Raw genomic sequence first — 55,650 nt, 5'->3', positions numbered from 1 at the left:
TCACCGGTCTGGGCGAGCTGAACATCTCTGACACCATCTGCGATCCGCAGAACGTGGAAGCGCTGCCGGCCCTGAGCGTTGATGAACCAACCGTTACCATGTTCTTTAACGTCAACACCTCTCCATTCTGCGGTAAAGAAGGTAAGTTCGTTACTTCTCGTCAGATTCTGGATCGTCTGCGTAAAGAGCTGGTGCACAACGTTGCGCTGCGCGTAGAAGAAACTGAAGATGCTGATGCATTCCGCGTTTCTGGTCGTGGCGAGCTGCACCTGTCCGTTCTGATCGAAAACATGCGTCGTGAAGGTTTCGAACTGGCGGTATCCCGTCCGAAAGTTATCTTCCGCGAAGTCGACGGCCGTAAACAGGAACCGTTCGAGAACGTGACGCTGGATATCGAAGAACAGCACCAGGGTTCTGTGATGCAGGCGATGGGTGAGCGTAAAGCGGACATGAAAAACATGGATCCGGATGGCAAAGGCCGCGTACGTCTCGACTACGTGATCCCAAGCCGTGGCCTGATCGGCTTCCGTAACGAATTCATGACCATGACTTCCGGTACCGGCCTGCTGTACTCCACCTTCAGCCACTACGACGACATTCGTCCGGGTGAAGTTGGCCAGCGCCAGAACGGCGTGCTGATCTCTAATGGCCAGGGCAAAGCGGTAGCGTTCGCCCTGTACAGCCTGCAGGATCGCGGTAAGCTGTTCCTGGGTCACGGTGCAGAGGTTTATGAAGGCCAGGTTATCGGTATTCACAGCCGTTCTAACGACCTGACCGTTAACTGTCTGACCGGTAAGAAGCTGACCAACATGCGTGCTTCCGGTACTGACGAAGCGACTACGCTGGTTCCGGCTATCAAGATGACTCTTGAGCAGGCGATTGAGTTTATCGATGACGACGAGCTGGTGGAAGTGACTCCGCTGTCCGTACGTATTCGTAAACGTCACCTGACCGAAAACGATCGTAAACGCGCTTCACGCGGCAGCAAAGACGTTTAATCCACGTTTTTGACTGATAAACGCTCTTCAGGCAACTGAGGGGCGTTTTTTTTTATCTGTCAGCAGTCTGTAAAAGAAGAACGCGTCATAAAACAATGCAGCATGTTTATAGGTTTTTTAGAAAACAGGTGGAGGGGAAAGCAGCTGCGCGCCGTTTTGGCTGTTTACAATTTGCGAGCTGTTATCCAGATGTTTACCGTTCACCTGTTCAGTCGTCCTTTTTACCGCTAGAGTGAATACCTTACCGGAACAAATGGAGATGACCATGCTGTATATCTTTGATTTAGGTAACGTCATTGTTGATATTGATTTCAACCGGGTCCTGGGCGTCTGGAGCGATTTAGGTCGCGTTCCCTTAGCCACGCTGCAAAGCCGCTTTGTGATGGGCGAAAGCTTCCAGCAGCACGAGCGCGGAGAAATCAGTGACGAAACCTTTGCCGAGAAAATATGTGATGAGCTGGGGCTGGCATTAAGCTTCGAACAGTTCACCGCGGGCTGGCAGGCGGTCTTCGTCGGCGTTCGTCCGGACGTTATTGGCATTATGAATACGCTGCGCGCGCGCGGCGAACGAGTCGTGATCCTCTCTAACACCAATCGCCTTCACCAGCGTTTCTGGCCATCGCAGTATCCCGAGGTACAGAAAGCCGCAGACAAGCTCTATCTTTCGCAGGAAATGGGAATGCGCAAACCCGAAGCGCGTATTTTTCAGCAGGTTCTGCGCGAAGAGGGCTTTAGCGCCGCTCAAACCCTGTTTTTTGACGATAACCTGGAAAACATTCAGGCGGCGGAGGCGCTGGGTATTCAGAGCATACACGTTTCCGATTCGACAACCATTCCGGCCTTCTTTGCCAATGCGGCTGATTAATAATCGTCCCCGGCTGCGAGCGACCTGGCGCTGGATAAAGCTGCTCTGGCAGCGTATTGATGAAGATGGCATGACCACGCTGGCAGGCCATCTTGCCTACGTTTCGCTGCTGTCGCTGGTGCCGCTGGTGGCCGTCGTGTTTGCGCTTTTTGCCGCTTTCCCGGCTTTTTCAGACGTTAGCCGACAGCTCAAGCTGTTTATTTTTCAAAACTTTGTGCCCGCGTCCGGCACGGTGATCCAGAGCTATCTGGAGCAGTTCGTCGCCAACGTCAATAAGATGACTGCCGTAGGAGCCTGTGGCCTGGTGGTTACGGCGCTGCTGCTGATGCATTCCATCGATACCGCGCTGAACGCCATCTGGCGCAGCAAGCGTAAGCGGCCCATCGTCTACTCCTTTGCCGTTTACTGGATGATCCTGACGCTTGGTCCGCTGCTGGCGGGAGCCAGCCTGGCGATCAGCTCTTATATGCTGTCGCTGCGCTGGGCTTCGGTCAGCGGCGTCAGCGGGCTGATAGACCACGGCCTGCGGATCTTTCCGCTGCTGCTCTCCTGGCTCTCTTTCTGGCTGCTTTACAGCATTGTGCCTACGCGGCCGGTGCCGGGAAAAGATGCGCTGGCAGGCGCGCTGGTTGCGGGACTCCTTTTTGAGCTGGGGAAAAAAGGCTTTGCGCTTTATGTTACGATGTTTCCTTCATATCAGCTGATTTACGGTGTGTTGGCTGTTATTCCTATTCTGTTTCTGTGGGTCTGGTGGACGTGGTGTATTGTCTTACTGGGCGCGGAAATTACCGTTACTCTCGGCGAGTATCGCCAGCTTAAACAAGAAGAAAAGACAGAATGATTGCCTTAATTCAACGAGCGCTGAACGCCAGCGTCACGGTGGACGGCGAGACCATCGGTGAAATTGGCCCGGGCTTGCTAATCTTATTAGGCGTGGAAAAAGGCGATGATGAACAAAAGGCGCAGCGGCTGTGTGAGCGCGTACTCGGCTACCGTATTTTCAGCGACGATAACGGCAAAATGAACCTGAACGTGCAGCAGGCCGGCGGCAGCGTGCTGGTGGTTTCGCAATTTACGCTGGCGGCCGATACGCAAAAAGGTATGCGCCCGAGCTTCTCTGGCGGCGCAGAGCCAGCGGAAGCCCGGCGCCTTTACGAAGATTTTGTTGCCTGCTGTCGCAACAAAGGTGTCGTCACTGAAACCGGCCGCTTTGCTGCGGATATGCAGGTAGCGCTGGTCAACGATGGGCCCGTCACGTTCTGGCTGCAGGTTTGATGCGGTCAGAACGGCATGGAGGCGGCCCGGAGAGAGAGAACCATTTTATGTATCATCTTCGTGTACCTGAAACGGCAGAAGAGCTGGATATCTACTACCAGTTCCGTTGGGAAATGCTGCGCAAGCCGCTTCGTCAGCCTATGGGATCGGAGCGGGACGCCTGGGATGCGCTGGCGCATCACCAGATGGTTGTGGATGAAAACGGTGCGCCGGTTGCCATCGGGCGGCTTTACATCAATGCGGACAACGAAGCGGCCATCCGTTTCCTTGCCGTACATCCTTCCGTGCAGGGCAAAGGACTGGGAACGCTGGTGGCAATGACGCTGGAGTCGGTTGCGCGTCAGGAAGGCGCCAAACGCGTCGTGTGCAGCGCCCGTGAAGACGCCGTGGAGTTCTTTGCCAAGCTTGGCTATATCAATCAGGGCGAAATCACCGTGCCGCAAACGACGCCGGTGCGACATTTTTTGATGATCAAGCCCGTGGTCACGCTGGACGATATCCTGCATCGCGCTGACTGGTGCGGACAGCTGCAGCAGGCATGGTACGATCACATCCCGTTAAGTGAAAAAATGGGCGTGCGTATCCTGCAGTATACCGGCCAAAAATTCATAACCACCATGCCGGAAACCGGCAACCAGAATCCTCACCACACGCTGTTTGCGGGCAGTTTGTTCTCCCTTGCGACGCTGACCGGTTGGGGACTGATTTGGCTGCTGCTGCGCGAGCGGCATCTGGGCGGCACCATTATTCTGGCCGATGCGCATATTCGCTACAGTCATCCCATTAGCGGCAGGCCGGGCGCGGTAGCGGATTTAGGGTCGCTGAGCGGCGACCTCGACAGGCTTGCTCGCGGCCGCAAGGCGCGCGTCCAGCTGGAAGTTGAGCTGTTTGGCAACGAGCTTTGCGGCGCGGTATTTGAAGGGGTCTATATTGTGCTGCCTGCCGATCCGGACGGCCCGCTAGAGCCCGCCGGATCGAACATGCCTTAACGGCCTTTTTTCTTGCGGCCGGGCTGGGTAAAACGCTTGCGGGAAGCCAGATTCCCCGGCGTTTTTGCCCCGCCTTTGTCACCGCTTTTAGGCCCGCTGCCCGCAGGCTTTTTCGCGGCGGCAGTTTTCGCTTTCTGCTGAGGTTTTTTGGCCGGTTTCGCTTCCGAGGAGGAATCCTCAATCAGACCGAATAACTCCGTCAGTTCGTCATCGGTCAGGTCACGCCATTCACCTAAAGGTAATCCCTTCAGGCTGACGTTCATGATACGCGTACGCTCGAGCTTTGTGACTTCGTAGCCAAAATGCTTACACATGCGGCGGATCTGGCGGTTAAGTCCCTGCACCAGCGTAATACGGAACACAAAGGGCGCTTCTTTCTGCACTTTGCACTTCAGCGTTACCGTGCCCAGCATTGGTACGCCCGCGCTCATTCCCTCAATAAACTCGTCCGTGACCAGCTTGTTGACCGTAACCACGTACTCTTTTTCGTGGTTATTGCCGGCACGCAGGATCTTATTGACCAGGTCGCCATGATTGGTCAGGAAAATCAGCCCCTGGGAATCTTTATCAAGACGTCCGATAGGGAAGACGCGCTTACTGTGGTTAACGAAATCGCTGATATTGTCCCGCTCGCCTTCTTCCATCGTGGTGATGATGCCCACGGGTTTATTTAAGGCGATAAACACCAAATCTTCTTCATCACGAGGCTCAATAAGCTGACCGTTCACTTTCACCACGTCACCAGCAAAAACCTGCGCGCCAACGGCGGCTCGCTTGCCATTAATAAAGACATTTCCCTGTTCGATATAGCGATCGGCATCGCGTCGAGAACAGATACCGCTCTCGCTAATGTATTTATTGAGACGTACAGATGAGTTGGTCAGCATGGTTCCTCCGTAAAAAAGCGGACTATACATTAACCCCGGAGCGTTGCGAATATGGGTTAATCAGATAGTCCGCTTATTTCATGGAATAAGGGCTAAGGATTAATGTGCGTTTACTGCTTCGCCCGCCTGAACAACCTGCTGGAGCGTCTTGTCGCCCGAGGTCGCAGAAAGCGTGCCGTTAACGGACGGTTTTAGCGGGCTCTCTTTTGCCAGGCTGGCCTGCATTTTTAGCGTCAGCTCGCCGTTACCCGTCAGCGGCACGGCTGGCCATCCCCAGTCCTGAAGCAGATTGAGCGGTACGTCATGGCCCTGTAACGACAGCGAAAGCGCGCGCTGCGGCTGCTGAGAAACCGTTGCCAGACCTTCGATCATGCCGTTACGGGGGAAGGCGCTCATTTCCGTCACGTTGATAACGTCATTATCAGCTGACAGCGCAAGAGAAGGATGACGCAGATCCACGCGATTAAAGGTGGCTTCCGCCGCGTTAAAGCTCATTTTGCCTTCCAGGATGCCCCACTGATGGTGGCGTGCCAGCATCAGGCCAGCGCCTGCCCCGTCCAGCGAGGTCATCTGGAAAGGAAAGTCCGGATCGATATCGATAATCAGGTTATGGCTGACGTTCAGTTTTGTCACCGCCACGCTGTCCAGCCAGTTCGGCAGGCTTGCGTTCCAGCGTTGGCGCCAGTTTTGCGGCAGCGTATATTCAAGCCCTGCGATAACAACCTCATCCAGCGTCAGTTTTTTATCGCCGCGCGTCCAGTTTCCTGACGCACGTACCAGACCATTTACCCAGCGAGTGCTGAACTGCGTCAACGCTACGCCCTGGGGGGAGAACGTCATATTGACGATAGGATCGTTCAGCTGCAGCGTGCCGTTAACAAAATTACCGGCATTCATCGACAGCGATCCCTCGTCGCTCTCCCAGTCGCCGTTACGCAGCGTCACGTTTTTTAAGGCCAAATCGAGATCGGTTACGGCCCATTCCTGTCCCTCCAGCCGCGCATCGGTCACGTCAACACGCCCGAAGTGAACAGAAGGCAGCGTCAGCAAAGGCTGTAAGAAGTCCGCCAGCGACCTGTTGCTCTGCAAGCGCAGGCTATTTAACCTTAACGTATCAACCTGCCAGTTTCCCTGGTCATCGCGCTGCGCGCTGGCGGTCATTGAGCCGCGCGCCATATCAGCGCCCACGTTGCTTAATGTCAGCTGGCGTCCGTTGATGCGGCCCTGAATCAAGACGTTGCTGGCGGGTATTCCTTTAAAGGTCAGCGACCCTGCGCTCATCTGAAAGCTGGCGTGACTACCAATAAAATTACCCTGTAAAGGCTTCCAGGGCATCACGCCGCCATCCACGCGCTGTGCATTCATCGGCAGCGGGTCATGCAGGCTGTTAACCGCCATTTCGCTTAGCTGCAGGCGATCGGCAGAAAAAGGCAGATTGCTGGTTTTATCGGTGATTCTGAGGGTGCCTTTCTGGAGCAAAACGGAGGCAAAGTGCAGCGGCCGGGTAAATTGCGTAAGGCTCAGACCCAAATCTACCTTTCTGGCGACTAAAATCGCTGGCCGGGTTTTGTGGCCGAACGAAACATCATCCAGCAGCAGATGCGAAGGATCGGAGAAGTTGTGTTCCACCTTACTAAAATTCAGCTGGTAATGACTGTGCTGGCTAATGGTGCGACTAAGCCAGCTGGCTCCCCAGCGCGTTTGCAGCAGCAGATATAACACAAAGACAATTGCCAGCAGTATAGCCAGCAGCGACAGAAGTATTTTTCCGACAGTTTTCATTAGCTATCCCTGTGAGCTTTTATTAAGGGGTGTTATGCCTGATTTATCGGCGAAGCTCAACCCTGGACTGGCGGCAGAAGGCGCGAGGCCCTCTGCCGTTTTGGCTATTTTTCCTGCGGAAAAAGCAGATTCAGAACAATGGCGGTAATGCCGCCAGCGGCGATGCCGGAGGAGAGCAGGGTTTTCAGCCAGGCTGGTGCAAACTGTAGGATTAACGGCTGCTGAGAGACGCCCAGACCAACGGCCAGCGACAGCGCAATAATCATAATGGCGCGGCGATTCAGCGGCTCACGCGAGACAATCCGCACGCCGGAAGCGGCAATCGTGCCAAACATCACGATGGTTGCACCGCCCAGCACCGGCTCCGGAATATGCTGCACGAATCCGCTGACTGCCGGGAAAAGGCCCAGCGCAACCAGCATCAGCGCGACCACAAAGCCTACGTAACGGCTGGCCACGCCGGTCAGCTGGATAACGCCGTTATTCTGGCCGAAACAGGAGTTGGGAAAAGTGTTAAACAGGGCGGATACGCAGGAGTTCAGACCGTTGGCCAGCACGCCGCCTTTCAACCGCTTCATATAGAGCGGGCCGCTGACCGGCTGCTCGGAGACGTCGGAGGTTGCGGTAATGTCGCCGATAGTTTCCAGGGAGGTCACCATAAAAACCAGCATTAGCGGGATGAGCAGATTCCAGTCGATGCCTAATCCGTAATAGAACGGACGCGGGATGGCAATCAGCGGCTGATTCACCGACGCAGGCATAGCGGGCAGCATATCCATCAGCCACGCCAGCAGATAGCCAACGGCCATGGCGATCACCAGCGAGGCGACGCGCAGGTAAGGATTGCGCTGGCGATTCAGCAAAATAATCACCAGCAGTACCGCCCCGGCCAGCAGCAGATTTTTTGGCGCACCAAAGGTGTGATCGCTCATAGCGGCAAAGCCTCCGCCAATAGAGGTCAGGCCAACCTGGATCAACGACAGACCGATAATCATCACCACAATGCCGGATACCAGAGGTGTAATAACGCGGCGCGCCAGGTGCAGCACGCGAGAAAGCACCATCTCCGTGGTGGAGGCCAGCATCAGCGTACCGAAAAGGGCCGCCATCATTGTGGGTACGTCCGCGCCGCCATTTTTTAACGCCATGCCACCCATAATAAGCGGCGTAACAAAGTTAAAGCTGGTGCCCTGAATCGACAGCAGGCCGGAGCCTATCGGGCCCCAGGTTTTAATTTGCAGTAAAGAAGCCACGCCGGAAGCGAACAATGACATGCTGATAATATGCTGCGTGTCCTGTGCTGGCAGGCCCAGCGCCTGGCAAATCAGCAGCGCTGGCGTGATCACGGCTACAAACATGGCCAACAGATGCTGGCAGGCGGCAAAAAGGGTTTGCGGCAGCGGCGGACGGTCTTCCAGACGATAAATCAATTCGCTTTTTGTGGTAGACGCGGCGCTGCGGCTGGCGTCAGGGATATTAACGGACATTCTTCAGGGTTCCCGGGCGAGCAAAGTGGCGATTTTAAGCTTCTGTGCGGCAAAAGCAAACGATTGCCAGTATGAAAAAACGGTCAGATGGAGAAATACCGCACGGCGAAGCGCTGCACAATTCACTAAGCTTAGGTATCGCGCCTGGGCGCTGAACTACAAGGGAAAACAGAATGAAGGTATTTATCATTGGAGCAACCGGAGGCGTCGGACGTCGTTTAAGAAAGCGGCTGGTCAATGCAGGCCATCAGGTAACCGGATTACATCGTCGCGACAGCCAGAAAGAAGCGCTGGAAATTGATGACGTCACCCCGGTGAATATTGACCTGATGAATACCAGCAGCGAAAGGCTGGCGGCCGCTATGCAGGGTTGCGACGTTGTAGTCTTCTCCGCAGGCGCAGCGGGAGCAGGCGTGGATTTTACCGACGGCATTGATGGCCGTGGCGTACGTTTTGCCGCCGAAGCTGCCAGGCTTGCCGGTATTCAGCGCTTCCTGCTGGTCTCCGCTTTTCCTGACGCGGGGCGCGGCAAAGCGCCGTCACCGGGATTTGAGCACTATATGCAGGTGAAAAAGCAGGCCGACGTCATGCTGGCCGCCACCGCGCTGGACTGGGTGATCCTGCGGCCGGGCACGCTGGTGAATGAAGCGGGTACGGGGAAAGTTAATACCGGACTGGCAATCCCTTATGGCACGGTTCCACGCGATGACGTTGCCGCTACGCTACATGCGCTTATTGAAAAGCCGGAGGTAAAGCGCGTCATTATCGAACTGACCGCAGGCGAACAGCCCGTCAGCGAAGCCGTGGCGGCAATGGCCGCCTTTAGCGGAAGATCGTGATCGTCTGAAAACGGCCAGCAAGAGGCGGTGGGAAGAGATTGTTGGCTGTGTGCTGATATGATCGGCACGGGATCGCCGTCTGGTTTCAGGAGTATGGTACGGCGAGCGATGATGATTCAGGCATTCGTATAGCGCTGCGTTTCCGGCATCCAGCGCTCAATTAACGCCTGAGCCTGCGCCGGATAGCGCTGGTGGATATGGCGTGCAACCCGCTGAACTTCCGGGATCATCGCGCCGTCACGCACTAAATCGGCAACTTTAAATTCGGCGTTTCCCGTCTGGCGGGTACCCAGCAACTCACCAGGGCCGCGAATTTCCAGATCGCACTGGGCAATCACAAAGCCGTCGTTGCTGTCGCGCAACACCTGTAAACGCTTCTGCGCCGTTTTACTTAGCGGCGCTTTATAGAGCAAGACGCAGTGGGAGGCGACCGAACCTCGCCCTACGCGGCCACGCAGCTGGTGCAGCTGAGCCAGACCCAGACGCTCAGGGTTCTCGATAATCATCAGGCTGGCGTTCGGCACATCCACACCCACTTCAATAACCGTGGTGGCGACCAGCAGATGAATTTCTCCCTGCTTAAACGCCTGCATTACCGCCTGTTTTTCAGCAGGTTTCATACGGCCATGTACCAGCCCTACCTGTAGCTCAGGCAGCGCCAGCTTTAGCTCTTCCCACGTGGCTTCGGCGGCCTGCGCTTCGAGCTGTTCTGATTCTTCAATCAGCGTACAGACCCAATAGGCCTGGCGACCTTCATCCCTACAGGCGTTTTGCACGCGCGTAATAATGTCGGCGCGGCGCGTGTCGGGAATGGCGACGGTAGTTACCGGCGTTCGGCCCGGCGGCAGCTCATCGATAGTCGACGTTTCCAGATCGGCATAGGCGGTCATGGCCAGCGTCCTTGGAATGGGCGTAGCGGTCATAATCAACTGATGGGGATGGAAACCTTGCTCCTCGCCTTTTTCCCACAGCGCCAGCCGCTGGTGGACGCCAAAGCGATGCTGCTCATCGATAATCACCAGCGCCAGGCCGTTAAACTGCACCTGCTCCTGAAAAATGGCATGGGTGCCGACGATCATCGAAACCTGGCCGCTGGCGATAGCGTCCTGCTGCGCCAGACGCGCTTTGCCTTTCTGCTTGCCCGCCAGCCAGCCAACTTCAATGCCCAGCGGCGCAAACCACTGACGGAAGTTGTTGGCATGCTGTTCAGCCAGCAGTTCGGTTGGTGCCATCAGCGCAACCTGTTTACCCCAGGCGATGACGTTAAGCGCCGTCAGTGCAGCAACCAGCGTTTTACCCGAGCCGACGTCTCCCTGAACCAGCCGCATCATCGGATAATCCAGCGCCAGATCCTGCTCGATTTCCTTCACAACCCGCGCCTGAGCACCGGTTGGTTTAAAAGGCAAAGCGGCCAATAATTTATTACTCAGATCGTGACGAGCCGGCATGGATAAAGCGCGGTAACGCTGTGCACCAGCGCGAACGGCCAGCATGCTGAGATTATGCGCCAGCAGTTCTTCCATGATCAGTCGGCGCTGGGCGGGATGTTTGCCGCTTTCGAGGTCGACCAGCGCAATATCGGGCGGCGGCCTGTGCAGCATTTTGAGCGCATCCGGCAGGCTAATCATGCCCTGGCTTAATTCCGGCGGCAGCAGTTCGGCAATGGCACAGGTATCCAGCAGCTTAAGCGCCTGATCGGTCAGGTTGCGCAGCGTAGCCTGGCGCACGCCTTCGGTCGTGGAGTAAACCGGCGTCAGCGTTTCCTGCAGTTCCACCACGCTGTTATCGCCCTGAACGCGATATTCCGGATGAATGATTTCGGCACCGCGCTGCCCGCGTTTAATTTCGCCATAGGCAGTCACGCGGCGACCGGGCGCCAGGCTGTTTTTCATCCCGGCGTTAAAATTGAAAAAGCGTAGCGTGAGGATGCCCGTGCCGTCGCTGATCTGACAGGTCAGCATGCGGCGGCGGCCAAAAGAGATATCGCTGTGCAGCACTTCGCCTTCTACCGTGGCGTAGATATCGGGCAAAAGATCGTTGATAGCGTAAAGCTGGGTGCGGTCTTCGTAACGAAGCGGCAAATGCAGCAGCAAATCCTGCACGGTTGCCAGCCCGAGCTTCGCCAGCTTGCCCGCCTGGCTTGCGCCAACGCCGGACAGCGTGTTTAGCGGGATGGCATCCAGCAGGCGGCCCGTCATTTTTTACGCACCGAAGCCTGCATCGTCGCCCACCATTCGGGCGGAGCAATCACTTCGCCCGTTTCGCCAATCCGGGGCCGGGGCAGGCCTTTATGTTTAGCCACTCTGGCAAGAACGGGGTAACCGCCCTCAAACAGCAGGCGCTGCTGCTCGCTGTATGAAAGCAGGCTTTCCTGGCGCTGATACATACCTGCGTTCTGGCGCTGGCGCTGCGCCTCGTAGAGGATAAGCGCCGAGGCAACCGAAACGTTAAGCGACTGCACCATACCGATCATAGGGATGACAATGTCCCGATCGGCCAGGTCGAGCGCCTGTTGTGTAATGCCGGTTTTTTCCTGACCCATCAATATGCAGGTTGGCCGGGTATAATCAATTTCGCGGAAATCAACGGCCTTATCGGAAAGATGCGTCGCCAGGATCTGCATGCCCTGGTCTTTAAGATGGCTGACGGCATCGGCAATAGTCGGATGCGTTTTAACCTGCACCCAGCTGTTGCTGCCCGCCGCAGAAGACACCATCGTACGCATCCGGCTACCGGGCCAGACCGCATGAACTTCGTGCACGCCCACCGCATCTGCCGTACGGATCACGGCAGAAACGTTATGTGGTTTGTGTACCTGCTCCATGCAGACGGTTAAATCATGCTGGCGCGCGGCCAGCATTTCACGGATACGGGCAAAACGTTGTGCATTCATACGTTAGTTTCTGTTGCGGTGAACTTTGATCACGTCAGGCATTACGCGAATTTTGCGCATAATATTCGCCAGATGAACGCGATCGCGCGCCGTCAGTCGGATAAAGGCGCAGTAGACGCGGCCATCTTTCTCTTCCGTGTTCAGACTCTGAATATTTGACCCGGCGGTGTTAATTGCCGCCGTCAGGTTCGCCAGCGCGCCCTGGTGGTTAAACATATCCACCTTGATCTCCGCAACAAACTCCTGCTCGGTGACCTTATCCCACTCTACCGCCATAAATTTCTCTGGCTCTTTCTGATAGCCACGAATATTTCGGCAGGACTCATGGTGCACCACCAGGCCTTTGCCCGGACTGACATGCGCCACGATAGGATCGCCAGGAATAGGGCGACAGCATTTGGCAAAGGTAATCAGCACGCCGTCGGCACCTTTAATCGGTAGCTTGCCGCGTGATGAGGTATTAGAAATAACCGGGGCGGGCCTGCTGTCGCTCTGCTGCAGGTTTTTCGCCACGACTACGCTCATCGCGTTGCCTAAACCAATTTCCGCCAGCAGATCGTCCAGCGTGGCCAGCTTCATGCGTTCCAGCTCGTGCTGCAGGCTTTCCGCAGGAATTTCTGCCAGCTTGCGGCTACCGCCCAGCGCATGGTTCAGCAGGCGGCGTCCCAGGCTGACGGAATCGTCGCGCTTGAGGCTTTTTAACAGCTGACGAATTTTTGCGCGTGCTTTTGAGCTGACGACAAAATTTAGCCAGGCAGCGTTAGGCCGCGCGCCCGGTGCCGTAATAATTTCTACGGTTTGCCCGCTGGTTAAGGGCTGGGAAAGCGGATAAGGCTGACGATCGACGCGCGCGCCGACACAGGCATGGCCAATATCGGTATGCACGGCATAGGCAAAGTCGACCGGCGTTGCGCCCGCAGGCAGTTCAACGATGCGGCCTTCCGGGGTGAAAACGTAGATTTCGTCGGGGAAAAGATCCGACTTGACGCTTTCGATAAATTCAAAAGAGCTACCGGCGCTCTGCTGCAGTTCCAGCAGGCTCTGTAACCAGCGCTGCGCGCGAATTTGCGCGGTGGTGCTGCTTTCACCCTGCTCTTTATAAGCCCAGTGCGCCGCCACCCCCATCTCTGCCATCTGATCCATATCTTCCGTACGGATCTGTACCTCAACCGGCACGCCGTGCGGGCCGATCATAGAGGTATGCAGTGATTGATAGCCGTTGGCCTTGGGAATAGCGATATAGTCTTTGACGCGGCCCGGACGTGGCTTGTAAAGGCTGTGCATCTGTCCCAGCACGCGGTAGCAGGTATCGACGTCATGCACGATGACCCGAAACGCATAGATATCCATAATGGAATGGAAACGCTGCTCTTTCAGGTGCATTTTGCAGTAGATGGAATAAAGGTGTTTTTCCCTGCCGCTCACGCGACACGGGATGCCGGCTTCCTGCAGGCGACCGTCGATTTCCGAGAGGATTTTCTGGATCATCTCTTTACGGTTGCCGCGCGCGGCCTTCACTACCTCTTTAATGACGCGGTAGCGGTTAGGGTAGAGCGCTTCAAAACCCAGCTCTTCCAGCTCGGTCTTTAAATGATGGATGCCCAGGCGATGCGCCAGCGGGCTGTAAATCTCCAGCGTTTCGAGCGCGATGCGCCGGCGCTTGTCCGGACGCAGCGAGCCAAGCGTACGCATGTTGTGCGTACGGTCCGCCAGCTTGATCAAAATGACGCGGATATCCTGCACCATCGCCATGATCATCTTGCGAAAGTTTTCGGCCTGGGCCTCTTTCTTATCGCGAAACTTCAGCTTGTCGAGCTTGGACACCCCTTCAACCAGTTCAGCAACGTTTTTACCAAACAGCTGCTCCATATCCTGGTAGGTTGCAGGCGTATCCTCAATAACATCGTGCAGAAGCGCGGCCATTAGCGTTTCATGGTCGAGCTTCATTTCCGCCAGAATGCAGGCGACAGCAACCGGATGGGTAATGTAAGGCTCACCGCTGGAGCGAGTCTGTCCCTCGTGAGCATCACGTGCGACAAGGTAAGCTTGCTTGAGGCGTTTGATCTGATCCTCAGGCAAGTATTTTTCAATCAGTTGATTGAGACTTTCAAACAGATACAAGGGCGAGCCTTCCGGCTGATAATTAACGACGACCTTCAGCGATAGCGGTAACAGCCTGCAGTTCTGCGGCTTCCTGCTCCTGCTGTTCCTGACGATCACGCACATCCAGAATCTGGTTGGTGATCAGACCTTCTTCGATCTCGCGCAGAGCGATTACGGTAGATTTGTCGTTCTCTTCCGGAACCAGCGGATCTTTACCGCCAACCTGCATCTGACGTGCGCGACGAGCGGCGACCAGAACCAGATCAAAACGGTTACCAATTTTTTCTACTGCGTCCTGTACGGTTACGCGTGCCATAAGTGTGATACTCCACGGTTGACGAAATGACTGGGCATCATACTGAGTTGTCCTCAGTCTGCCAACAGTTTGCTGATTAAAGCATCATGACGGGATTTTTGACGGCCCATTCGCAGACGCTCGGCGCGAATAATGGTTTTCAGATCGGACAGCGCCAGATCGAAATCATCGTTCACAATAAGATAATCGTACTCGGCATAGTGGCTCATTTCCGCCACGGCCTGCGCCATACGGCGGGTGATCACCTCTTCACTGTCCTGACCACGACCGCGCAGACGGCGATCCAGCTCGTCCTTTGACGGCGGCAGGACAAAAATACTGCGCGACTGCGGCATCTTCTGGCGGATCTGCTGCGCACCCTGCCAGTCGATATCCAAAAAGACGTCTACGCCGGTTGAAAGCACCTGCTCAATCGCTTTACGGGATGTGCCGTAGTAGTTGCCGAAAACTTCAGCGTGTTCCAGGAAGGCGTCTTCCGCAATCATCTGCCGAAATTCATCATGGTTAACAAAGAAATAGTGTTCACCATGATTTTCGCCAGGCCGTACGCCTCTGGTGGTGTGAGAGACGGAAACCTGGGTGTCGTACAGCGGTTGCGTCTTTAACAGGGCGTGAATCAGGCTGGATTTGCCTGCACCGCTGGGCGCTGAAACAATAAAGAGTGTGCCTTGAGCCATGATTATTCTTGATATGCCAATCGGAGTCTACTTCCTGCACAGTATACACGGGTGACGTGCAGGATGCAGCGTTTCAGCACGTCCGGGGCATTTTTTCTCGGAATATGGAAGCCAGCTCGCGGTAACTTTGTAGCGTTTCATGTTAGGCAAATAACTTATCGAGATGTCTTCCAGAAGCAAATTCTTGCTATCGCCACCGTTACTTTTTCGCGCTTAACTTTGTCGGGCAGAACGACAAAGGAGTGTGAAGATGCGCAGGATATTGATTTTACTCGGCCTGGTCTGGTGCGCCGCTGCGCAGGCGGTTTGTCCGGCCTGGCCAGCGGCTCGGGCGCAGGCGGAAATGATGGCGCTGGAAAAACAGCTGCAAGAGTGGGACCTCGCTTATTACCGGCAGGGAGTCAGCGCAGTACCTGACGAACGCTACGACGCGCTGGAAAAAAAATACCATGACTGGCAGCACTGTTTCCGCCCGCAAAGCCAGGCTCGTCTGCCCAGGTTAGCCAAAGGAGGAAAAACGCTGCATCCGGTTGCTCATGTGGGCGTCAAAAAATTGCCGGACAAGCTGGCTGTTGCCCGCTGGATGAAGGGGAAAAATCCGCTCTGGGTGCAGCCGAAGCTGGACGGCATCGCCGCGACGCTGCACTACCAGCAGGGAAAGCTGGCTAAGGTTATTAGCCGGGGGGACGGCGTGCGGGGTGAAGACTGGACGGAAAAAGCGAGGAATATTCCCGCCATCCCACCATACATTTCCCATCCCGATGCTTCTGTAATCTTACAGGGCGAGCTTTTCCTGAAGATGACCGATCATCAACAGGCGGTTAGGGGCGGGGTCAACGCGCGCTCTGTCGTAGCTGGCGCGATGCGGCGTAACGACGTCTCGCCCGTCCTGAAAGATCTGGGCATCTTTATCTGGGCCTGGCCCGATGGCCCGCAGGAAATGTCGCAGCGCCTTGAGCTATTGGATAGCTTCGGTTTCGGTTTGGCAAAACGGTGGAGTAAAAGGGTAACAACCGCTGACGATGTTGCAGGCTGGCGCGAGCGCTGGTTCAGAGAGCCTTTGCCCTTTGTCACGGACGGCGTGGTTATTCATAGTACGCCAGTAAAAGGTGCCTGGTGGTTGCCAGGGGACAATAGCTGGTCCGCAGCCTGGAAATATTCGCCGGTAAAGGCCAGCGCGGAGGTGCGCTCAGTAGACTTTCCCATTGGCCGCACGGGAAGAATCAGTGCGGTATTAAATCTGGTTCCGGTGCAGCTGGATGATAAAAAAGTTAGTCGGGTCAGTATCGGCTCGCTTAAACGCTGGCAGGCCGCTGATATTGTGCCGGGCGATCAGGTTGCTATTAGCCTGGCGGGTCAGGGTATCCCCAGGCTTGACGAAGTTACCTGGAGAGTAAAAGTGCGGGAGCGTCCTCGGGTGCCGGATGCTGCGGCTTTTAACGCCTTAAGCTGTTTTTACTATACGCCTGCCTGCCGCGAGCAGTTTCTGGCCCGGTTGGTCTGGCTAAGCAGTAAGTCGGCGCTGGCTATGCAGGGGATCAGTCGCAGTAGTTGGCTACGGCTTATGCAGACGGGGGAATTAACCCATATCTTTTCGTGGCTGACGCTTACGCATGAAAAACTGAGCGGAATGGCAGGCATAACGCCGGCTCGCGCGGCGTTGCTCTATCATCAGTTTTCCCTGAGCCAGCAGCAGCCGTTCCGGCGCTGGGTCAGGGCGCTGGGCGTGCCGATTCCGCAAAGCGCGCTTAATGCAATAACAGATAACGACTGGCAGTCGCTGCTGTTACGCAAAGAGTCAGCCTGGCAACAGTTGCCCGGTACGGGCAAAGCGCTGGCGGGACAGATTGTTCGCTTCCTTCATCACCCTCAGGTTTTGCAGCTTATCTCGCAGCTGCAGGAAGCAAAGTGATGAAAAATTCAGTTATCGGCATGCGGGTAGTTAAACACGGGCAGCCCCAGCCGAAAGCGCAGCGCCAGCAGGCGGGCAATAAAACCAAACAGCAGGGTGATAATAATCGCCATTTCGTCAGAAAGCGGTGTTTTCAACAGCAAGATATAGAGCCAGCCGGAAGCAAAGGCGATACCCGCGTACAGCTCCTTCTGAAACACCAGAGGAATGCGATTACAGAACATATCGCGCAGTACGCCGCCAAACACGCCGGTGATGACCGCGCTAATCGCGGCAATAATCGAAGCGTGACCCATGTCCAGCGCGACCTTAGTGCCAATAATAGAGAAAACGGCCAGGCCCAGCGCGTCCAGCACCAGAAACACTTTACGCAGGTGCGGCATCAAAGGCGCAAGCTGGGTCGTAATGACGGCAGCTACTGCCACAATAACGATGTATTCAGGATGCTTTACCCAGCCAAGGGGATAGTGTCCAAGCAGCATATCGCGTACGGAGCCGCCGCCGATGGCGGTCACGGAGGCAATAATAATGACGCCAAACATATCCATCTTGCGGCGGCCTGCGGCCAGTGCGCCGGTCATTGCTTCTGCGGTAATACCAATGAGATAGAAAACGGTAAGTAACATAACTTGCTCCTGAATAATCGGCGGCAAGCCTGAAGGATTGCTCAGAAGTTGACGACTGAAATTTTCTAAAAACAGATGATTACATGAGTTAAATTAATTCACCAATCAAATCCCCATGAAAGATTATTTTATATCATATTAATTTTAAAGGTTTATAAATATCACGTCTTTAAAGCTGGCTTAATTTATTCGAGCCCGAACAACAGAAATATTCATGGCAAACCCGGTATCGGATGTAGGGAGATGCCCTGTGAACAAGGATGAGAAATATGATGGCAGGAGAACTGTTTCGGCTACTGGCAAAAGGGATACATCCGGAAACGGGCGAACTCTTACCGCCACACTCTATTGTACACACGCCTGACGCAATCAGACTGCTGTTTGCGCTGGCGGAAGAATTTAAAGGCACCAATTTTAATTCAGTCAAACGACATGCCAGAGTAAAGCTAACCCCCGATGAGCGCCGGGAGAAAAACCGCGCAGAGGGCAAGCCCGCCAACGCTTATCTGCCCTGGTCAGAAGAAGAGAAGCAAACGCTGGTGGTCCATTTTAGACAGGGCTGCTCAATTGGCGAACTGGCCGCGTTATGCGAAAGAACGCCTCGTTCCATCGCGATACAGCTGGAAAAACTGACGCTTATTACGGCTGAACAAGCGGCAGAGTTTAACTGAGCGTGGGAATAGCGGCTGGGTCGGGTACAAAAGCAAAGATCAGTTTTTCTTCACGAACTCAGATTTCAGCTTCATGGGGCCAAAGCCGTCTATCTTGCAGTCAATGTTGTGATCGCCTTCGACCAGGCGAATGCTTTTCACGCGAGTGCCAATTTTAAGCGGCGTAGAGCTACCTTTGACTTTAAGATCTTTGATAACGGTAACGCTGTCGCCATCGACCAGCAAATTGCCGTTCGCATCTTTTACTACCAGTGTGTCTTCTGACGGCGTTTCTGCACTGGCAGACCAGACGTGGCCGCATTCGGGACAGTTAAACATCGCGCCGTCTTGCCAGGTGTAATCAGACTGGCATTCTGGGCAGGGAGGTAAAGTTTGCATAAAAGACCTTAAAATAATCCATAGAAAGAAAGGGGGCATTTTAGCCTGGCGAAGCGGATAAGCCTATCCCTCTTTGTTTGCTTCGTCCTTTACGACTTAAAATGTGCTGACGGGTGAGCCGATATTCATCAAATGACATACTGCATGATATTCATCGACTGACACCCTGCAGTATGGCCAATCCTTCGCAGAGATTTCGCTTTAGACTCAGGGCTAATAAAAATCGTCCTTTTTGCAAAGTCGGGTAATGGTTTTTAAGTCAATTGACATGGCTGGTACAAGCGGGTAGGGCAGACAATTTTATTGCTGTCCTGGCGTGAGGTGCAGAATTATTCATTTTTAATTTTTATTATTTCCCCGTTCTTTCCCATAAGATATACTGCATCTTTCACAGTGAAGAAAGTATTACCTCTTTGGCCTGTCTCTACGGAAAATACTCTGTTTTTTTCTATGCAATTTATCGGTGACTGCATGTCTTTAAAACATAATCTGTCATATTTACCTTCTGCTTTATAACCTTCTCCGAACAGCCAAAAAGTCACATAAAAAGAGCCATCTTTATCAGGAGTGGGGATTTTGTATTTTTTCTCGATGCTTTTACTGTTTTTCAACCACCAGTTAATTTTTCCTTTATCCGTTAAAGGAAAGTTTTTTACTAAAACAGCACTGAAGCCGCTACTTCTGTGATGAACTGCAACAATTTCAACCGGACGTAAGGTTAACCAGGAAAAGTAACCTGTTAAAATAGTAATAATCACAGCAAGGATCAACAGGATTTTTTTGAGACTAGCTTTCATCACGGCTCCCGGTAATCTCTATAGTGGCTTCCATATTGGTTATAAATGGCTTGAAGCCAAACTGATTGTATCTCTGGAGAACAAACCAGATACGAAAGAAATGAAACTGGTGGAATTTTGTTTTCAGTATATCTTCACTGTCCAGGCCAAAGTGATCTTGCACCTTATAATGTACTACTGCCCGATAACCACTATTATCAATTTCTAACGATTTTATAGTGATGTATGTTGCCCAGGTATCATGAACAGTAATTCCCATGCCATTATAGTTATCCTGGAAACGGTCAAATTTAGGTAGCTTGCCAAAAGATATTACCTCATATAATTTTCCTTTTTTCACAGCCGGATAGTATTTATTGTGCCAGTCTATATTGTTACTCAAAGCCCTTTTCAATAACAGACGTGTACTATTTTCCTGTGAGTTATCCCTGATAATATGCTCTTTCAATGCCCGGTCCAGCGACACATCGCGGAAGGGTGTACCGTTACCGTTCTGCATATGGGTGATCATCTTTTCGATCAGGTGACTGTATGGCCCGTGAAGGGAAAATTTATGGGATAACGAGCGGAATTCATCAAACAGCATTGCGGCACACTGCTGACGGGTAATCTTCTCACCCTTGCCGCGCTGGTTGCAGCAAAACATGGACTGAGGACGATCCATTGAAGAACGTCGGGTAAGCGTCCAGGGATCGACCCGGTCAGAAATGTAATCCAGCCGGTACCGGGATTTTAACTGTGTTTCGGTCAAATCGCCGCAGCGCATATCGCTGGCACCATAGTCGTTCATCCATTTTTGCGTTTTGAATACGGTGTCGGGAAACTGTAGAGCGGTCATGGGTATACATTCCTTGTATAGTCATCCGTGAGGGTTTTCACAGGGAATAGTACGTGATGAACGGTCATAGTGTAAATATTGTACAGCTACTCCCTGTGGTTTTTTGCAAATGCTGCAGTATAAAAATAAAAAGCTCGCTATAAAGCGAGCTCTAAAAGTTTGCACTATTAGTTTCGATAATATGAAACGTTACTCGATATTCTGAATCTGCTCGCGCATCTGCTCAATCAGCACCTTAAGCTCAATGGCGGAGGTAGTCACTTCGGCATTAATCGACTTAGACGCCAGCGTATTAGATTCGCGATTGAACTCCTGCATCATAAAGTCCAGGCGGCGGCCAACGGCCTCTTTCTTCTTCAGGATGTTATAGGTTTCTTTAACGTGCGCTTCCAGGCGATCCAGCTCTTCTGCCACGTCTACGCGCTGCGCCAGCATAATCAGTTCCTGCTCGACGCGGTTACTATCCAGCTGTACCTGAGCCTCTTCCAGCTTGGTTACCAACCGTTCACGCTGCCATTTCAGCACGTCCGGCATTTGCGCGCGGACCTTAACGATTTCGGCACTAACCCCTTCCAGACGCTGCTCAATCAGTGCTTTCAGAGCCGCGCCTTCGGTTTCACGTGCAATGATGAAGTCATCCAGCGCGGTATCCAGCGCCTGCAGCAGCTCGGCAGAAATAGCGTCTAAATCCTGTTCCTCTGCGGACATCACGCCAGGCCAGCGCAGGATATCAACCGGGTTGATCTCCCCTTCATCGCTCTGCATTTTCACCCAGTTGGCAGCCTGAACCAGCTGAATTGCCAGCTTTTCGTTCAGCACCAGCGAGCTTTGTGCCCGTACGTCAGCGTCAAAACGCAAATTGCATTCAATTTTGCCGCGCGTCAGGCGGTTGCGGATGCGCTCACGGATAACCGGCTCCAGACCGCGGAACTGTTCCGGCAGGCGGATATAGGTTTCTAAATAGCGCTGGTTTACGGAACGAAGCTCCCAGGCTGCGCTGCCCCATTCGCCTTTTGTCTCACGCCGGGCGTAAGCGGTCATACTGCGGATCATTGTGCGTACCCGTTTTCAGAAAAAGTTCAGGTGATTATAGCGGTGCTGACGTTGGCTTAACAGGCATCAGGTCAAACTCTGGCAAATCAGTAGCCTCCTGAAGGTGTGAAAAATTCTCGTGTTCAGCGGAAACAGCGTTTACGCGGGTCGCCGTAGGCATCTGCTCTCGAAATCCGTATAATGCGCAGCCAATCACGATTTTTAAGCCGGAGAAAAACCATGCGACCAGCAGGCCGTCATGCCAGTCAGGTGCGTCCCGTTACCCTGACTCGCCACTATACTAAACATGCAGAAGGCTCCGTCCTGGTTGAGTTCGGCGAAACCAAAGTGCTTTGCACCGCCACCATTGAAGAGGGCGTTCCGCGCTTTCTGAAAGGTCAGGGCCAGGGTTGGGTAACTGCAGAATACGGCATGCTGCCCCGTGCTACCCACAGCCGTAACGCGCGTGAAGCTGCAAAAGGCAAACAGGGCGGCCGCACGCTGGAAATTCAGCGTCTGATCGCTCGTTCTCTGCGCGCCGCGCTGGATTTAAAAGCGCTTGGCGAATTCACTATCACCCTGGATTGCGACGTATTGCAGGCTGATGGCGGTACGCGTACTGCTTCTATTACCGGAGCCTGCGTAGCGCTGGCCGATGCGCTGAACCATCTTGTCGCTATTGGCAAACTGAAGGCCAACCCGATGAAAGGGATGGTTGCTGCCGTTTCTGTCGGTATCGTTAACGGTGAAGCGCTGTGCGATTTGGAATACGTTGAAGACTCTGCCGCAGAAACCGACATGAACGTGGTCATGACCGAAGATGGCCGGATGATTGAAGTGCAGGGCACCGCAGAAGGTGAGCCGTTCAGCCATGAAGAACTGCTGACGCTGCTCTCTCTGGCGCGCGGCGGCATTGATACGCTGATCGAAGCGCAGAAGGCGGCGTTACAAAACTGATATTCCAGGCGACCAGAGAGTCGCCTTTTTTATAACTGATTGAGGAACGAGACATGAAAGCCTGGCAGCGGCAGTTTATCGAATTCGCCATTAACAAACAGGTGCTGAAATTTGGCGAGTTTACGCTGAAATCAGGGCGGAAAAGCCCTTATTTTTTTAATGCCGGTCTGTTTAATACCGGGCGCGATCTGGCGTTGTTAGGGCGCTTCTATGCCCAGGCGCTGGTCGATTCTGGTATCGATTTTGATGTGGTTTTTGGCCCGGCTTACAAAGGCATTCCTATCGCTACCACCACTGCCGTAGCGCTGGCCGATCATCACGACCGCGATGTGCCTTATTGCTTCAACCGGAAAGAAGCAAAAGATCACGGCGAAGGCGGTACGCTGGTTGGCAGCCCGTTACAGGGACGCATTATGCTGGTAGATGACGTTATTACTGCCGGCACGGCCATTCGTGAATCAATGGAAATTATCGCCGCCAATCAGGCAACGCTGGCTGGCGTGCTGATTTCGCTGGATCGCCAGGAGCGCGGTCGGGGTCAGGAGTCGGCTATTCAGGAAGTGGAACGTGACTACGGCTGTAAGGTCATTGCCATTATCACGCTGAACGAACTCATTACCTATCTGGAAGAAAAACCGGAGCTGGCTGACCATCTGGCCGCCGTCCGCGCCTATCGTAAAGAGTATGGTATTTAAAAAACAGCGGGCCGCTGACAGCGGCCCGGGTTGTTCATACCAGCTGACAGGCCAGTAGCGGCCAGCGCGTTTCAAATTCTGCCGTAGGACGATAGCGGAACCCGGAACGGACAAAACGCGACAGCAATCCTTCAGAAAACGCCAGCAGCTGGGAAGCCAGCAGCGCCTCGTCCGTTTTGAAACCTTCACCATCACGCAGCTTCTGCTCGCGCAGCACCTGTTTAAGCTGCACCTCGATACGTTCAAACAGCTGATTGATTCTTCCCTGCAGGCGATCCTGTTCAAACATCAGGGCATGGCCGGTCAGAATGCGTGATAAGCCCGGATTACGCTCACCAAAACCCAGAAGCAACTGGAGTATCAGGCGCAGGCGCGGAATCGCTTCCTTTTCATCCTGTAAAATCAGATTGATGCGCGTAATCAGGCTGTCTTCAATAAATTCAATCAGGCTGTCAAACATGCGCGTTTTGCTGGGGAAATGCCGATAAAGCGCAGCTTCCGAAACGCCGACGTTGGCGGCCAGTTTGGCCGTGGTAATCCGCTGGCTTCCGTCGCTGGATTCCAGCATTTGCGCCAGAGCCTGCAGTATTTCTTCGCGACGGTTCCTTTTCGCACTCTTTTTCTCTGCCATGTCCTGAAAGACCCCTGAAATATCACTTTATACGGGCCAACGCCCACGCGACATCCGTGAGCGGTCGTGCTCACGGCGAAAATATGGGAGTTACTCGCTCACGAATGCCAGGCTGGCGATTACTGACGGCCTGAGTGGCCGAAGCCGCCTTCACCACGCACGCTGGCGTCAAAGTCGTTGACCAGATTAAATTCAGCCTGCACAACCGGTACAAAGACCATCTGCGCAATACGTTCGCCAGGCTCAATGCTGAACGTGTCCTGTCCACGGTTCCACACGGAAACCATCAGCTGTCCCTGATAATCGGAATCGATCAGGCCCACCAGATTGCCCAGCACCACGCCATGTTTATGGCCCAGACCGGAACGCGGCAGGATCACCGCGGCCAGCTGCGGATCGGCAATATGAATAGCCAGACCGGTAGGCACCAGCGTGGTCGCGCCGGGAGCCAGCTGTACGGCTTCATCCAGGCAGGCGCGCAGGTCGAGACCAGCGGAACCCGAGGTGGCGTAAGCGGGCAGGGGAAAAGTGGTGCCCACGCGCGGGTCTAAAATCTTAACGTCGATTTTTTTCTTCATAACGGCTGACTATTTCGTCCAGTAATTGTTGGCTCAGGAGCTGCTTATCGCTGAGCGGTAAGACTTTGTTCCCTTCCTGCCAGAAAAGATGCAGGGCATTGGTTTCACTGTTGAATCCTTGCCCGGCTTTAGAAACATCATTAGCGCAGATCAGATCCAGATTTTTCCGTACCCTTTTTTGTCGGGCATATTCTTCCACATTCCGGGTTTCTGCTGCAAACCCCACGACAAAAGGACGATGTTCCTGCATGGCCGCTACGCCAGCAACAATGTCCGGGTTTTTTATCATCTTCAGAACGATTTCATCGCCCTGTTTTTTGATTTTTTCTTCAGAGAACGCCGCCGCGCGATAGTCACCAACCGCAGCAGAAGCAATAAAAATGTCCTGGCTGGCAGCGGAAGCCATGACGGCCGCTTCCATTTCCAGCGCGCTGATGACGTCAATACGGTTAACGCCCGGCGGCGTGGCTAACGCGACCGGCCCTGCAACCAGCGTGACGCTGGCACCGCGTTTTGCGGCAGCGGCGGCGATAGCAAAACCCATTTTACCCGAGCTGTGGTTGGTGATAAACCGGACTGGATCAAGCGACTCGCGGGTTGGACCAGCGGTTACCATGATGTTGAGGTGCGTCAAATCGTTGCCTGAAGAAGCCCAGTGAACCGCTTCGTCGACAATCGTTAACGGATCCAGCATGCGTCCTGGCCCTACGTCGCCACAGGCCTGACTGCCGCTGTCCGGTCCCCAAATCATCAGGCCGCGCTCGCGTAATACCTGAAGATTGTGTTGCGTAGCGGTAGCCCGGTACATTTGCTGGTTCATAGCCGGTACAACGGCGATGGGGGCAGCGGTAGCAAGACAGATGGTAGTGACCAGATCGTTAGCCATACCCGCCGTGACGCGCGCGATAAGGTCGGCTGTGGCAGGGGCCAGGATAACCAGATTGGCCCATTTCCCCAGTTCAATATGGCCCATTGCCGCTTCCGCCGCCGGGTCCAGCAGGCTGTCGCTGACCGGATAACCCGAGACGGCCTGCAGGCTCAGCGGCGTGATAAACGCTTTTGCCGCTTCGGTCATGGCCACCCGAACTTCTGCGCCGCGATCGCGCAGGCGTCTTACCAGCTCTGGCGCTTTGTAAGCCGCTATACCGCCGCTGATGCCCAGAACTATACGTTTACCGTTTAATGTCATGCTATCCGCTCCGTTGAGACAGATGGGCGCGCAGGCGCCGGAATGCCGCCATTTTACCACACTCCCGGTTTGCTGACTTTTAACGCAGCATCATCTTTGCGAGAGAACTCGCAGAGCGGCCTTACCCGCGTAGAAAACTACTGTATATAATGCCATGATTCTGTCTGTTGCGGAAGGAGGAAAGCACATGAAGAAGCCATGGAAAAAGCTACCGCCACGTGAAAAGCTGGTGGCGGAAGGGGTAGAAGCGTTAACGGATATAGAGCTGTTAGCCATTTTTCTCCGCACCGGGGCAAACGGCGTCCATGTAATGGCGCTGGCCAGGCAGCTGATTGAAGAATTTGGTTCACTTTACCGGCTGATGACGGCAGACAAAGACGCGTTTTTGCAGATAAAGGGCGTGGGCGTAGCAAAATATGCGCAGCTGAACGCCATAGCCGAGCTTGGACGACGTTTTTTTACCTGTTCTGATTCAATGAAGCAGGCCGTGCAGAGCTCCACGGATATGGTGAATTATCTGCACAGCAGGCTGGCGCATCGCGAGCGTGAAATTTTTATGGTGGTTTTTTTTGATAGTCAGCACCGGATTATTGAAGCTTGCGAAATGTTTGCTGGCGCTATCGCCAGCGTTGAGGTTCATCCGCGCGAAATTGTCCGCAGGGCGTTAAAAAATAACGCGGCGGCAATTGTGCTCGCTCATAACCATCCTTCGGGCATCGCCACGCCCAGCATGGCCGATCGTGATGTAACTCAACAGGTTATCACCTGCTGCCAGCATTTCAGCATTCGCGTACTGGACCATATTGTGATTGGCCGTGGCGAATATGTCTCTTTTGCCGAGCAGGGATGGCTCTCACCCGGCTGAAGCGCGGAAACCGCGTGGTTTTTAACCGGCAGACAACACTTTTTGCGTTCAAATGGAGCAATTTTGCACGATCCAAAGGGATCTTTATCTGTTCGGGACTTGAGCACCGGCCTTGCAGGGCGTATACTACGCCACCTTTGAGAATCTCGGGTTTGGCATTTGGGCCTGCTCAGCGGGTTCACATAGAACTCGCCTGGATGGGCTAAGAGCCTGACGAGGCGGCCAAGACCTTATTTTTAAAGCTCGAGCTTATTTGATTTTTGGAGAATTGACATGTCACGAGTCTGCCAGGTAACTGGAAAGCGTCCGGTGACGGGTAACAACCGTTCCCACGCAATGAACGCGACGAAACGCCGTTTCCTGCCGAACCTGCACTCTCACCGTTTCTGGGTTGAGAGCGAAAAGCGCTTCGTTACACTGCGCGTATCTGCCAAAGGCATGCGCGTAATTGATAAAAAGGGTATTGAGACGGTTCTGGCCGATCTGCGTATCCGCGGTGAGAAGTACTAAGGTAAGGAACTGAAACATGGCTAAAGGTATTCGTGAGAAGATCAAGCTGGTTTCTTCTGCTGGTACAGGTCACTTCTATACCACCACGAAGAACAAGCGTACTAAGCCGGAAAAACTGGAACTGAAGAAATTCGATCCTGTTGTCCGCCAGCACGTGATCTACAAAGAAGCTAAAATCAAGTAATTGAGATTAGCGACTGAAAAACCCTGCCTCGGCGGGGTTTTTTCTTTTGTGAGAACGGAAAAATTCCCAGCGGGAGGTTTGAATGCCGGAGTTACCTGAGGTAGAAACCAGCCGACGCGGTATCGAACCGCATCTTGTCGGCGCCACTATTCTGCACGCCGTAGTACGCAATGGCCGCCTGCGCTGGCCTGTCTCTCATGAAATTCACAGCCTCAGCGACCAGCCGGTCCTTAGCGTCCAGCGTCGCGCCAAATATCTGCTGTTAGAGCTGCCTGAAGGCTGGATTATTATCCATCTTGGGATGTCCGGTAGCTTACGCGTGCTGTCAGAGGAGACGCCTCCAGCCAAGCACGACCACGTTGACCTGGTGATGAACAATGGCAAAGTGCTGCGCTATACCGATCCACGTCGCTTTGGCGCCTGGCTATGGAGCAGCGACCTGACCGCCAGCAATGTGTTAGCGCATCTCGGCCCTGAACCGCTAAGTGAAGCGTTTAACGCAGATTACCTGTTTGAGAAGTCGCGCGGCAGACGAACGCCGGTTAAGCCATGGCTGATGGATAACAAGCTGGTGGTGGGCGTTGGCAATATCTACGCCAGCGAATCGCTGTTTGCGGCCGGGATCCATCCCGATCGCCCAGCGATGGACCTGAGCAAAGAAGATGCATCTTTGCTGGTCGCGACGATTAAAGCGGTGCTACTGCGCTCCATTGAACAAGGCGGCACCACGCTACGCGACTTTCTACAGTCGGACGGGAAACCGGGCTATTTTGCTCAGGAACTGCAGGTTTACGGCCGGGCGGGTGAGCCTTGCCGCGTTTGCACTACGCCAATAGTTGGCGCAAAGCACGCGCAGCGCAGTACTTTTTACTGCCCAACCTGCCAGAAATAGCTAGTCCGACAGCTTTGCCAGCAGCGCGTTATAGACGGGCGCTGGCAAAAAAGCGCTGACGTCGCCCTGATGGCGCGCCACTTCTTTCACCAGCGTGGAAGAGATAAACGAATACTTTTCGGAAGGCATCAGGAACACGCTTTCAAGCTCCGCCAGCAGATGGCGGTTCATCCGCGCCAGCTGCATCTCATACTCAAAGTCGGAAACCGCCCGCAGGCCGCGCACCAGTACATTTGCCTGGCGATCGCGCGCAAAGTTTGCCATCAGGTCGCTAAATCCCGTCACTTCTACATTGGGCAAATGCGCTACCACCTGCTGCGCCAGCGCCACGCGTTCGTTCAGCGAAAACATAGGCTTTTTGCTGGGGCTGGCGGCGATAGCCAGAATGATATGGTCAAACATGCGCGCCGCACGCGTGATAATGTCCAGATGGCCGTTAGTCAGCGGGTCAAAGGTGCCAGGATAGATCGCTTTTGTGCTCATAAACCGCCCTTACCGGAAGCGTGCGAAGAGTGATTCAGCGCCCACAGCGCCGTATATTTATTGAAAGTATACTGCGCGTTGACCACCGCCAGCAGCCAGCCCTGTTTACCATCCAGAAACCCGACGCGCAGCACCAGCGTTTTCAGAAAAGCACCCAGCGTATGGGCAAAAATCGCCGCCATACTGCACTTTTTCCCCTGATGATGGCGCTGCTTTGCCCAGGCTTCCGCATAGGCAAACTGCTTCCACTGAAAGGCGGAAAAATCGCGGCAGGTTAAATGCAGCAGGTCGCCTTTCAGCGCCACTACCTGTGCGTCCTGGGTTTCCAGCGATTCGTGTACCTGATGGTCGTTATAGGTAAAGTCGCGCGGGTAAAGGCGCGTTACCCTGTCGGGATACCAGCCGCTATGGCGCATAAAACGCCCCAGAAACAGATTGCGACGGCCCAGGCTGTAAACGGTACGGCCAGCGGCAGGCTGTTCTAATACGGCCTCAATAGCGCTGCGCAGCTGGGGCGTGACGCGCTCATCGGTATCGATCATCAAAATCATCGGATGACTGGCATGGCTTTGAGCCAGCTGGCGCTGTTTGCCGTAACCGCGCCACTCGTGAGAGTGGAAAACTTTCGCGCCGTGCCGGGCAGCAATCTGCGGCGTGCCGTCGCTGCTGCCGGAATCCAGCAGCACGATTTCATCGGCCCAGCTCACGGATTCCAGGCATTCCGGCAGCAGTTCGGCCGCATCTTTGGCGATCAGTACAACCGACAGAAGCTGACGTGAAGACATTTAGTGATTCCGCTGTGGCAGATAAGGTTCGAGTAACTGTAGCAAACGCTGTAGCGCGCCCTGGTTCTGATGCAGAACGTCTACCGCATGGCGGCCATAGTACAGACGATAATCTTCATCGGTGAGCAGGGTGCCGATCTCTTTATCCAGCGAGTCGGCATCGGTAACGGTAATCAGCCCGTCCGCCTGCTGCAGCTTCGCGCAGATATCTTTAAAGTTAAAAGTATGGGGGCCCATAAGCACCGGAATTGCATGCGCGGCGGCTTCCAGCGGATTATGTCCGCCTCGTTCCACCAGGCTGCCGCCGACGAATGCCACATCGGCAATGCCGTACAGCAGCATCAGCTCGCCCATCGTATCGCCAATCACTACCTGCGTACCGCCCGAAGGGATTTCGCCGCTGCTGCGTGTGATAAAGCTAAAACCAGCCTTCTGCGTCATCTCGCGCGCGGTAGAAAAACGCTCCGGATGGCGAGGCACCAGAATAAGCAGCAGATCGGGAAAGCGCGCCAGAAGTTTGCGGTGCGCTTCCAGAATAATGCTCTCTTCGCCTTCATGCGTGCTGGTTGCTATCCATACCTGGCGGCGTGAAGCCCACTGGCGGCGCAACGCAACCGCGCGTGCGGCCAGCTCCGGCGTTACGGAAATATCAAACTTCAGGCTGCCGGTCACGGTCAGCTGGGAACGCTTCAGGCCAAGGCTGACGAAACGCTCGCCGTCTTCTGCGTTTTGCGCCGCAATCAGCGTGATTTTTTGCAGCAGGCGCTGCATAAATTTGCCCAGCTTGCCGTAGCCTTTCGCCGAGCGTTCAGAAAGACGAGCATTGGCGATGACCAGCGGGATTTTACGGGCGTGAAGCTGTGCAATCATGTTCGGCCACAGTTCGGTTTCCATAATGATCACCAGACGTGGATTCACATTGTTCAAAAACCGATTCATGGAGCCGGGCAGATCGTAAGGCAGATAAACGTGATGAACATCTTTACCGAAGGCCGAGGCCGCGCGTTCCGAACCGGTCGGCGTCATGGTGGTGACGGTAATCGGCATGGAAGGATAACGGTGGCGCAGCGCCCTGACCAGCGGCACGGCAGCCAGCGTCTCGCCGACGGAAACGGAGTGCAGCAGAATACCGTCCGGCCTGACTTTGTCTTTGCAGTAGCCGTAGCGTTCCGCCCAGCGTTGACGATAGGCCGGTGCCTTTCTGCCGCGCAGCCAGAGCCGCAGCCAAATCAGAGGCTGAATAAGGTAGAGCAGGACAGAATAAATTGTTGTCATCACAATGTTTACGAATTACAGAGAGACTCGCGCCAGAAAAAGCCGGAAAAGAGAAACATTACCGCATGTTAGCAGATAAGTCGCGCGTGCTCACATCTTCTTCTCAGGCCTGCTGCAACACTTGTTGATATAGCGCATGAAGCTGGCCTGCCAGCCGCTGCGGTGAGCAAGGCAGAACGCGCTCGCGGGCCGCATCGCCCATACGACTGTCGAGCGTTCTGACTGTGATAGCGTTAGCGGCGGCGGTCAGTGCCGTAACGTCCAGCGCATCACACACGTAGCCCTGCTCGCCATCAACGATAAATTCCGCTCCGCCGCAGGTAAAACTGGTAATAACCGGCAGCCCACACGCCATCGCTTCCAGAATGACGTTTGGAAAAGGATCGTAGAGCGTCGGCAGCATCAGTGCGTCAGCCGCGTGATAGTAAGGAGTAACGTTGTGCTGAACGCCGACAAAATGCACGCGGTTTTCGCATCCCAGCTGGCGAGCCAGGTTTACATACCGGGACTGCTGCTTGTCCTGACCAACAACCAGTAAATGCGCATCGGTAGCGGCCAGCGCCGTTACGGAGGCTTTTAAGCCTTTGCGTTCAAAACCGGAACCGACGTAGATAAAAACTTTGGCGTCAGCGGGTAAGTTTAATGCCGTACGCGACTGCTGGCGCTCTTCCAGCGTGGCGGGCCTGAAGCGCTGGGCATCAATAGCGTTGTAGATAACCGCGAACTTTTCTTCCGGCACCTGAAAGCAGCGCATGATGTCGTTCTTTACCATCAGCGAGTTACAGATGATTTTCTTCAGCGCTGGCGAGCGAAACATCTTTTCTTCTGCCGCCATGACGTAGCGATGATAGGGACTCAGGCTGGTTAGCAGCCGCTGCGCCGGGGAAACAACGCGCGCTCTTTGCTCCAGCCAGACGCGATGCACGCCGTCACCGGCGCGAAAAATATCGCAGCCCGCTATGCGCTCATGGCTTTGCACGATATCGAATTTTTCCCGCTGCCAGCATTCACGGGCGGCCACGGCGAAACCACGCTCGCGTGAAATCCTTCCCCATTTTTTAGGGTTGCAGATATGCAGGTGCCAGTCCGGCTTTGGCTCGCCCTGCCAGCTGCGGGTGATGATATTTAACTCCAGGCTATCGTCGTCCAGCGCTTCAAGCGCCCGCGAGATAAAGCGTTCAGCGCCGCCGTCCGGCCGATATTTCTGCCGCACTATGGCCAGCCGTATTTTATTCATCCAGATAACTCCTTGCGGCTTTTACTACGTCATCCAGCGGGATCGCTGAAAGATAGCGCGTCTCCGTGCCGGTATTAATGCTGTCCGGTGACGGCAGCGGCGCGTAGTCTCCTGCCCAGATCACCCGGTTATTTTCTCCCCATGGTCGCCATTGCGTCAGCTTGGTCGGGCCGAAAAGGGCGATACAGGACGTATTTAACGCGGCGGCCATATGCATTGGCGCAGAATCGACGCCGATAAAAAGGCGAGCATGATCGATTAACGAAGCCAGCTGCGGCAGCGTTAGCTTACCAGCCAGCGAAACGGCTTTATTGGGACAGAGCGTAAGAATATGTTCAATCATCGCCAGCTCTTTCTTATCGGGCGCGGCGGTTAACACTATGTCTGTTTCGCCAGAAGCCAGTGCGCTCACCAGGCCGGCGACCTTTTCATCTTCCCAGCACTTAAACAACCAGCGCGAAGTTGGCTGAATAACGATATAGGGCCGCGTAACCTGGTTTTGGGTCAGCACTGCCTGCGTATGTTGCCAGTCGCTGTCGCTGTAATACATCGCGGCCGAAAAACCGCTGGAAGCAATCCCCAGCGGCTGTAGCGCAGACAGGTTCTGTTCGACCGTATGTAGCTGGCTATGGTTGCTGGTGGAAACCAGATGGGTATGTGCTTTACGCCAGAAGAGGCTGCGGCGCTTGTTGTAAGCGAAACCAATTCTGACCCGCGCGCCGGATAAGCCAGTAATGATCGCGCTGCGCCACTGATCGGCCAGATTAATCACCAGATCGTAGCGCTGACGGCGAATCGTGCCGAGTAGCGCCGCTTCATGCCGGATATGCGCCAGCGCCCCTTCCTGTTTCCATTTGCGATCGATAAAGTGCAGCTGGCGAATATGCGGATGCGCCTGCAGCATCGGCAGCGTCTCTTTATAGAGCAGCACGTCAATACTGGCCTGCGGATAACGCTGGCGAAGCGCTTCAATAACCGGCGTGGTCAGCAGCATATCGCCATGATGGCGCAGCTTGATCAGCAAAATTTTCTGCGGCGCAAAGCTGGCGGGAATCGACTGGAGAGTAGCCATACTTATGGGATCTCAACATAAAGTGAACCGATTGTAAGAAAAAGTCCGACTGCGGAAAAGCCGGGATGCTTCAGCATCAGCGCTGACGCCAGCGGTAAATCCGGCTCAGCCAGAGCAGCAGCTGATACCACTGTTTAATGCCGCGGGCATTACGCATCATTCGCCCTGGCGTTTTGCTGGCGAACAGATCCGCTATCATTGCCTGTTGCGCCGCCGCGTCCGGTTCACGACGCAGGGCATGGCAAACGGTCAACGCCTCTTTCGTTACCTGGCGATACACGGCCGGGCCGATTTTCACCTTATGGCGATAGCGCAGGTTAATTTCATCCAGCATGCGGGCAATTTTCAAATAGTGGCGCTGGTACTCGACGTTGGCCATCCCGCTACGTTTGCGGTTGCTGATAGACTGGTCGTGAACGTAATAGCGATACATCACCTCGCTGGTATAGCGCACGCGACGCGCGTTCAGCATCAGTTCGGTGGTCCACGGGATATCCTGATGATGCAGCCCGGGCTCAAACAGCAGGTTCAGCTCTTCGATAAGCGAGCGGCGATAAATGCCCAGCCAGACCACGTGCAGATAGCGGTTGGTGGAAAGCGCCTGTTGCAGCCAGTTGGCGCCGCTCAGCACGGCAGTGGATTGCAATCGGTCTTCAGGGATCAGCGTTTTTGCATGGCCAGACCCCCAGAATACGCGCTCTGCATTACACTGCGCCACGTCCAGATCGTCCTGTTCGGCCATTGCCGTCAGCTTGCTGTACATCTCTGGTGACAGCGTGTCGTCGGCGTCCGGAAAGGTGACGTATTTACCGCGTGCGATTGCCAGTCCGGCATTGCGCGCGCGCGATACGCCGCCGTTTGCCTGATCGATAACGTGTACATGCTCATACTCGCTGGCGTAGCGGTGTGCCAGCTGTGCCGATTCATCCGTTGAGCCATCATTAACAATGATGATTTCCATTGATTGCAGCGTTTGCGCCAGCGCGGAGTCAATGAAAGCCTGGAAACTGCTTCCGGCGTTGTACATCGGGACAATAGCGCTCAGCAAAAGGGCCGGGTGTTTTTCTTGCGGCTTCATACTCAGGAGTCGGTCTTCTTTTCTTGTAATGGCGGCTTGCGCGCGCAAATAAAATCGTAAATATCATTGAGCTTACGGTCGTCAAGCTCATAAAGCTGTTCAACGGGATGGTTGAATTTATACAGCGCATGAAAAACGAACGAGGAAGGCGCGATATGATTAGGCCCAATCAGCAGCACGTCGCCCAGCGGACGCTGCTCTTCGACACAGCAGGGGCCATAAATCAAAACAACCGGCACGTTTTGCGAATCGGCAATGTAGATATTGCCGGAATCGGACGCCACGTAAAAATCCATCTGGCTGATGGCGTAAGGCAGGCCCTCCAGCGAAACTTTACCGATCATATTGACGATGTTATCGCTTTCACCCGTCACCTTATTGAGTTCATGCAGGCGCGTAAGTTCATTTGGTGCGCCAAAAACATAAAACAGGCAGGGCAGCGAGCTCAGGCGGTCAAACAGGGCTTTCCAGATGGTGGGCGGAATAGTTTTTGCCTGGTTACCGGCAGAAATGCTGATGCCGATTTTGATTTTGTCCGTTCTGAAAACTTCTTCGGGCGTATTAGCGGGTTTCAGGAGCGGCAGCGTCGCGTGTTTGGGATAGCTTTCTTTCGTTAACGAGCGGTCTGCCAGCTTGAGGTAATTTTCCAGCGTCAGTGAATACTGGTCGTGTTCGACCACGCCGGTTGCGGTCAGATAAAAAATGCCCTGATACCATTTGCGGCGGTACATCGACAGAAACTGTTTGTTGCTGGCATTACAACAGGCGGCGTAGAACAGATTGGTATTGTTGGGATGCAGAAGATAAACGTTTTCATAGCGGTTCATGAGCTTAAACGCGAGCTTAAGCTTGCTGAAGGTGTTGTTTTTATGTTCTTCGATATAAAAAATTTCTGCCAGCGTCTGGTCGTGCTGCGCCAGCGGCGCAACGGTACGGCTCAGCAGCGCATCGCTACGTTCAAGATGGGTAAGTAACGGAGTGATATTAATGAAATCACCAATTTTTGCCGTCTGGATAACCAGGTTACGGGCCTGCTTTTTATGGTTTAGCTTCATTAACAGCTTGAACGGCAGCAAAAGCAAAAACAACAGCACGTAATTCACGCTCGATTCTCCCTGAGCCGTGCCCGGTTTGCTGCCCACAGGCTTTTTACCGTGCTCTGATATCCGTTCCCGGTTATGAGCATTACCATACTAAAAACCTTAAGTGAAAATAGGCGCTGGTCGGTCTGGCCGACGAGAGCGCTGAAATGAATGTCTGAGGCTTTCAGACACCGCCAGTTCATAAATGTTGCCGGGCCAGGTTAATCCTTCGTTAACGCGAGATATTGCTGGCAGATCGCTTCAATACTATAGGCATCAAGATTTAGCCGTGAAACGTCAGGCGGATTCGACCAGATATCCTGCATGGTGCGCGCCAGCGAGTCCACATCCAAATCTGCCAGCCCGCGCGCCAGTTCGCCGGTCAAAATAGAAATTGGCCCACCAGGGCAGCGCGTGCTGACCACCGGCACTTTGCAGATTAACGCTTCCACTAACACGTTACCAAATCCTTCGCTGTCCGAGCTGACCACCAGCATTTTTGCGTGACGGATCCACGGATAAGGATTGCTGAGGAAACCTTTAAAAATCACGCGATCCTGAATGCCCAGCTCGACGGCCAGCTTCTTTATCCGTCCGGTCGCTTCCTCATTTCCCTGACCAATCAAGACCAGCGGCGCGCCGATCCCCGTTTGCGCATAGGCTTTAAGCAGTCGATCGTGTCGTTTAGTCTGATGAAAGCGGCCAACATGGATTAAATAAGGTTTTCCTGCCATGTCACAAGGTTGCAGTGAAGCCTCAAGAACAGTATCAAAATCAAAAGGATTAAAAATTATCCGCTCGTGCTGCGGCTGAACGGCAAAAGCGCGTTTCAGATCGCTCACTACGTATTGAGAAACGCCAATGATGTTGCGGTTCTGATAAATACGGCGCGTTTTTAACTTTTTCTGCCACAGGGAAAAACCCTGACGGTGCGCCAGATAGGAAGCAGAGAAAACGCCGTGCAGGCAGAACCAGGTTTTGTCTTTGGCCAGATGTTGGCAGCGGCTGACGATACGGTCGGTTTTATGCAGGTGAGAAACGACCAGGTCAAAAGGGCCGCCTTCTTTTTCTGCCTGCATGATGGCCTGGTCCAGCTTTGCTGCACGGCGGCTTAACTCGGTAAGCTTACGCCAGGGAAAAGAGCAGCGGTCCCTGATGACTTGATAGTCCAGACCGGCAGGAATGGCATAATCACAAACGCTGCGAAGCGAAAAAAGCGACACCCGGTGACCGCGCTCTATTAATCCTTTGGAAAGCGTTAGCACAACTTTCTCTGCGCCCCCACCGGGCAGACCGTCAATGATCATTAATACGCGCTTGGACAATTTTTTACCCTTAGCAGAGAAAGCCTATGATATGGACGACTTCCCTGCCGTTCATCATACGAAGATAAACCATCTTTTTTAACGTTCTACAGCATTCCTTTATTGAAGCTCGTTGATTTCATCCTGGCAATGTTGTGATTTTGTAAGGTGAACCGCCTTATTTGTGTATCTTAGAAAAATAAGAAAGATAGCGCTACAGCGAATACCTTTTAGCGACGTATTTCTGCAAATACTTTTGCGTCTGTTGAGGCCGCTGATAACATACCGGCAGGTTTAAAACGGAGTACCGCATCAACATGAAAACCCCTGCATTTCTTATCACCATCGACACAGAGGGTGACAATCTCTGGCGTAACCGCTCCGGCCATATTACGACCAAAAATGCCGGCTATCTCTCTCGTTTTCAGGAACTGTGCGAGAAATATACTTTTAAACCTACCTGGCTGACAAACTACGAGATGGCTATCGATCCGATCTATATCGATTTTGCTCGTGATGTTATTGCCCGTGGTCAGGGTGAGGTAGGCATGCATCTCCATGCCTGGAACAGCCCGCCAGCGTATGAGCTTACGGATAACGACTGGCAGCACCAGCCTTATCTGATTGAGTATCCGCATGAAGAAATGCGTAAAAAAGTCAGCTTCATGACGGAACTGCTGGAAAAAACCTTTAGCACCAAAATGCTCAGCCACCGCGCTGGTCGCTGGGCCTTTGACGAATATTATGCTCAGCTACTGATTGAGCACGGCTATCAGGTTGACTGTTCGGTAACGCCCGGCGTTAACTGGCAGTTTTCGCCAGGCGCGCCGCAGGGTAAAGGCGGCAGCAACTATACGCACTTTCCGCGTTCAGCCTATTACCTGGATGCGAATGACATTTCTCGTCCCGGTAAATCTTCGCTGCTCGAAGTGCCCATGAGCATCCATTATAAGCATTCCGGTTTGATGAACGCCGTTAAACAGGGATACGACCGCCTGCGCGGTAAGCGCCGCAGCCCTTCCGTGCACTGGCTGCGTCCTACGGGCGGCAATGTTGAGCAGATGACTGGCGTGGCGCAAAAAACGCTGGCTGGCGGCGCAGATTACGTAGAGTTTATGCTGCACTCCAGCGAGTTTATGCCCGATGGTAGCCCAACCTTTAAAACCGCCGCGGATATCGACAGGCTTTATGACGATCTGGAGCAGCTTTTTATCTGGCTGCAAAGCCGCACGCAGGGGATGACGCTGGCGGAGTATGCTGCGGCTAAAGCGGCTGGCTGAAATCGTTGTCCGGGATGCTGTTGAAACAGATGATTAAAGTCGTTGCCTGATGCCGCTGACAAAGCGGCTGAAAGGCTCGTCTCCGTCAGGGAGAAGCCTTTACAGGCCCCGCTTGCGGACGGCCAGCATCTTTCTTTTATAACTCAGCCTGATTTTGCCGTTCAGCAAGAACTTGCCGATGCCGACGCGTGCAATACGCGCTTTGACCTGGTTTCCCTGCGTCGTGCCGCGCAGTTCGTTGTGATAACGATTAGCGATATCCAGCCAGTGACAGGTGATCAAATGCTCATAACGTTCTGGCAGCACTTCATCCATATGCTGCGTTGCCGCAATCAGACAGGCAATTTTATGCTCATCAATGGCAGATGACAGGCTTTGGGCATGTTTGCGGTAAAGATAAAACCCTGCTGAAGTAAAAAGCGTTTTTTTACTCTTTATCAGCAGCTGCGGAAACAGCCAGGTATCTTCGTAACAAATAAAATCAGGAAAAGCATGCTGTTGCAGCAGCTCGCGCGAGAAAAACTGGCCGATAAAATGCGCCTGGTAATCCCGGTGGATCAGAAAACGTTCGACGGCACTGTGCGTCGTCAGCGTCTCCGGCTCTGTAGGTTGCCACTCTACCGTTGACGGCGTCTGCCGCACCTCAATGATTTTGCTCAGTAAAATATCCGGCGATGTCTGCCGCAGCGTCTCAAGCCTGTGCTCCAGCGCGCCCGGCAGCAGCGTATCGTCGCCGTCGACCATCAGAATATAGTCGCCGCGAGCAAGCTGGACGGCGTGATTACGTACCTTACCGACGTTACGATACTCTGTACGGCTGCTGCGAAGCTGCGGCAAACGTTCTGCGTAGCTATCGATAACGGTCTGCGTGGCGTCCGTCGAGGCATCGTTAACTACGATAATTTCCGCCTGGTCAGCCGCTGCGCCGAGCGAGGCGAGAATGCTTTCCAGCGTGTCGGCCAGCGAATCGCCACAGTTATGCGCGGCAATCAAAATACTTAACGGCAGCGTTTTCACGAGCTTTCGCCAGCGTGGCTAAGCAGAGGTATCAGCTGAGCCATCACGTCTTCGGCACTGATATCCGCCATGCTGTTGCCCTGAGCGGGCCGCAGCACGAACTGATTCTTGCCGTAGCCGCCAATCAGGCCCGGATCGGTTGGGCCATACAGCGTAATATTGGGGCGATCCAGTGCCGCCGTCAGATGGCTTAAGCCCGTATCGACGGATACCACGGCCGCCGCATTCGCTAAGGTTTGCGCCACCTGTTCCAGCGTGAGCTTCGGCAGTACTTCTACATAATCGAAGCCGGCCGCCAGGCGCTGCGCGCGCTGATGCTCATGCTCGGCTCCCCAGGGAAGCTTAATCTGTAGGCCGCTGTCGCTTAACAGGCCAATAAGCTGACGCCATTGCGCTTCCGGCCAGTGTTTTTCGTCGCGCGTAGTGGCATGCAAAAACACCAGGTAGCGGCCTGCGTCTGGTAAACGTTCAGCGGTAAAATGTTTGGCAATCGCGTAATCACCGGTAGTTTCCGGCAGCGGATAGCCCAGGCTTTTGGCAAACAGCTCGCGAGTTCGCTGTACGGCATGCTGCTGCTTGCTGATTTCATGGCGTTGGTCGTACCACCAGCTGGCAAACGGCTCGCGCGCGCTACGACTATCCTGGCCATGTTTAACACCTTTAGCGATACGAGTGACCAGCGCGGCGCTTTTAATCAGGCCCTGCGCGTCAATCACTACGTCGTACTGACGCGACTGTACTTCGCGCTTGAAGAGAAAACGCTCTTCACGCACCTGGCTGCCAAACCAGTGCTTGCGCCAGCGACGAATAGCCACGGGGATCACGCGATCGACGGCCGGATGCCAGGCAGGAATCTGCGCAAAACCTTCTTCCACTACCCAGTCAAAACGAATGCCGGGAATAGCCTGCATCGCGTCTGTTAAAGCAGGCAGCGTATGCAGAACGTCGCCCATTGAGGATGTTTTTACAATCAGGACGTGCATGCGTTCTCCTGATTTTTTTCCAGCAGCGTGGCCAGCTCTTGCAGCACGCGCTCCGGTTTTATATCGATCAGGCTTTGATGATAGCCTTCTTCAGCATCGCCTTTGCGCACCTTGTGATAGCCACTGATTAGCCTGATTACGCATGCTTTATGCGACAGCGGTGGCGTGAAGTCCGGGCTGCTTGGCCCATAAAGCGCTACCAGAGGGCGGTCCAGCGCGGCGGCGATATGCATCAGGCCAGAATCGTTGCTGATCACGGCACGACAGTGCGCCAGCAGACAGACAGCCTGTTCCAGCTGGGTTTCACCTGCCAGATTACGGCAGTATTGCCGGGAGTTTTCCTGCAGGCTTTGCAGGATCTGCTCGCCGGTTTCTTTGTCTTTAGCCGAGCCAAACAGCGCGATCTGGTAGCCTTTATCGATCAGCTTCTGCGCCAGTTCCGCGTAGTGATAGTGCGGCCAGCGCTTGGCTGGACCAAACTCTGCGCCGGGACAAAAGCCGATGGCGGGTCTTTCTGCGGTCAGCCCAAAAGCGGCCGCCGTTTCCTGTTTTTCCTGCTCGCTGACCATCAGTTTTGGCCACAGCAGCGGCTGCGGCAGGTCGCTGGCTTTGGCAATCCGGCCTTTGTCATAAGCCAGCGCCACGTAGCGTTCAACCATCAAAGGGAAGGCCGCTTTATCCAGCACTCTGACGTCGTTCAGCAAGCCGTAGCGCATCTCGCCGCGCCAGCCGGTACGCGTTTTGATATTGGCGAAAAAGGGCACCAGCGCGGATTTAAAGGAGTTGGGCAGAATGTAAGCGCGGTCGTAACCTTTGCCGCGCAGCGCTTTACCCAGCCGTCGACGCTCGCCAATTTCCAGCGCGCCGTGGCCCAGCGGCATCGCCAGCGCCTCGTTGACTTCAGGCATTCGCGACAGCAGAGGACGGCACCACGCGGGTGCCATGACGTCGATTGTGGCTTCAGGCCAGGTATGTTTCAGCGTGCGATAAAGACTTTGCGACATCATCATATCGCCGACCCAGGAAGGCCCGATCACCAGAATTTTCATTGCCGGATGTCCCGTTAGTTGCGGTTCAGCCAGGCCATATACTCCGCCACGCCTTCCGCCACGGTTTTAAATGGCTTGTCGTAACCCGCTGCGCGCAGCTTCGTCTGATCGGCCAGGGTATAAGCCTGATAGCGTCCTTTCAGCTTTTCCGGGAAAGGAATATATTCAATTTCGCCTTTCTGGTGGAAATTCAGCGCGGCGTCGGCCACTTCCTGGAAAGATTCCGCGCGACCGGTGCCGCAGTTGAAAATGCCGGAAACGTTGTTTTCCCAGAACCACAGATTGACGGCGGCCACGTCTTCCACGTAGATGAAGTCGCGCTTAAAGTTGTCGCTGCCTTCAAACAGCTTTGGATTTTCGCCGTTGTTCAGCTGGGTATTCAAGTGGAAAGCGACGCTTGCCATGCTGCCTTTATGGCCTTCACGCGGGCCATAAACGTTGAAATAGCGGAAGCCGCAGATCTGCGACTGCGCTTCTGGCAGGATCTCGCGCACATAGTGGTCGAACAGCATTTTTGAATAGCCGTAGACGTTCAGCGGCTGCTCATACTGGCGTTCTTCAATAAAGTTTTCGTTGCGACCGCCGTAAGTGGCCGCCGAAGAGGCGTACAGGAACGGGATTTGACGTTCCAGACAGTAGTGCAGCAGCTCTTTAGAGTACTGATAGTTATTATCCATCATGTACTTGCCGTCCCACTCGGTGGTGGACGAGCAGGCACCTTCGTGGAATACCGCTTCCACCTCGCCAAAATCTTCATCGGCAAGAATGGCGATCAGGAAATCTTCTTTATCCATATAATCGGCAATATTCAGATCCGCCAGGTTGGCGAATTTGGTGCCGTCTTTCAGATTGTCGACCACCAGAATATCGGTGTGGCCTTTGTCATTCAGCGCTTTGATAATGTTGCTACCGATAAATCCCGCGCCGCCAGTGACGATAATCATGAGTTTTAACCTTTAAAGAATGTGGGTGAAACGAAACGTTCACGCGCTAATGCCTGACATCATAACATCTCATCCCGCCTCAGACAGCCGGATGACTCCGTAAGAGAAGGTAAATTCCGGCGGCGAGAAGGCTACTTCAGCTTTTCCGCATCGGTCAGATAGCGCACCTTACGAGTATAATCCTGCCCTTTGAACGTCAGCAGCGCGTCGGGCGACTGTAGATATTTCTGCCATTCATCCAGCGGAAAACCGCCGTGTGCGCCGACCACTTCTTTAGGGATCGCCGCCGTCGTTCCGCCGATTTTTTTAGAGACCGGCCAGTTCATCCAGTCGCCCAGATTAACTGTTTTGAGATCCAGCATATCTAACAGCGCGGCCAGCGGGAGCTGATCGGTCGGTGGCTGTGAATCGTCCATCAGTTCCCAGGTATCCTGAAACAGGGTCAGCCACAGTGGGCAAATACGTTTCCAGGTCTGCCGCGTTGCGGCCAGAAAAGCGCCGTTAACGTGATCGACAATAAACGGGCGAACGCTGTGACGGTAATAGGCGGGCCGATTTTGTTCTGGTGCGTTCATCAGTTTGGCAATCATTTTGCCCTGACGGAAACTGGAATAAATGTGGCCGTCCAGCATGTTGATTTCCGGCATCTTAAGCAGATTCAAATCGGAATCGATCATCAAAATCCCTTCCGTTCGCGCCTGTAAAGGAGCCTGAAGCTTAATCAACCGGCTGCGGTAGATCTGCTTATAACGGTAGTTTTCTTCCCGAAAAGGGACGTCCAGCGTAACGACGCGCGTTTTCTCAGGTAGTTCGCCAAACTGTGCAGCTGGCTGGTCGGTAACGATAACAATCTCTTGCGCCGCTGGCGCAAAACGGGAAGCGAACAGCGCGCTCAGCTTAGCTTCTTCTACAAAATCCGCGCCGGTGCAGGGGATGACCACGGAGGTCACGGGGATTTTTCCCTGCACGTCCTGCTGGTAAGCAATATTGTGGCGTGCGCGAACGTGGCGGAACCGAGGATTTAAAAATTCAAACATGCGATGAGTTTCCATAAGCCGCATTTTCTAAAATAGTTTCTACACCAGAGACATAGTGCTCGATAGCATAGTGTTCTTTCACGTGCTGATTTGCCTGCTGCACCAGCTGCTGACGTTTTTGCGCATCCTGCCACAGCGTTTGCATGTGGCCAGCCAGAGCCTGAGTATCACCATAGTCAAACAGCAGACCGGTTTTATTGTGTTCGATTAGCTCTGCCGTTCCGGTCACTTTCGAACCCACCACTGCCGTATTTAGCAGCATGGCTTCCAGCACGACGCGGGGCAGACCTTCGCTCTTCGATGCCAGAATAAAGACATCAAAAGTAGCCAGATATTCCAGGGCATTGCTGCGAAAGCCGGTAAAAATCACGCGTTCTGCAATACCTGCCTGTCTGGCCTGTCGTTCCAGCGCCTCTCGCTGCTGGCCTTCGCCCAGAATGACCATTCGCCAGTTCGCCTGCGGAAAAGCAGCGGCGAATGTTGCCAGCGCCTGCAAGGTATGGTGATTAGATTTGCGGGCAATCAGCGAGCCGATGCTGCCAAAAACGAAGGTGTCGTCCTGAATGTTCAGCAGTTCTTTGCGCATCGCAGCACGCTCAGGTAAAGGCTGATAGATATCGATAGCGTTGAACACGGTAAAGCACTTTTCTGCTTTAACGCCGTGCTTCAGCAAAACATCACGCACTCCGTTGGAAACGGCGATGACGGCATCGGCACGCTGGTTGACCATTGCCACCAGTTCCTTATCCAGCACGGGTTCGATACGGCAGTGCTGGACCACGCTGACGGCAAGCCCGCTGGCGGCCAGATAGCCTTCTGCATTACTGCCCGGCTGGTTGTTCATATACAGCATGTCGCTCTGCTGCTGTGCAAGCAGCTGGCGAATTTTGCGGGCGTTTGGCTGAATGCGCCAGAGCTTGTCGACAAACCGGGCCGCCTTTAACCGCAGGCCGCGATGGAAAAAAACCAGCGAGCGCAGCAGTTCTTTGACTATTTTTGCCCAGCCAGGCTGGCGGCGCTGGGGAATGAACACGATCGGAATCGACAGCGCTGCCAGCACCTGCTCAATGGAATCGCCGCTGCCGCGACGATAGTTATGATAAAAACAGCAGTGAACGGCGAAGCGATCGCGATCGATGCGCTTCAGCAGCTCAAGCATGCTGTTGGTGCCGCCACCCCATTCGTTGCCGGTATCCAGCAACAGGATTTTTTTACGCTGCGTCATGCTGCCTGCAGATCCTTGTGACCGCCGCTGTAAGAGGCGAAATTAGTCTTTCCCCAGCTCAATTTTCAGGCCAGAGAAATAGGTGTGGATATAGCGTACGCCAGCGCTGTCGGCAATGCTTTCCGTTATGGCGTTTATTGCCCGGCTCGCAGGAACAAACTCAGGCTTGCCCGGACAGGTTTTTACGCCTTTAAACGGATTACGCGGCGGCGTCGGTTTGGTTACTGACGGCAGCGGTTGATGGCCTTCGTGCTGCGGCTCGTTCAACAGCTGGCTCGGTCTGACCAGAGTGATATCGGCGGGCAGCGTCGGCAGCATCTGTTGCAGCACCTTCACCGTAGTAGGGTGAGGATGGCCGATAGCGATAGCTGAACCGTCACGCTGAGCCAGCTGGACCGCGCGCTGGAACTGTTTGCGGATATCAGCTTCGTTTTGCGTATCGTCCAGGAAAACGCGCCGCTTGATGACTTTAACGCTGGTGCCGACTGCTGCGCGAGTCGACTGGCTACCGGCAATGGTCATACTGTCGAGAAAGTAAAAATTATAGTGATTCAGGACCTGCATGACTTTCTGCATGCCCGGCAGGCTGGAGGTCATCGCGCTGCCCATGTGGTTATTCAAACCAACGGCATAGGGCACTTTTGCCACGGCTTCCCGAATAATCCGTTCAACCTCTGCGCTGGACATATCCGGACGCAGCGTATTTTTTTCCAGCGGTTGTTTGCTCAGCGGCGCCATCGGCAGGTGGATCAGCACTTCATGGCCGTCCTGATGCGCTTTTGTGGCCATTTCCCGCGCGTGGGTCGCGTCTGGCAATACCGCAACGGAGATCTGCGGCGACATCTGTAGCACCTGGTTTTCCTGAGCCGGACGGTAGCCAAAATCGTCAATAACGATAGCGAGCTTGCCCGCGTGTGCTGAACAGGCTATCAGCAAGCCCGTCAGCGCCGCGCTGATTTTATGAAAAGATGACAAAAGTTATTTTCCCAACCACGGAAGTGGATTAACGGCCTGTCCCTGGCGGCGGATTTCAAAGTAAAGCGACGGTGTGCCCCGGCCGCCGCTGGTACCGACCAGCGCCACAGGCTGGCCCGCTTTAACCTGAGCGCCCACGCTGACCAGCGCGCTCTGGTTATAACCGTACAGGCTCATATCGCCTTTACCGTGTTCGATTACCACTACCAGGCCATAGCCCTGTAGCCAGTCCGCCATCAGGACTCGGCCATCGGCGACGGCTTTTACTTCGCGACCTTCCGGTGCGTTAATCACCAGCCCTTTCCAGCGCAGCTCGCCCTGCAGCTGTTCGCCGAAACGGTGCTCAATCGAACCGTGAACGGGCCACAGCAGCTGGCCAGCCGGTCGTCCAAGACCGCCGGTACGGGCCATTAGCGAGCGTTCGCCTTCGGTGGGTTTATAGGTAGTGCCTTTACTCTTCGCCTGCGCTTCGCGTTGACGTACGCGCTCGGCATCTCTGGCTTCTTTTTCTGCTCTGGCACGCGCTTCCCGCTCTGCTTTGGCGATTTTATCGCGCAGGCGGCTTTCGTTCTCACGCATCTCCTGCAGCTGCGCCTGGTCTTTCTCGAGCGAGGATTCCAGCGTGGTCAGCGTTTGTTTACGGGCAACGCGAGCGCTTTCCAGCTTTTGCTGCTGCGCCTGTTGCTGGGTAAGCATGGCTTTTTGCCTGGCCTGCTTATCCACCAGCGAAGCCTTTTGCGAGGAGAGATCGCTGCGGGTCTTTTTCAGCTCGTCTATGGAGTGCTGACGGGCGGTATTAAGATAGCCAAAATAGGCCAGAATACGCTCGCTGCGCTGGCTCTCTTCGCTGCTGAGAATAAGCTGTAGGCCGTTGTGCTGACCCTGGCGGAAGGCGGCATCGAGCTGTTCAGCAAGGATTTTTTCCTGCTTCGCCTGCTGGATTTGTAGCTTGCTGATGGAGGCGGTAAGCGCCGCAATCTCACCGTTTAACGAGGTGAGGGCCTGCTGGGTTTCCCGCAGCTGACGGCTGGCCTGAGCAATGATTTTTTCCTGGCTCTGCAGCTGGTCGAGCAGCTTACCGCGCTGCTGCTTCTGCTGCTGAACGCTTTTTTCCTTGGCCGCAATATCCTGTTGCAGGCTGGACAGCGCAGACTTGTTATCGTCCGCGTGGCTTACCGCAGGCAGCAGTAAAAGACCAGCGCAAAACAGGCTGGCAGACAGGGTGAACATGCCCAATCGTGACGGAGTGGCCGGGGCTAATCCGTTAGCGGGGGTTCGGAAATATGAAACTGTCGCTTTTTCCCTCATAGGAGGAGGATTATTCCACGATGAACAGCGGCTTACCAGCGTCCATAGCGGCTTTTGCGTTTCTATCAGTGTCAAAAAGAGGAGTGAAGACAAAGAAAAGTCCTAAGAGAAAACAAAATACTGCTGGTGGCCTGTATAAGAAAACAGCGCTTGAGATTAACGCAATCCTGGCCTGAGCAGACTATTTTGTCCTGACGCAATTTTTTTGGGAAATCTGCCGCAGAAAACGCAACTCTGACCGCATCACGGCTGTACATGAAACGCCTGGCAGGTATACTCAGAAGCCTTGTTTTCGCTTATTAACCCTTTCGGGAGTTGTTACCCCTCATGCAAGATATTATGCAGTTCGCAGGCAACCATACCATTCTCAGTCTGGCATGGGTCGTCCTGCTGGTTTTAGTGATCGTGACCACCGTTAAAGGCATGTTCTCCAAAGTAAAAACGATTAGCCGCGGCGAGGCGACCCGTTTGATCAATAAAGAAGAAGCCGTAGTGGTCGACGTGCGTGGGCGCGATGACTTCCGTAAAGGCCATATTTCTAACGCGATTAACGTGCTGGCTGCCGATATCAAAAAAGGGAGCTTTAGCGAACTGGAAAAATATAAGGCGCAGCCGGTTATCGTGGTGTGCGCTAACGGCGTTTCTGCCGCAGAACCTGCTGCCCAGCTAACCGCAGCCGGCTTTGAACAGGTTTTCATTTTAAAAGATGGTGTATCAGGCTGGAGCGGTGAAAACCTTCCGCTGGTGCGCGGCAAATAATCTCTGGAGGTAAGGTATGGCGAACGTTGAGATCTACACCAAAGCAACCTGTCCTTTTTGCCATCGGGCGAAAGCGCTGCTGAGTCAAAAAGGGGTGAACTATCAGGAAATCGCTATCGACGGCGATGCTGAGAAGCGCGAAGAGATGATCAAACGCAGCGGCCGTACCACCGTTCCGCAAATTTTTATTGATGCACAGCACGTTGGCGGCTGTGACGACCTTTACGCCCTTGATGGCCGCCAGGGCCTCGACCCGCTGTTAAAATAAAACGGGCAAGTGGCGCAATAACGGATTATTAACCCATAGGATTACGTAACATGTCAGAACAAAACAATACCGAGATGTCTTTCCAGATCCAGCGTATCTACACGAAAGATGTCTCTTTTGAAGCGCCAAACGCACCCCAGGTTTTCCAGAAAGAGTGGGAACCAGAAGTGAAGCTGGATCTGGATACGGCATCCTCTCAGCTGGCAGACGATGTGTATGAAGTCGTCCTGCGCGTAACCGTGACCGCGACCGTTGGTGAAGAAACCGCGTTCCTGTGTGAAGTGCAGCAGGCGGGCATCTTCTCCGTGGCCGGTATCGACGGCAACCAGATGGCGCATTGCCTGGGCGCATACTGCCCGAACATTCTGTTCCCTTATGCACGCGAATGCATTACCAGCCTGGTTTCCCGTGGTACTTTCCCGCAGCTTAACCTGGCGCCAGTAAACTTTGACGCGCTGTTTATGAACTACCTCCAGCAGTCAAGCGAAGGCGCCGCACCGCAACAGGATGCCTGATGCCTGCTTCAATGAGCGTTATCGGTGCCGGCTCGTACGGCACCGCTTTAGCTATCACGCTGGCCCGAAACGGTCACGACGTGGTGATGTGGGGCCATAACCCACAGCATCTGGCGCAGCTCCAGGCTGACCGCTGCAATGCGGCTTTCCTGCCCGATGTCCCCTTTCCTGATTCACTGAGCCTTGAAAGCTCGCTGGCTAAGGCCATTGCCGCCAGCCGCGATCTGCTGGTCGTGGTTCCCAGCCACGTATTCGGCGACGTTTTACAGCAGATTAAACCGCATCTGCGTGCGGATTCCCGGATTGTCTGGGCAACAAAAGGCCTGGAAAAAGAAACGGGAAGGCTGTTGCAGGACGTGGCTCGCGAGATTCTGGGCGACAAATTGCCACTGGCGACTATTTCCGGACCGACGTTTGCTAAAGAGCTGGCGGCGGGCATGCCGACGGCGATTGCCCTGGCTGCAACGGATGCCGAATTTGCCGATGATATTCAGCAGCTGCTGCACTGCGGCAAAAGCTTCCGCGTTTATAGCAACTCCGACTTTATCGGCGTGCAGCTTGGCGGCGCGGTAAAAAACGTTATTGCTATCGGTGCCGGTATTTCAGACGGGATTGGTTTTGGCGCGAATGCCAGAACGGCGCTCATCACCCGTGGACTGACGGAAATGACGCGTCTGGGCGTGGCGCTGGGAGCCGACCCCACTACCTTTATGGGAATGGCAGGCCTGGGCGATCTGGTGCTGACCTGTACCGATAACCAGTCGCGCAACCGTCGCTTTGGCATGATGCTGGGGCAGGGCGTCGATGTAGAAACCGCGCAAAAGACCATTGGTCAGGTAGTGGAAGGATTCCGAAATACCAAAGAAGTCAGGGCGCTGGCCGCGCGCTGCGGCGTAGAGATGCCGATAACCGAGCAAATTTATCAGGTATTGTATTGCCAAAAAAACGCGCGGGAGGCAGCATTAAGCCTGCTCGGGCGCGCAAGGAAAGACGAAAACAGCACCAGCTGAGACAGGGAAGCGCCGCGCTGTAGCATTCTTTTATTTGATGGGGAGTAAAGTAATGCCGTGTGTAGATCCTGAACTGGTCTGGGATTATATCAAAGAGGAAGCGCGTGCGCTGGCGGAGTGCGAACCGATGCTGGCCAGTTTTTATCATGCCACGCTATTGAAGCATGACGATCTGGGCAGCGCGCTGAGCTATATGCTGGCCAACAAGCTGGCGAATCCCATTATGCCTGCCATCGCCATCCGCGAAATTGTTCAGGAAGCCTACAAGCAGGATGCGAGCATGATCCAGTCCGCCGCCTGTGATATCCAGGCCGTGCGCCAGCGCGATCCGGCCATTGATAAATATTCCACGCCGCTGCTCTACCTGAAAGGTTTTCACGCCTTACAGGCTTACCGTATCGGGCACTGGCTATGGAAGGAAGGCCGCCGCGCGCTGGCCGTTTATCTGCAAAACGAGGTCTCTGTTTCTTTTGCCGTCGATATTCATCCGGCAGCGACAATTGGCCGCGGCATTATGCTTGACCATGCTACGGGCATCGTGGTGGGCGAAACGGCGGTTATTGAAGATGACGTCTCTATTTTGCAGTCGGTAACGCTGGGCGGTACAGGGAAAACCAGCGGCGATCGCCATCCTAAAATTCGTGAAGGCGTAATGATCGGCGCGGGCGCAAAGGTCCTGGGCAATATCGAAGTAGGGCGCGGCGCGAAAATTGGCGCGGGTTCCGTGGTGCTGCAGCCCGTCCCGCCGCACACTACCGCTGCGGGCGTGCCGGCGCGCATCGTTGGTAAACCCAGCAGCGATAAACCCTCAATGGAAATGGATCAGCATTTCAACGGTATGGTGCCGGGCTTTGAGTTTGGCGACGGTATCTGACTGTCTCGCAGGCCAGCATCACGCCTGTCACTTCTTAAGCAGCGCGCCCGCATAGTCGAGCTGGCGCCACGCTTCATAAACCACCACGGAAACGGCATTTGACAGGTTCATGCTGCGGCTGTCCGGCTGCATAGGGATGCGAATTTTCTGCTGCGGCGGTAGCGCATCCAGAATCGTTGCCGGTAATCCACGGGTTTCAGGTCCAAACAGCAAATAATCGCCAGGCTGATAACTTACCGCGCTATGTGCTGGCGTCCCTTTCGTTGTTAAGGCGAAAAGACGCTGCGGCGCTTCTGCGCTCAGGAAAGCGGCATAGTCGGCGTGACGCTGAATAGCAGTAAATTCATGGTAATCCAGCCCGGCGCGGCGTAAACGCTTGTCGTCCCACGTAAAGCCCAGTGGTTCAATCAAATGCAGGCGGAAGCCGGTATTGGCGCACAGGCGAATGATATTGCCGGTGTTTGGGGGAATTTCAGGTTCAAAAAGTACGATATTCAGCATCGGCTGCGGCCCTCGGTCAGAAGGGCCGCAGCATAGCAAATTATTCGCAATGGATCAGGTATGTTGCCGACATGCGGAGCAGTGGGCAGATAAACGGCTTTCCGTCTGCCCCTGGCGAACTAGTTATTGCTGGTATAAAGCGGTAGCCAGAGCGTCAGCCGCAGGCCACCTAACGGACTATCATCTGCCTTTACCCAGCCGCGATGCTGCTGAATGGCCGTTTCTACAATAGCCAGCCCCAGACCGGTACCACCGGATTCACGATCGCGCGCTTCATCGGTTCGGTAAAATGGCCGGAAAATTTGCTCACGATCTTCAGCGCTAACGCCCGGGCCATCATCATCCACATGGATAGTAATGCCCTGTTTATCTACGGAAAAGCTCACCATGATTTTAGTATGTGAGTAGCGTAGCGCGTTACGAACAATATTTTCCAGGGCGCTATCCAGCGCGCTCGGGTTGCCGTAAAGCGGCCACGGACCCGGTGGATAAGGGACTTCCAGCGTTTTCCCCATTTGTTCTGCTTCAAACCGGGCATCATCCAGTACGCCAGACCACAAATGATTTGCCTTCATCGCCTCGCTGACCAGCGCGTTTTTATGCTGGGTGCGCGAAAGCACCAGCAGATCGTTGATCATGCCGTCCAGCCTTTGCGCTTCCATCTCGATACGCTGAAGTTCCTTGCCTTCACCATGCCGCCGCCGCATTAGCGCGGTAGCCAGCTGTAAGCGCGTTAGCGGCGTACGGAGTTCATGTGAGATATCGGACAGCAGGCGCTGCTGCGCGGTCATCATCCGCTCCAGCGCGCTGACCATCTGATTGAAGCTTGAGCCTGCGGCAAGGAATTCTTGCGGCCCCGCTTCCAGCTCCGGTCGTTGTCGAAGATTGCCTGCCGCGACATCATCGGCAGCATGCTTGAGTTTGCGCGCCGGTTTCGCCAGGCTCCACGCCAGCCACAGCAGCAGCGGCGAGCTAATCAACATCGTCACTATCAGCAGCAGTAGCGGACGATCGAACAGTAGATTGATAAAGTCGAGCTGCGAGCTGCCGGCAGGTCTGATCAGATAGAGCTGGTAGCTGTCTTCACCGTCACGCACGGAAAAGGGCCCAATCATTTCGATCCGGCCATACTTCTTTTTCTGCGGGTGATCGGCGTTGTCCGACTGGCCAATAAAGTTGCGAATGACCTGCATTTCGCTGTGTTGCGCGCCGATAACGCGTCCTTCGCTGGTAACCAGCAGCAGGCGTTGTCCCGGCGGCGCCCACTTATCGATGGCGCGGAACAGCCTGCGCCACCACATTAAATCGTTGGGCGGATCCTGCATCAGTTCCGCTTCCACGTGCTGTTCAATCATGGTGCCCTGCCGCTGCTCATTATCGAGCAGCGGCGTCATCTGACGGGTATCAAGTTTGGGAACCATCAGCACCAGCATCAACACCAGCGCCAGCGTAAGCCAAAAAATAGCGAAGATGCGGGTAGTTAAACTGGAAATCATGTAGCGGAAACCATCAGATAGCCCCGGCCACGCAGCGTTTTAAACCAGGGATGCCCATCCTTGCGATCCGGCAATTTACGGCGCAGGTTGGAAATATGCATATCGATAGCGCGGTCGAACGGCGTTAAGCGTTTGCCCAAAACTTCCTGGCTCAAATGCTCGCGAGAAACAACCTGGCCCAGATGCTGCGCCAGCAGGTAGAGCAGCGTAAATTCAGTCCCCGTTAAATCCAGCGCGATATCGTCAAAGCTGGCTTCCTGACGGCCCGGATTAAGACGCAAATGGTCCACTTCCAGGGTAGGAGAGCTGCTGTCGTGCTGCTGTTGCTGCTCGCTCCAGTTAGAACGGCGCAAAATAGCGCGTATGCGAGCCACCAGCTCACGGTCGTTAAAAGGCTTAGGCAGATAATCGTCAGCGCCCAGCTCAAGCCCCAGTACGCGATCCAGCTCGCTTCCGCGCGCTGTCAGCATAATCACCGGCGTCTGATGCTGCTGACGCAGCTCTTTTAACGTGTCGATACCGTTCTTTTTCGGCATCATAACGTCCAGAAGCAAAAGATCGACAGAGCTGTCCAACACGGCCAGCGCCTGTTCACCGTCGCCAGCAACCAGAACATCAAAGCCTTCCATTTCAAGCAATTCTTTCAATAGCGAAGTCAGTTCGCGATCGTCGTCAACCAACAGGATTTTATTCATTTTTTATCGCCCTCCACAGGCAAAATACCGTGAACGAATGCCCGTAATCCATGACTTTACGTAGTTTTACACCCCCTGACGCATGTTTGCAGCTGCCTCCGTAGACTGGTTTCTGTTGAATCAAAAGATGGAAACCAACCTGGGAGTAAACGATGCGCAAAGTTACCGCCGTCGTTGTGGTTCCGGCACTGATCTTAAGCTTTTCTACCGCCAGAGCCGCCGATGTGACGACTGACGAGATGCATCAAAGCGGGACGGTGCCAGGCAGTATGGCGCAAATTCTGCAAGGTCAGATGTTTGACGGCATCAATCTTACGGAACAGCAACGCCAGCAGATGCGGGATCTGATGCAGCAGACTCGTCATGAAGGTTCGCCCATAAGTATTAGCGATTTAGAGCAGCTGCACACCATGATTATTGCAGATAAATTCGATGCAGCGGGCTATAAAACGCGGGTTGATAAAATTGCTCAGGCTGAAGTGGTAAGACAGGTCGAAATGGCGCAGGTGCGCAACCAGATGTATCACCTGCTAACGCCGGCCCAGCAGACAGTCCTGAACCAGAAATACCAGCAGCGCATGAATGAAATGCGCAGGCTGACTGAAACGCAGCAGGCTTCGTCGCTGCAGGCAGTAAGCAACACCGGCAGTCACCAGTAACAGAATATCCCTTTTTTCCTTGCCATAGACACCATCCCTGTCTTCCCCCTCATGATGAGGGGGCTTTTTTTATCAGAAATTCGGTATACTTAACGCTCTGCCCTGAACGGAGTTTGGTATGGCACAGCATTATGCCCGTCTGGTTAGCTCCGCCGCGCTGGCGGCAACAATTCTGGCTTCACTGCTACTGATAGTGAAAATATTTGCCTGGTGGTATACCGGCTCGGTGAGCCTGCTGGCGGCACTGGTGGATTCACTGGTGGATATCGCCGCTTCTATGACCAATCTCTTTGTCGTACGTTATTCCCTGCAACCCGCTGATGACGAACATACTTTCGGGCATGGCAAAGCCGAATCCCTGGCCGCCCTGGCGCAAAGCATGTTTATTTCAGGTTCCGCACTTTTTCTTTTTCTGACCGGTTTGCAACATCTGACCACACCTGCTGAAATGCGAGCGCCGCTGGTTGGGATTGTAGTGACGCTGATCGCACTTTTTTCAACGCTGCTTCTGGTCGCGTTTCAGCGCTGGGTGGTGCGGAAAACGCATAGCCTGGCGATTCGCGCCGATATGCTGCACTATCAGTCCGACGTTGTGATGAACGGCGCCATTCTGGTCGCGTTAGGACTGAGCTGGTACGGGTTTAAACGTGCGGATGCACTGTTTGCCTTAGGCATCGGCGTCTGGATACTCTACAGCGCATTACGCATGGGCTACGAAGCGGTACAGCTGCTGCTGGACAGGGCATTGCCGGAAGCGGAAAAACAGGGAATCGTAAAAATAGTAACAAACTGGCCAGGCGTTGAAGGCGTGCACGATATTCGTACCCGCCAGTCCGGGCCGACACGCTTTATTCAGCTGCATCTTGAGTTAAAAGACCAGCTCACGCTGTTCCAGGCCCATCGGATTGCGGAAGATGTGGAAAGGGCGTTACTGAAAGCTTTTCCTGGTTCTGATATTACTATCCACCAGGATCCCTGTTCAGTCGTGCCGGAAAAGCCGCTGGATGGGTTATGATCGCCTTATATTTAAAAGAGTTAACTGGAAATTGCCCTGAAGAGTTATTTTGCGTCGAAAAAATAGCAGAATGATCTCTGACCTGAATCAATTCAGCTACAGGGCTTTGATATACTATTGCCAACATTAGCCATAGATCGCTCGCGTACGCCGCTCCCCACGGCGTTCAGACTTTAAAATTTGCATCAACAAGTTCAGAGGTTGTCATGATCAAAAAAATCGGTGTACTGACAAGCGGCGGTGACGCGCCTGGCATGAATGCAGCTATTCGGGGTGTCGTTCGTGCGGCGCTGAGCGAAAATCTTGAAGTTTTTGGCATTTACGATGGTTACCTGGGATTGTATGAAGATCGCATGGCGACGCTGGATCGCTATAGCGTTTCCGACATGATTAACCGCGGCGGCACCTTTCTGGGCTCAGCGCGTTTTCCTGAATTCCGCGAAGAGTCTACGCGCGCCGTAGCCATTGAGAACATGAAAAAGCGCGGTATTGATGCGCTGGTGGTCATTGGCGGTGACGGCTCCTATATGGGTGCCAAACGCCTGACGGAAATGGGCTTTCCCTGCATCGGCCTGCCAGGCACCATTGATAACGACGTAGCCGGTACGGATTACACTATTGGTTATTTCACCGCGCTGGAAACGGTTGTCGAAGCGATTGACCGTTTACGCGACACCTCTTCCTCACATCAGCGTATTTCTATCGTTGAGGTTATGGGCCGTTACTGCGGCGATCTGACGCTGGCTGCGGCCATTGCTGGTGGCTGTGAGTTTATTGTACTGCCGGAGATCCCTTTTACTCGCGAAGAGCTGGTAGAAGAGATTAAAGCAGGGATCGCAAAAGGCAAAAAGCATGCGATTGTGGCCATTACCGAACATATCTGCGATATCGACGAGCTGGCAAAATATATCGAATCCGAAACCAAACGCGAAACCCGCTCGACGGTGCTGGGACATATTCAGCGTGGCGGCGCGCCGGTCGCTTACGATCGTATCCTTGCCTCGCGTATGGGAGCCTACTCAATTGAGCTGCTGCTGCAAGGCTACGGCGGCCGCTGCGTAGGTATCCAGAACGAGAAGATGGTTCATCATGACATTATTGACGCCATTGAAAACATGAAGCGTCCGTTTAAAGGTGACTGGCTGGATACGGCTAAAAGACTGTACTAGAAAGAATCCCACATCCCGAGGCGCTGATTAACAGCGCCTCCCTCCTGATATTCCATTCGGTTATTAAACCTGTTTTTTAATTCTTTAAGTCGTGAATCACTTTGTGTCACGCTCTCAGCCAGTTAAAAACTTTGGGAGCGCGCATAATGAAAAAGTGGAGTGTCGGATTGACCTTATTGCTGGCTTCGACCAGCGTTCTGGCGAAAGATATCCAGCTGTTGAACGTCTCGTACGATCCAACTCGTGAACTGTACGAACAGTACAACAAAGCATTCAGCGCGCACTATAAGCAGGAAACGGGCGACAACGTGGTCATTCGCCAGTCGCACGGTGGTTCCGGCAAACAGGCTACCTCTGTAATTAACGGTATTCGTGCCGATGTCGTCACGCTGGCGTTGGCTTCCGACGTGGATGCTATTGCCGATCGTGGACGTATCGATAAAAACTGGATCAAGCGCCTGCCTGATAACTCTGCGCCTTACACCTCCACCATCGTTTTCCTCGTGCGCAAAGGCAATCCAAAGCAAATTCACGACTGGCAGGATCTGACGAAGCCGGGCGTTTCCGTGATTACGCCAAATCCGAAAACCTCGGGCGGCGCGCGCTGGAATTACCTGGCAGCATGGGGCTGGGCGCTGGATAAAAATAATGGCGACACGGCAAAAGCGCAGGCCTATATCAAAGCGTTA

The 55,650-nt window shown here is 54.1% G+C and carries 59 protein-coding genes (2 of these 59 running past the window's edge); 24 read left to right on the top strand and 35 right to left on the bottom strand.

From position 1 onward, the window contains the following. The 5 genes from typA to fabY form a co-directional block, all read left to right on the top strand. On the top strand, window positions 1-998 hold the 3' portion of the coding sequence (gene typA, locus KUE00_RS19435; protein ID WP_246761684.1) for a ribosome-dependent GTPase TypA. The gene continues 826 nt to the left of window position 1, outside the view; the window shows 998 of its 1,824 coding nt (coding positions 827-1,824); its start codon lies off the left edge, out of view; it ends in the stop codon at window positions 996-998. Window positions 999-1,263: 265 nt separating this feature from the next. Further along, the gene (gene yihX / locus KUE00_RS19430; protein ID WP_246761682.1) at window positions 1,264-1,863 is read left to right on the top strand and encodes a glucose-1-phosphatase; all 600 of its coding nucleotides are present in this window, start codon (window positions 1,264-1,266) and stop codon (window positions 1,861-1,863) included. Further along, window positions 1,850-2,704 (top strand): virulence factor BrkB family protein, encoded by an 855-nt coding sequence (locus KUE00_RS19425; RefSeq protein ID WP_246761680.1) that lies wholly within the window; start codon window positions 1,850-1,852, stop codon window positions 2,702-2,704. Before yihX ends, KUE00_RS19425 begins: the two co-directional genes overlap by 14 nt. Next, on the top strand, window positions 2,701-3,138 hold the full coding sequence (dtd, locus tag KUE00_RS19420; RefSeq protein WP_246761678.1) for a D-aminoacyl-tRNA deacylase: 438 nt from the start codon (window positions 2,701-2,703) through the stop codon (window positions 3,136-3,138). The genes KUE00_RS19425 and dtd overlap by 4 nt, the downstream gene beginning before the upstream one ends. Before the next feature lie 47 nt (window positions 3,139-3,185). Then, on the top strand, window positions 3,186-4,127 hold the full coding sequence (gene fabY / locus KUE00_RS19415; RefSeq protein ID WP_246761677.1) for a fatty acid biosynthesis protein FabY: 942 nt from the start codon (window positions 3,186-3,188) through the stop codon (window positions 4,125-4,127). Here fabY and rluF read toward each other — a convergent pair. The 3 genes from rluF to KUE00_RS19400 form a co-directional block, all read right to left on the bottom strand. Next, on the bottom strand, window positions 4,124-5,014 hold the full coding sequence (gene rluF, locus KUE00_RS19410) for a 23S rRNA pseudouridine(2604) synthase RluF (RefSeq protein ID WP_246761676.1): 891 nt from the start codon (window positions 5,012-5,014) through the stop codon (window positions 4,124-4,126). The two genes, fabY and rluF, sit on opposite strands and share 4 nt — an antisense overlap. A 99-nt stretch (window positions 5,015-5,113) precedes the next feature. Then, window positions 5,114-6,796 carry an AsmA family protein gene (locus KUE00_RS19405; RefSeq protein ID WP_246761674.1) on the bottom strand — a complete coding sequence of 561 codons (1,683 nt, stop codon included), beginning with the start codon at window positions 6,794-6,796 and terminating at the stop codon, window positions 5,114-5,116. 104 nt (window positions 6,797-6,900) lie between these two features. Beyond that, window positions 6,901-8,283 carry a nucleobase:cation symporter-2 family protein gene (locus KUE00_RS19400; RefSeq protein WP_246761672.1) on the bottom strand — a complete coding sequence of 461 codons (1,383 nt, stop codon included), beginning with the start codon at window positions 8,281-8,283 and terminating at the stop codon, window positions 6,901-6,903. A gap of 173 nt (window positions 8,284-8,456) precedes the next feature. Between KUE00_RS19400 and KUE00_RS19395 the strand changes: the two genes are divergently transcribed. Continuing rightward, window positions 8,457-9,122, top strand: a complete 666-nt coding sequence (locus KUE00_RS19395; RefSeq protein WP_246761670.1) for an SDR family oxidoreductase — start codon at window positions 8,457-8,459, stop codon at window positions 9,120-9,122. A gap of 116 nt (window positions 9,123-9,238) precedes the next feature. On the opposite strand, the gene recG is transcribed toward KUE00_RS19395, so the two are convergent. Genes recG through gmk form a run of 5 tightly spaced genes read right to left on the bottom strand, consistent with a single transcriptional unit; the run spans window position 9,239 to window position 15,111 of the window. Further along, window positions 9,239-11,320, bottom strand: coding sequence for an ATP-dependent DNA helicase RecG (gene recG, locus KUE00_RS19390; RefSeq protein ID WP_246761668.1), 2,082 nt, complete (start codon window positions 11,318-11,320; stop codon window positions 9,239-9,241). Continuing rightward, window positions 11,317-12,015 (bottom strand): tRNA (guanosine(18)-2'-O)-methyltransferase TrmH, encoded by a 699-nt coding sequence (gene trmH, locus KUE00_RS19385; RefSeq protein WP_246761667.1) that lies wholly within the window; start codon window positions 12,013-12,015, stop codon window positions 11,317-11,319. The genes recG and trmH overlap by 4 nt, the downstream gene beginning before the upstream one ends. A 3-nt stretch (window positions 12,016-12,018) precedes the next feature. Next, window positions 12,019-14,136: a bifunctional GTP diphosphokinase/guanosine-3',5'-bis pyrophosphate 3'-pyrophosphohydrolase gene (gene spoT / locus KUE00_RS19380; protein ID WP_246761666.1), complete on the bottom strand. Its 2,118-nt coding sequence runs from the start codon at window positions 14,134-14,136 to the stop codon at window positions 12,019-12,021. A gap of 22 nt (window positions 14,137-14,158) precedes the next feature. Continuing rightward, entirely contained in the window at window positions 14,159-14,434 is a 276-nt protein-coding gene (gene rpoZ, locus KUE00_RS19375) for a DNA-directed RNA polymerase subunit omega (protein ID WP_016191359.1), read from the bottom strand. Between the two features lie 53 nt (window positions 14,435-14,487). Next, window positions 14,488-15,111, bottom strand: a complete 624-nt coding sequence (gmk, locus tag KUE00_RS19370) for a guanylate kinase (protein ID WP_246761664.1) — start codon at window positions 15,109-15,111, stop codon at window positions 14,488-14,490. Between the two features lie 250 nt (window positions 15,112-15,361). Between gmk and ligB the strand changes: the two genes are divergently transcribed. Continuing rightward, window positions 15,362-17,023 (top strand): NAD-dependent DNA ligase LigB, encoded by a 1,662-nt coding sequence (ligB, locus tag KUE00_RS19365; RefSeq protein ID WP_246761662.1) that lies wholly within the window; start codon window positions 15,362-15,364, stop codon window positions 17,021-17,023. A gap of 8 nt (window positions 17,024-17,031) precedes the next feature. Here ligB and KUE00_RS19360 read toward each other — a convergent pair whose 3' ends face one another. After that, window positions 17,032-17,649 carry a trimeric intracellular cation channel family protein gene (locus tag KUE00_RS19360; RefSeq protein ID WP_246761660.1) on the bottom strand — a complete coding sequence of 206 codons (618 nt, stop codon included), beginning with the start codon at window positions 17,647-17,649 and terminating at the stop codon, window positions 17,032-17,034. 269 nt (window positions 17,650-17,918) lie between these two features. Here KUE00_RS19360 and KUE00_RS19355 point away from each other — a divergent pair, with 269 nt between their 5' ends. Continuing rightward, window positions 17,919-18,320, top strand: a complete 402-nt coding sequence (locus tag KUE00_RS19355; protein ID WP_246761659.1) for a hypothetical protein — start codon at window positions 17,919-17,921, stop codon at window positions 18,318-18,320. 39 nt (window positions 18,321-18,359) lie between these two features. On the opposite strand, the gene KUE00_RS19350 is transcribed toward KUE00_RS19355, so the two are convergent. From KUE00_RS19350 to KUE00_RS19335, 4 genes are all read right to left on the bottom strand, one after another. Next, window positions 18,360-18,698, bottom strand: a complete 339-nt coding sequence (locus KUE00_RS19350) for a zinc ribbon domain-containing protein YjdM (protein ID WP_246761657.1) — start codon at window positions 18,696-18,698, stop codon at window positions 18,360-18,362. Window positions 18,699-19,027: 329 nt separating this feature from the next. Further along, on the bottom strand, window positions 19,028-19,495 hold the full coding sequence (locus KUE00_RS19345) for a DUF943 family protein (protein WP_246761655.1): 468 nt from the start codon (window positions 19,493-19,495) through the stop codon (window positions 19,028-19,030). Next, window positions 19,485-20,333, bottom strand: coding sequence for a YPO3983 family protein (locus KUE00_RS19340; protein WP_246761652.1), 849 nt, complete (start codon window positions 20,331-20,333; stop codon window positions 19,485-19,487). Before KUE00_RS19340 ends, KUE00_RS19345 begins: the two co-directional genes overlap by 11 nt. 189 nt (window positions 20,334-20,522) lie before the next feature. Next, window positions 20,523-21,386 carry a YicC/YloC family endoribonuclease gene (locus KUE00_RS19335; RefSeq protein WP_246761650.1) on the bottom strand — a complete coding sequence of 288 codons (864 nt, stop codon included), beginning with the start codon at window positions 21,384-21,386 and terminating at the stop codon, window positions 20,523-20,525. Between the two features lie 219 nt (window positions 21,387-21,605). Between KUE00_RS19335 and rph the strand changes: the two genes are divergently transcribed. Next, window positions 21,606-22,322: a ribonuclease PH gene (rph, locus tag KUE00_RS19330; protein ID WP_246761648.1), complete on the top strand. Its 717-nt coding sequence runs from the start codon at window positions 21,606-21,608 to the stop codon at window positions 22,320-22,322. 53 nt (window positions 22,323-22,375) lie between these two features. Beyond that, the gene (pyrE, locus tag KUE00_RS19325) at window positions 22,376-23,017 is read left to right on the top strand and encodes an orotate phosphoribosyltransferase (RefSeq protein ID WP_246761646.1); all 642 of its coding nucleotides are present in this window, start codon (window positions 22,376-22,378) and stop codon (window positions 23,015-23,017) included. Window positions 23,018-23,051: 34 nt separating this feature from the next. Here pyrE and slmA read toward each other — a convergent pair whose 3' ends face one another. The 3 genes from slmA to coaBC form a co-directional block, all read right to left on the bottom strand. Continuing rightward, on the bottom strand, window positions 23,052-23,648 hold the full coding sequence (gene slmA / locus KUE00_RS19320; RefSeq protein WP_246761644.1) for a nucleoid occlusion factor SlmA: 597 nt from the start codon (window positions 23,646-23,648) through the stop codon (window positions 23,052-23,054). A 119-nt stretch (window positions 23,649-23,767) separates the two neighbouring features. After that, the gene (dut, locus tag KUE00_RS19315) at window positions 23,768-24,226 is read right to left on the bottom strand and encodes a dUTP diphosphatase (protein ID WP_246761642.1); all 459 of its coding nucleotides are present in this window, start codon (window positions 24,224-24,226) and stop codon (window positions 23,768-23,770) included. After that, window positions 24,204-25,415, bottom strand: coding sequence for a bifunctional phosphopantothenoylcysteine decarboxylase/phosphopantothenate--cysteine ligase CoaBC (gene coaBC / locus KUE00_RS19310; RefSeq protein ID WP_246761640.1), 1,212 nt, complete (start codon window positions 25,413-25,415; stop codon window positions 24,204-24,206). The genes dut and coaBC overlap by 23 nt, the downstream gene beginning before the upstream one ends. A gap of 187 nt (window positions 25,416-25,602) precedes the next feature. Between coaBC and radC the strand changes: the two genes are divergently transcribed. The 4 genes from radC to mutM all read left to right on the top strand — a co-directional run bounded on the left by radC (window position 25,603) and on the right by mutM (window position 27,866). After that, window positions 25,603-26,280, top strand: a complete 678-nt coding sequence (gene radC / locus KUE00_RS19305; RefSeq protein ID WP_246761638.1) for a RadC family protein — start codon at window positions 25,603-25,605, stop codon at window positions 26,278-26,280. 273 nt (window positions 26,281-26,553) lie between these two features. Continuing rightward, a complete protein-coding gene (gene rpmB, locus KUE00_RS19300; protein ID WP_246761637.1) occupies window positions 26,554-26,790 on the top strand; it encodes a 50S ribosomal protein L28 in 237 nt (78 codons plus the stop codon). 16 nt (window positions 26,791-26,806) lie between these two features. Further along, window positions 26,807-26,974, top strand: a complete 168-nt coding sequence (gene rpmG / locus KUE00_RS19295) for a 50S ribosomal protein L33 (protein ID WP_001051798.1) — start codon at window positions 26,807-26,809, stop codon at window positions 26,972-26,974. Window positions 26,975-27,056: 82 nt separating this feature from the next. Then, complete coding sequence (mutM, locus tag KUE00_RS19290; protein WP_246761634.1) at window positions 27,057-27,866, top strand: bifunctional DNA-formamidopyrimidine glycosylase/DNA-(apurinic or apyrimidinic site) lyase; 810 nt, start codon at window positions 27,057-27,059, stop codon at window positions 27,864-27,866. Here mutM and coaD read toward each other — a convergent pair whose 3' ends face one another. The 8 genes from coaD to KUE00_RS19250 all read right to left on the bottom strand — a co-directional run bounded on the left by coaD (window position 27,867) and on the right by KUE00_RS19250 (window position 36,203). Then, the gene (gene coaD / locus KUE00_RS19285; RefSeq protein WP_246761632.1) at window positions 27,867-28,349 is read right to left on the bottom strand and encodes a pantetheine-phosphate adenylyltransferase; all 483 of its coding nucleotides are present in this window, start codon (window positions 28,347-28,349) and stop codon (window positions 27,867-27,869) included. It lies immediately after the preceding gene. Beyond that, window positions 28,346-29,134 carry a glycosyltransferase family 2 protein gene (locus KUE00_RS19280; protein ID WP_246761630.1) on the bottom strand — a complete coding sequence of 263 codons (789 nt, stop codon included), beginning with the start codon at window positions 29,132-29,134 and terminating at the stop codon, window positions 28,346-28,348. Before KUE00_RS19280 ends, coaD begins: the two co-directional genes overlap by 4 nt. After that, window positions 29,135-30,409, bottom strand: coding sequence for a lipid IV(A) 3-deoxy-D-manno-octulosonic acid transferase (gene waaA / locus KUE00_RS19275; RefSeq protein WP_246761628.1), 1,275 nt, complete (start codon window positions 30,407-30,409; stop codon window positions 29,135-29,137). Window positions 30,410-30,512: 103 nt separating this feature from the next. Further along, window positions 30,513-31,646: a glycosyltransferase family 4 protein gene (locus KUE00_RS19270; protein WP_246761626.1), complete on the bottom strand. Its 1,134-nt coding sequence runs from the start codon at window positions 31,644-31,646 to the stop codon at window positions 30,513-30,515. After that, entirely contained in the window at window positions 31,639-32,718 is a 1,080-nt protein-coding gene (rfaQ, locus tag KUE00_RS19265) for a putative lipopolysaccharide heptosyltransferase III (RefSeq protein WP_246761624.1), read from the bottom strand. The genes KUE00_RS19270 and rfaQ overlap by 8 nt, the downstream gene beginning before the upstream one ends. Window positions 32,719-32,794: 76 nt before the next feature. Then, window positions 32,795-33,796, bottom strand: coding sequence for a glycosyltransferase (locus KUE00_RS19260; protein ID WP_281434684.1), 1,002 nt, complete (start codon window positions 33,794-33,796; stop codon window positions 32,795-32,797). Window positions 33,797-33,798: 2 nt separating this feature from the next. Then, window positions 33,799-34,899 carry a glycosyltransferase family 9 protein gene (locus tag KUE00_RS19255; RefSeq protein ID WP_246761717.1) on the bottom strand — a complete coding sequence of 367 codons (1,101 nt, stop codon included), beginning with the start codon at window positions 34,897-34,899 and terminating at the stop codon, window positions 33,799-33,801. A 200-nt stretch (window positions 34,900-35,099) separates the two neighbouring features. Continuing rightward, window positions 35,100-36,203 carry a glycosyltransferase gene (locus KUE00_RS19250; protein ID WP_246761622.1) on the bottom strand — a complete coding sequence of 368 codons (1,104 nt, stop codon included), beginning with the start codon at window positions 36,201-36,203 and terminating at the stop codon, window positions 35,100-35,102. 296 nt (window positions 36,204-36,499) lie between these two features. Here KUE00_RS19250 and KUE00_RS19245 point away from each other — a divergent pair, with 296 nt between their 5' ends. Further along, entirely contained in the window at window positions 36,500-37,462 is a 963-nt protein-coding gene (locus KUE00_RS19245) for a polysaccharide deacetylase family protein (RefSeq protein ID WP_246761620.1), read from the top strand. Between the two features lie 99 nt (window positions 37,463-37,561). Here KUE00_RS19245 and KUE00_RS19240 read toward each other — a convergent pair whose 3' ends face one another. The 8 genes from KUE00_RS19240 to envC all read right to left on the bottom strand — a co-directional run bounded on the left by KUE00_RS19240 (window position 37,562) and on the right by envC (window position 46,000). Beyond that, window positions 37,562-38,479 carry a glycosyltransferase family 2 protein gene (locus tag KUE00_RS19240; RefSeq protein ID WP_246761617.1) on the bottom strand — a complete coding sequence of 306 codons (918 nt, stop codon included), beginning with the start codon at window positions 38,477-38,479 and terminating at the stop codon, window positions 37,562-37,564. Further along, window positions 38,476-39,462 carry a lipopolysaccharide heptosyltransferase RfaC gene (gene rfaC / locus KUE00_RS19235; protein ID WP_246761615.1) on the bottom strand — a complete coding sequence of 329 codons (987 nt, stop codon included), beginning with the start codon at window positions 39,460-39,462 and terminating at the stop codon, window positions 38,476-38,478. The genes KUE00_RS19240 and rfaC overlap by 4 nt, the downstream gene beginning before the upstream one ends. Next, window positions 39,450-40,511, bottom strand: coding sequence for an ADP-heptose--LPS heptosyltransferase RfaF (rfaF, locus tag KUE00_RS19230; protein ID WP_246761613.1), 1,062 nt, complete (start codon window positions 40,509-40,511; stop codon window positions 39,450-39,452). The genes rfaC and rfaF overlap by 13 nt, the downstream gene beginning before the upstream one ends. Before the next feature lie 14 nt (window positions 40,512-40,525). Beyond that, complete coding sequence (gene rfaD / locus KUE00_RS19225; RefSeq protein WP_246761611.1) at window positions 40,526-41,455, bottom strand: ADP-glyceromanno-heptose 6-epimerase; 930 nt, start codon at window positions 41,453-41,455, stop codon at window positions 40,526-40,528. A 131-nt stretch (window positions 41,456-41,586) separates the two neighbouring features. After that, entirely contained in the window at window positions 41,587-42,492 is a 906-nt protein-coding gene (locus tag KUE00_RS19220) for a hypothetical protein (protein ID WP_246761609.1), read from the bottom strand. Next, window positions 42,485-43,717, bottom strand: coding sequence for a glycosyltransferase (locus tag KUE00_RS19215; RefSeq protein WP_246761607.1), 1,233 nt, complete (start codon window positions 43,715-43,717; stop codon window positions 42,485-42,487). The genes KUE00_RS19220 and KUE00_RS19215 overlap by 8 nt, the downstream gene beginning before the upstream one ends. Before the next feature lie 42 nt (window positions 43,718-43,759). Next, on the bottom strand, window positions 43,760-44,692 hold the full coding sequence (locus tag KUE00_RS19210) for a divergent polysaccharide deacetylase family protein (RefSeq protein WP_246761605.1): 933 nt from the start codon (window positions 44,690-44,692) through the stop codon (window positions 43,760-43,762). 3 nt (window positions 44,693-44,695) lie between these two features. Continuing rightward, window positions 44,696-46,000: a murein hydrolase activator EnvC gene (gene envC / locus KUE00_RS19205; protein ID WP_246761603.1), complete on the bottom strand. Its 1,305-nt coding sequence runs from the start codon at window positions 45,998-46,000 to the stop codon at window positions 44,696-44,698. 327 nt (window positions 46,001-46,327) lie between these two features. On the opposite strand from envC, the gene KUE00_RS19200 reads away from it, so the two are divergent. The 5 genes from KUE00_RS19200 to cysE are packed head-to-tail and all read left to right on the top strand — an operon-like array spanning window position 46,328 to window position 49,426. Beyond that, a complete protein-coding gene (locus KUE00_RS19200) occupies window positions 46,328-46,759 on the top strand; it encodes a rhodanese-like domain-containing protein (RefSeq protein ID WP_246761602.1) in 432 nt (143 codons plus the stop codon). A gap of 16 nt (window positions 46,760-46,775) precedes the next feature. Continuing rightward, on the top strand, window positions 46,776-47,027 hold the full coding sequence (gene grxC / locus KUE00_RS19195; protein WP_246761601.1) for a glutaredoxin 3: 252 nt from the start codon (window positions 46,776-46,778) through the stop codon (window positions 47,025-47,027). Between the two features lie 50 nt (window positions 47,028-47,077). Further along, complete coding sequence (gene secB / locus KUE00_RS19190) at window positions 47,078-47,542, top strand: protein-export chaperone SecB (protein ID WP_246761600.1); 465 nt, start codon at window positions 47,078-47,080, stop codon at window positions 47,540-47,542. Next, window positions 47,542-48,552, top strand: a complete 1,011-nt coding sequence (gene gpsA / locus KUE00_RS19185; protein ID WP_246761598.1) for an NAD(P)H-dependent glycerol-3-phosphate dehydrogenase — start codon at window positions 47,542-47,544, stop codon at window positions 48,550-48,552. Before secB ends, gpsA begins: the two co-directional genes overlap by 1 nt. Before the next feature lie 52 nt (window positions 48,553-48,604). Then, window positions 48,605-49,426 carry a serine O-acetyltransferase gene (cysE, locus tag KUE00_RS19180; protein ID WP_246761596.1) on the top strand — a complete coding sequence of 274 codons (822 nt, stop codon included), beginning with the start codon at window positions 48,605-48,607 and terminating at the stop codon, window positions 49,424-49,426. A gap of 27 nt (window positions 49,427-49,453) precedes the next feature. Here cysE and trmL read toward each other — a convergent pair whose 3' ends face one another. From trmL to cpxR, 3 genes are all read right to left on the bottom strand, one after another. Continuing rightward, window positions 49,454-49,927 (bottom strand): tRNA (uridine(34)/cytosine(34)/5-carboxymethylaminomethyluridine(34)-2'-O)-methyltransferase TrmL, encoded by a 474-nt coding sequence (gene trmL / locus KUE00_RS19175; RefSeq protein ID WP_246761594.1) that lies wholly within the window; start codon window positions 49,925-49,927, stop codon window positions 49,454-49,456. A gap of 119 nt (window positions 49,928-50,046) precedes the next feature. Further along, entirely contained in the window at window positions 50,047-51,423 is a 1,377-nt protein-coding gene (cpxA, locus tag KUE00_RS19170) for an envelope stress sensor histidine kinase CpxA (RefSeq protein WP_246761592.1), read from the bottom strand. Further along, a complete protein-coding gene (gene cpxR, locus KUE00_RS19165; protein WP_246761591.1) occupies window positions 51,420-52,118 on the bottom strand; it encodes an envelope stress response regulator transcription factor CpxR in 699 nt (232 codons plus the stop codon). The genes cpxA and cpxR overlap by 4 nt, the downstream gene beginning before the upstream one ends. A 152-nt stretch (window positions 52,119-52,270) precedes the next feature. Here cpxR and cpxP point away from each other — a divergent pair, with 152 nt between their 5' ends. From cpxP to KUE00_RS19145, 4 genes are all read left to right on the top strand, one after another. Further along, a complete protein-coding gene (gene cpxP, locus KUE00_RS19160) occupies window positions 52,271-52,777 on the top strand; it encodes a cell-envelope stress modulator CpxP (RefSeq protein WP_246761588.1) in 507 nt (168 codons plus the stop codon). 118 nt (window positions 52,778-52,895) lie between these two features. Further along, window positions 52,896-53,792: a CDF family cation-efflux transporter FieF gene (gene fieF / locus KUE00_RS19155; RefSeq protein ID WP_246761587.1), complete on the top strand. Its 897-nt coding sequence runs from the start codon at window positions 52,896-52,898 to the stop codon at window positions 53,790-53,792. Between the two features lie 206 nt (window positions 53,793-53,998). Then, the gene (gene pfkA / locus KUE00_RS19150; RefSeq protein WP_246761585.1) at window positions 53,999-54,961 is read left to right on the top strand and encodes a 6-phosphofructokinase; all 963 of its coding nucleotides are present in this window, start codon (window positions 53,999-54,001) and stop codon (window positions 54,959-54,961) included. Window positions 54,962-55,107: 146 nt separating this feature from the next. Beyond that, window positions 55,108-55,650, top strand: partial view of a sulfate ABC transporter substrate-binding protein gene (locus tag KUE00_RS19145; RefSeq protein ID WP_246761584.1) — the 5' portion only. 450 nt of this gene lie beyond the right edge of the window; the window shows 543 of its 993 coding nt (coding positions 1-543); its start codon is at window positions 55,108-55,110; its stop codon lies beyond the right edge, outside the window.

It is taken from the genome of Erwinia phyllosphaerae (assembly GCF_019132875.1).
Lineage (GTDB): Bacteria > Pseudomonadota > Gammaproteobacteria > Enterobacterales > Enterobacteriaceae > Erwinia > Erwinia phyllosphaerae.
Note: the sequence above shows the minus strand (reverse complement) of the source record. Positions and strands in the feature narration are given on the sequence as shown.

Bases quoted from the DNA above. Each gene is read 5' to 3' on its own strand.
- trmH (WP_246761667.1), bottom strand. From the start codon at position 12,015: ATGAATGCACAACGTTTTGCCCGTATCCGTGAAATGCTGGCCGCGCGC.
- KUE00_RS19400 (WP_246761672.1), bottom strand. From the start codon at position 8,283: ATGTCCGTTAATATCCCTGACGCCAGCCGCAGCGCCGCGTCTACCACA.
- cysE (WP_246761596.1), top strand. From the start codon at position 48,605: ATGCCGTGTGTAGATCCTGAACTGGTCTGGGATTATATCAAAGAGGAA.
- gpsA (WP_246761598.1), top strand. From the start codon at position 47,542: ATGCCTGCTTCAATGAGCGTTATCGGTGCCGGCTCGTACGGCACCGCT.
- KUE00_RS19200 (WP_246761602.1), top strand. From the start codon at position 46,328: ATGCAAGATATTATGCAGTTCGCAGGCAACCATACCATTCTCAGTCTG.
- pyrE (WP_246761646.1), top strand. From the start codon at position 22,376: ATGAAAGCCTGGCAGCGGCAGTTTATCGAATTCGCCATTAACAAACAG.
- rpmB (WP_246761637.1), top strand. From the start codon at position 26,554: ATGTCACGAGTCTGCCAGGTAACTGGAAAGCGTCCGGTGACGGGTAAC.
- fieF (WP_246761587.1), top strand. From the start codon at position 52,896: ATGGCACAGCATTATGCCCGTCTGGTTAGCTCCGCCGCGCTGGCGGCA.
- KUE00_RS19340 (WP_246761652.1), bottom strand. From the start codon at position 20,333: ATGACCGCTCTACAGTTTCCCGACACCGTATTCAAAACGCAAAAATGG.
- KUE00_RS19345 (WP_246761655.1), bottom strand. From the start codon at position 19,495: ATGAAAGCTAGTCTCAAAAAAATCCTGTTGATCCTTGCTGTGATTATT.
- cpxR (WP_246761591.1), bottom strand. From the start codon at position 52,118: ATGAATAAAATCCTGTTGGTTGACGACGATCGCGAACTGACTTCGCTA.
- rfaD (WP_246761611.1), bottom strand. From the start codon at position 41,455: ATGATTATCGTCACTGGCGGCGCGGGATTTATCGGTAGCAACATTATC.
- rfaF (WP_246761613.1), bottom strand. From the start codon at position 40,511: ATGAAAATTCTGGTGATCGGGCCTTCCTGGGTCGGCGATATGATGATG.
- rfaQ (WP_246761624.1), bottom strand. From the start codon at position 32,718: ATGGCTACTCTCCAGTCGATTCCCGCCAGCTTTGCGCCGCAGAAAATT.
- ligB (WP_246761662.1), top strand. From the start codon at position 15,362: ATGCGCAGGATATTGATTTTACTCGGCCTGGTCTGGTGCGCCGCTGCG.
- dut (WP_246761642.1), bottom strand. From the start codon at position 24,226: ATGAAGAAAAAAATCGACGTTAAGATTTTAGACCCGCGCGTGGGCACC.
- rph (WP_246761648.1), top strand. From the start codon at position 21,606: ATGCGACCAGCAGGCCGTCATGCCAGTCAGGTGCGTCCCGTTACCCTG.
- KUE00_RS19260 (WP_281434684.1), bottom strand. From the start codon at position 33,796: ATGAAGCCGCAAGAAAAACACCCGGCCCTTTTGCTGAGCGCTATTGTC.
- KUE00_RS19245 (WP_246761620.1), top strand. From the start codon at position 36,500: ATGAAAACCCCTGCATTTCTTATCACCATCGACACAGAGGGTGACAAT.
- KUE00_RS19360 (WP_246761660.1), bottom strand. From the start codon at position 17,649: ATGTTACTTACCGTTTTCTATCTCATTGGTATTACCGCAGAAGCAATG.
- slmA (WP_246761644.1), bottom strand. From the start codon at position 23,648: ATGGCAGAGAAAAAGAGTGCGAAAAGGAACCGTCGCGAAGAAATACTG.
- waaA (WP_246761628.1), bottom strand. From the start codon at position 30,409: ATGACAACAATTTATTCTGTCCTGCTCTACCTTATTCAGCCTCTGATT.
- rluF (WP_246761676.1), bottom strand. From the start codon at position 5,014: ATGCTGACCAACTCATCTGTACGTCTCAATAAATACATTAGCGAGAGC.
- gmk (WP_246761664.1), bottom strand. From the start codon at position 15,111: ATGGCTCAAGGCACACTCTTTATTGTTTCAGCGCCCAGCGGTGCAGGC.
- radC (WP_246761638.1), top strand. From the start codon at position 25,603: ATGAAGAAGCCATGGAAAAAGCTACCGCCACGTGAAAAGCTGGTGGCG.
- cpxA (WP_246761592.1), bottom strand. From the start codon at position 51,423: ATGATTTCCAGTTTAACTACCCGCATCTTCGCTATTTTTTGGCTTACG.
- dtd (WP_246761678.1), top strand. From the start codon at position 2,701: ATGATTGCCTTAATTCAACGAGCGCTGAACGCCAGCGTCACGGTGGAC.
- rpmG (WP_001051798.1), top strand. From the start codon at position 26,807: ATGGCTAAAGGTATTCGTGAGAAGATCAAGCTGGTTTCTTCTGCTGGT.
- yihX (WP_246761682.1), top strand. From the start codon at position 1,264: ATGCTGTATATCTTTGATTTAGGTAACGTCATTGTTGATATTGATTTC.
- rpoZ (WP_016191359.1), bottom strand. From the start codon at position 14,434: ATGGCACGCGTAACCGTACAGGACGCAGTAGAAAAAATTGGTAACCGT.
- KUE00_RS19335 (WP_246761650.1), bottom strand. From the start codon at position 21,386: ATGATCCGCAGTATGACCGCTTACGCCCGGCGTGAGACAAAAGGCGAA.
- KUE00_RS19270 (WP_246761626.1), bottom strand. From the start codon at position 31,646: ATGAATAAAATACGGCTGGCCATAGTGCGGCAGAAATATCGGCCGGAC.
- envC (WP_246761603.1), bottom strand. From the start codon at position 46,000: ATGAGGGAAAAAGCGACAGTTTCATATTTCCGAACCCCCGCTAACGGA.
- KUE00_RS19405 (WP_246761674.1), bottom strand. From the start codon at position 6,796: ATGAAAACTGTCGGAAAAATACTTCTGTCGCTGCTGGCTATACTGCTG.
- coaBC (WP_246761640.1), bottom strand. From the start codon at position 25,415: ATGACATTAAACGGTAAACGTATAGTTCTGGGCATCAGCGGCGGTATA.
- rfaC (WP_246761615.1), bottom strand. From the start codon at position 39,462: ATGCACGTCCTGATTGTAAAAACATCCTCAATGGGCGACGTTCTGCAT.
- secB (WP_246761600.1), top strand. From the start codon at position 47,078: ATGTCAGAACAAAACAATACCGAGATGTCTTTCCAGATCCAGCGTATC.
- KUE00_RS19355 (WP_246761659.1), top strand. From the start codon at position 17,919: ATGATGGCAGGAGAACTGTTTCGGCTACTGGCAAAAGGGATACATCCG.
- KUE00_RS19395 (WP_246761670.1), top strand. From the start codon at position 8,457: ATGAAGGTATTTATCATTGGAGCAACCGGAGGCGTCGGACGTCGTTTA.
- cpxP (WP_246761588.1), top strand. From the start codon at position 52,271: ATGCGCAAAGTTACCGCCGTCGTTGTGGTTCCGGCACTGATCTTAAGC.
- KUE00_RS19425 (WP_246761680.1), top strand. From the start codon at position 1,850: ATGCGGCTGATTAATAATCGTCCCCGGCTGCGAGCGACCTGGCGCTGG.
- mutM (WP_246761634.1), top strand. From the start codon at position 27,057: ATGCCGGAGTTACCTGAGGTAGAAACCAGCCGACGCGGTATCGAACCG.
- recG (WP_246761668.1), bottom strand. From the start codon at position 11,320: ATGACGGGCCGCCTGCTGGATGCCATCCCGCTAAACACGCTGTCCGGC.
- KUE00_RS19350 (WP_246761657.1), bottom strand. From the start codon at position 18,698: ATGCAAACTTTACCTCCCTGCCCAGAATGCCAGTCTGATTACACCTGG.
- pfkA (WP_246761585.1), top strand. From the start codon at position 53,999: ATGATCAAAAAAATCGGTGTACTGACAAGCGGCGGTGACGCGCCTGGC.
- trmL (WP_246761594.1), bottom strand. From the start codon at position 49,927: ATGCTGAATATCGTACTTTTTGAACCTGAAATTCCCCCAAACACCGGC.
- fabY (WP_246761677.1), top strand. From the start codon at position 3,186: ATGTATCATCTTCGTGTACCTGAAACGGCAGAAGAGCTGGATATCTAC.
- KUE00_RS19215 (WP_246761607.1), bottom strand. From the start codon at position 43,717: ATGACGCAGCGTAAAAAAATCCTGTTGCTGGATACCGGCAACGAATGG.
- KUE00_RS19220 (WP_246761609.1), bottom strand. From the start codon at position 42,492: ATGTTTGAATTTTTAAATCCTCGGTTCCGCCACGTTCGCGCACGCCAC.
- KUE00_RS19280 (WP_246761630.1), bottom strand. From the start codon at position 29,134: ATGTCTTCACGTCAGCTTCTGTCGGTTGTACTGATCGCCAAAGATGCG.
- grxC (WP_246761601.1), top strand. From the start codon at position 46,776: ATGGCGAACGTTGAGATCTACACCAAAGCAACCTGTCCTTTTTGCCAT.
- coaD (WP_246761632.1), bottom strand. From the start codon at position 28,349: ATGAGCACAAAAGCGATCTATCCTGGCACCTTTGACCCGCTGACTAAC.